55 protein-coding genes, 1 tRNA gene and 1 pseudogene (1 of these 57 cut by a window edge) are annotated in these 54,751 nt (G+C 72.1%); 26 read left to right on the forward strand and 31 right to left on the reverse strand.

Annotation, left to right across the window (positions count from 1 at the left end; genetic code table 11):
- Both FHS87_RS16690 and FHS87_RS16695 read left to right on the forward strand, forming a co-directional pair.
- A partial coding sequence (locus FHS87_RS16690; protein ID WP_184520530.1) for an SMP-30/gluconolactonase/LRE family protein occupies nucleotides 1-351 on the forward strand: 351 nt, incomplete at its 5' end.
- Between the two features lie 55 nt (nucleotides 352-406).
- The gene (locus tag FHS87_RS16695) at nucleotides 407-1,138 is read left to right on the forward strand and encodes an IclR family transcriptional regulator (RefSeq protein WP_184520607.1); all 732 of its coding nucleotides are present in this window, start codon (nucleotides 407-409) and stop codon (nucleotides 1,136-1,138) included.
- A 194-nt stretch (nucleotides 1,139-1,332) separates the two neighbouring features.
- On the opposite strand, the gene FHS87_RS16700 is transcribed toward FHS87_RS16695, so the two are convergent.
- The gene (locus tag FHS87_RS16700) at nucleotides 1,333-1,527 is read right to left on the reverse strand and encodes a hypothetical protein (protein ID WP_184520531.1); all 195 of its coding nucleotides are present in this window, start codon (nucleotides 1,525-1,527) and stop codon (nucleotides 1,333-1,335) included.
- 384 nt (nucleotides 1,528-1,911) lie between these two features.
- Here FHS87_RS16700 and FHS87_RS16705 point away from each other — a divergent pair, with 384 nt between their 5' ends.
- Complete coding sequence (locus tag FHS87_RS16705) at nucleotides 1,912-2,865, forward strand: coiled-coil domain-containing protein (RefSeq protein ID WP_184520532.1); 954 nt, start codon at nucleotides 1,912-1,914, stop codon at nucleotides 2,863-2,865.
- Nucleotides 2,866-2,930: 65 nt separating this feature from the next.
- Here the strand turns inward: FHS87_RS16705 and FHS87_RS23855 are convergent.
- Nucleotides 2,931-3,105: pseudogene (locus FHS87_RS23855) on the reverse strand (IS3 family transposase); the annotation flags it as partial.
- A gap of 344 nt (nucleotides 3,106-3,449) precedes the next feature.
- Entirely contained in the window at nucleotides 3,450-4,403 is a 954-nt protein-coding gene (locus tag FHS87_RS16710; RefSeq protein WP_312862030.1) for a radical SAM protein, read from the reverse strand.
- Between the two features lie 29 nt (nucleotides 4,404-4,432).
- Between FHS87_RS16710 and FHS87_RS16715 the strand changes: the two genes are divergently transcribed.
- Nucleotides 4,433-5,908, forward strand: coding sequence for a dihydrolipoyl dehydrogenase family protein (locus tag FHS87_RS16715; RefSeq protein WP_221300019.1), 1,476 nt, complete (start codon nucleotides 4,433-4,435; stop codon nucleotides 5,906-5,908).
- Here the strand turns inward: FHS87_RS16715 and FHS87_RS16720 are convergent.
- Genes FHS87_RS16720 through FHS87_RS16730 form a run of 3 tightly spaced genes read right to left on the reverse strand, consistent with a single transcriptional unit; the run spans nucleotide 5,905 to nucleotide 7,826 of the window.
- Complete coding sequence (locus FHS87_RS16720; protein ID WP_184520534.1) at nucleotides 5,905-6,378, reverse strand: rhodanese-like domain-containing protein; 474 nt, start codon at nucleotides 6,376-6,378, stop codon at nucleotides 5,905-5,907. The two genes, FHS87_RS16715 and FHS87_RS16720, sit on opposite strands and share 4 nt — an antisense overlap.
- Entirely contained in the window at nucleotides 6,375-6,878 is a 504-nt protein-coding gene (locus tag FHS87_RS16725; protein WP_184520535.1) for a vitamin K epoxide reductase family protein, read from the reverse strand. Before FHS87_RS16725 ends, FHS87_RS16720 begins: the two co-directional genes overlap by 4 nt.
- Before the next feature lie 51 nt (nucleotides 6,879-6,929).
- Entirely contained in the window at nucleotides 6,930-7,826 is an 897-nt protein-coding gene (locus FHS87_RS16730) for a sterol desaturase family protein (RefSeq protein WP_184520536.1), read from the reverse strand.
- Between the two features lie 10 nt (nucleotides 7,827-7,836).
- Here FHS87_RS16730 and FHS87_RS16735 point away from each other — a divergent pair, with 10 nt between their 5' ends.
- Nucleotides 7,837-8,442 (forward strand): TIGR04282 family arsenosugar biosynthesis glycosyltransferase, encoded by a 606-nt coding sequence (locus FHS87_RS16735; protein ID WP_184520537.1) that lies wholly within the window; start codon nucleotides 7,837-7,839, stop codon nucleotides 8,440-8,442.
- Nucleotides 8,439-9,167 (forward strand): glycosyltransferase, encoded by a 729-nt coding sequence (locus tag FHS87_RS16740; protein WP_184520538.1) that lies wholly within the window; start codon nucleotides 8,439-8,441, stop codon nucleotides 9,165-9,167. Before FHS87_RS16735 ends, FHS87_RS16740 begins: the two co-directional genes overlap by 4 nt.
- On the opposite strand, the gene FHS87_RS16745 is transcribed toward FHS87_RS16740, so the two are convergent.
- From FHS87_RS16745 to FHS87_RS16760, 4 genes are all read right to left on the reverse strand, one after another.
- Nucleotides 9,149-10,240, reverse strand: a complete 1,092-nt coding sequence (locus FHS87_RS16745) for an SDR family oxidoreductase (RefSeq protein WP_184520609.1) — start codon at nucleotides 10,238-10,240, stop codon at nucleotides 9,149-9,151. The two genes, FHS87_RS16740 and FHS87_RS16745, sit on opposite strands and share 19 nt — an antisense overlap.
- Nucleotides 10,241-10,548: 308 nt before the next feature.
- Nucleotides 10,549-10,968: an FAD-binding protein gene (locus FHS87_RS24290; protein WP_312862031.1), complete on the reverse strand. Its 420-nt coding sequence runs from the start codon at nucleotides 10,966-10,968 to the stop codon at nucleotides 10,549-10,551.
- Between the two features lie 598 nt (nucleotides 10,969-11,566).
- Nucleotides 11,567-12,304, reverse strand: coding sequence for a FadR/GntR family transcriptional regulator (locus tag FHS87_RS16755; protein WP_184520539.1), 738 nt, complete (start codon nucleotides 12,302-12,304; stop codon nucleotides 11,567-11,569).
- Nucleotides 12,305-12,310: 6 nt separating this feature from the next.
- Nucleotides 12,311-13,078: an SDR family oxidoreductase gene (locus FHS87_RS16760; RefSeq protein ID WP_184520540.1), complete on the reverse strand. Its 768-nt coding sequence runs from the start codon at nucleotides 13,076-13,078 to the stop codon at nucleotides 12,311-12,313.
- A 172-nt stretch (nucleotides 13,079-13,250) separates the two neighbouring features.
- On the opposite strand from FHS87_RS16760, the gene FHS87_RS16765 reads away from it, so the two are divergent.
- From FHS87_RS16765 to FHS87_RS16825, 13 genes are all read left to right on the forward strand, one after another.
- Nucleotides 13,251-14,486 (forward strand): ABC transporter substrate-binding protein, encoded by a 1,236-nt coding sequence (locus FHS87_RS16765; RefSeq protein ID WP_184520541.1) that lies wholly within the window; start codon nucleotides 13,251-13,253, stop codon nucleotides 14,484-14,486.
- Between the two features lie 72 nt (nucleotides 14,487-14,558).
- Nucleotides 14,559-15,431 carry a branched-chain amino acid ABC transporter permease gene (locus FHS87_RS16770; protein WP_184520542.1) on the forward strand — a complete coding sequence of 291 codons (873 nt, stop codon included), beginning with the start codon at nucleotides 14,559-14,561 and terminating at the stop codon, nucleotides 15,429-15,431.
- 4 nt (nucleotides 15,432-15,435) lie between these two features.
- Nucleotides 15,436-17,271 carry a branched-chain amino acid ABC transporter ATP-binding protein/permease gene (locus FHS87_RS16775; protein WP_184520543.1) on the forward strand — a complete coding sequence of 612 codons (1,836 nt, stop codon included), beginning with the start codon at nucleotides 15,436-15,438 and terminating at the stop codon, nucleotides 17,269-17,271.
- Nucleotides 17,255-17,959, forward strand: coding sequence for an ABC transporter ATP-binding protein (locus FHS87_RS16780; RefSeq protein WP_184520544.1), 705 nt, complete (start codon nucleotides 17,255-17,257; stop codon nucleotides 17,957-17,959). Before FHS87_RS16775 ends, FHS87_RS16780 begins: the two co-directional genes overlap by 17 nt.
- A 10-nt stretch (nucleotides 17,960-17,969) precedes the next feature.
- Complete coding sequence (locus FHS87_RS16785) at nucleotides 17,970-18,767, forward strand: shikimate dehydrogenase family protein (protein WP_184520545.1); 798 nt, start codon at nucleotides 17,970-17,972, stop codon at nucleotides 18,765-18,767.
- Nucleotides 18,764-20,365, forward strand: coding sequence for a GMC family oxidoreductase (locus FHS87_RS16790; RefSeq protein WP_184520546.1), 1,602 nt, complete (start codon nucleotides 18,764-18,766; stop codon nucleotides 20,363-20,365). The genes FHS87_RS16785 and FHS87_RS16790 overlap by 4 nt, the downstream gene beginning before the upstream one ends.
- A 279-nt stretch (nucleotides 20,366-20,644) precedes the next feature.
- A complete protein-coding gene (locus FHS87_RS16795) occupies nucleotides 20,645-21,970 on the forward strand; it encodes an ABC transporter substrate-binding protein (RefSeq protein WP_184520547.1) in 1,326 nt (441 codons plus the stop codon).
- A 13-nt stretch (nucleotides 21,971-21,983) separates the two neighbouring features.
- A complete protein-coding gene (locus tag FHS87_RS16800; protein ID WP_184520548.1) occupies nucleotides 21,984-22,919 on the forward strand; it encodes a branched-chain amino acid ABC transporter permease in 936 nt (311 codons plus the stop codon).
- A complete protein-coding gene (locus tag FHS87_RS16805) occupies nucleotides 22,916-23,860 on the forward strand; it encodes a branched-chain amino acid ABC transporter permease (protein ID WP_184520549.1) in 945 nt (314 codons plus the stop codon). The genes FHS87_RS16800 and FHS87_RS16805 overlap by 4 nt, the downstream gene beginning before the upstream one ends.
- Nucleotides 23,857-24,639 carry an ABC transporter ATP-binding protein gene (locus FHS87_RS16810; protein WP_184520550.1) on the forward strand — a complete coding sequence of 261 codons (783 nt, stop codon included), beginning with the start codon at nucleotides 23,857-23,859 and terminating at the stop codon, nucleotides 24,637-24,639. The genes FHS87_RS16805 and FHS87_RS16810 overlap by 4 nt, the downstream gene beginning before the upstream one ends.
- Complete coding sequence (locus FHS87_RS16815) at nucleotides 24,632-25,327, forward strand: ABC transporter ATP-binding protein (RefSeq protein WP_184520551.1); 696 nt, start codon at nucleotides 24,632-24,634, stop codon at nucleotides 25,325-25,327. Before FHS87_RS16810 ends, FHS87_RS16815 begins: the two co-directional genes overlap by 8 nt.
- Before the next feature lie 75 nt (nucleotides 25,328-25,402).
- Nucleotides 25,403-26,530, forward strand: a complete 1,128-nt coding sequence (locus FHS87_RS16820; RefSeq protein ID WP_184520552.1) for a zinc-dependent alcohol dehydrogenase family protein — start codon at nucleotides 25,403-25,405, stop codon at nucleotides 26,528-26,530.
- An 88-nt stretch (nucleotides 26,531-26,618) separates the two neighbouring features.
- Nucleotides 26,619-27,614 carry an MBL fold metallo-hydrolase gene (locus FHS87_RS16825; protein WP_184520553.1) on the forward strand — a complete coding sequence of 332 codons (996 nt, stop codon included), beginning with the start codon at nucleotides 26,619-26,621 and terminating at the stop codon, nucleotides 27,612-27,614.
- A gap of 67 nt (nucleotides 27,615-27,681) precedes the next feature.
- Here FHS87_RS16825 and FHS87_RS16830 read toward each other — a convergent pair whose 3' ends face one another.
- From FHS87_RS16830 to FHS87_RS16885, 12 genes are all read right to left on the reverse strand, one after another.
- Nucleotides 27,682-28,659 (reverse strand): Bug family tripartite tricarboxylate transporter substrate binding protein, encoded by a 978-nt coding sequence (locus FHS87_RS16830; protein ID WP_184520554.1) that lies wholly within the window; start codon nucleotides 28,657-28,659, stop codon nucleotides 27,682-27,684.
- 67 nt (nucleotides 28,660-28,726) lie between these two features.
- Nucleotides 28,727-29,515: an enoyl-CoA hydratase/isomerase family protein gene (locus tag FHS87_RS16835; protein WP_184520555.1), complete on the reverse strand. Its 789-nt coding sequence runs from the start codon at nucleotides 29,513-29,515 to the stop codon at nucleotides 28,727-28,729.
- A gap of 12 nt (nucleotides 29,516-29,527) precedes the next feature.
- Nucleotides 29,528-30,136, reverse strand: a complete 609-nt coding sequence (locus tag FHS87_RS16840; protein ID WP_184520556.1) for a carboxymuconolactone decarboxylase family protein — start codon at nucleotides 30,134-30,136, stop codon at nucleotides 29,528-29,530.
- 11 nt (nucleotides 30,137-30,147) lie between these two features.
- Nucleotides 30,148-31,380 carry a CaiB/BaiF CoA transferase family protein gene (locus FHS87_RS16845; protein WP_184520557.1) on the reverse strand — a complete coding sequence of 411 codons (1,233 nt, stop codon included), beginning with the start codon at nucleotides 31,378-31,380 and terminating at the stop codon, nucleotides 30,148-30,150.
- On the reverse strand, nucleotides 31,373-31,981 hold the full coding sequence (locus FHS87_RS16850; protein WP_184520558.1) for a glutathione S-transferase family protein: 609 nt from the start codon (nucleotides 31,979-31,981) through the stop codon (nucleotides 31,373-31,375). Before FHS87_RS16850 ends, FHS87_RS16845 begins: the two co-directional genes overlap by 8 nt.
- Nucleotides 31,982-32,092: 111 nt before the next feature.
- A complete protein-coding gene (locus FHS87_RS16855; protein ID WP_184520559.1) occupies nucleotides 32,093-32,833 on the reverse strand; it encodes a GntR family transcriptional regulator in 741 nt (246 codons plus the stop codon).
- 48 nt (nucleotides 32,834-32,881) lie between these two features.
- Nucleotides 32,882-33,796 carry a 2-hydroxyacid dehydrogenase gene (locus FHS87_RS16860; protein WP_184520560.1) on the reverse strand — a complete coding sequence of 305 codons (915 nt, stop codon included), beginning with the start codon at nucleotides 33,794-33,796 and terminating at the stop codon, nucleotides 32,882-32,884.
- Entirely contained in the window at nucleotides 33,793-34,443 is a 651-nt protein-coding gene (locus FHS87_RS16865) for a fumarate hydratase C-terminal domain-containing protein (RefSeq protein WP_184520561.1), read from the reverse strand. Before FHS87_RS16865 ends, FHS87_RS16860 begins: the two co-directional genes overlap by 4 nt.
- Before the next feature lie 9 nt (nucleotides 34,444-34,452).
- Complete coding sequence (locus FHS87_RS16870) at nucleotides 34,453-35,322, reverse strand: fumarate hydratase (RefSeq protein ID WP_184520562.1); 870 nt, start codon at nucleotides 35,320-35,322, stop codon at nucleotides 34,453-34,455.
- A 23-nt stretch (nucleotides 35,323-35,345) separates the two neighbouring features.
- The gene (gene pcaG, locus FHS87_RS16875; protein WP_184520563.1) at nucleotides 35,346-35,948 is read right to left on the reverse strand and encodes a protocatechuate 3,4-dioxygenase subunit alpha; all 603 of its coding nucleotides are present in this window, start codon (nucleotides 35,946-35,948) and stop codon (nucleotides 35,346-35,348) included.
- 4 nt (nucleotides 35,949-35,952) lie between these two features.
- Nucleotides 35,953-36,678: a dioxygenase family protein gene (locus FHS87_RS16880; protein ID WP_184520564.1), complete on the reverse strand. Its 726-nt coding sequence runs from the start codon at nucleotides 36,676-36,678 to the stop codon at nucleotides 35,953-35,955.
- A 46-nt stretch (nucleotides 36,679-36,724) separates the two neighbouring features.
- Nucleotides 36,725-37,708, reverse strand: a complete 984-nt coding sequence (locus tag FHS87_RS16885; RefSeq protein ID WP_184520565.1) for a tripartite tricarboxylate transporter substrate-binding protein — start codon at nucleotides 37,706-37,708, stop codon at nucleotides 36,725-36,727.
- A 166-nt stretch (nucleotides 37,709-37,874) separates the two neighbouring features.
- On the opposite strand from FHS87_RS16885, the gene FHS87_RS16890 reads away from it, so the two are divergent.
- From FHS87_RS16890 to FHS87_RS16905, 4 genes are all read left to right on the forward strand, one after another.
- Nucleotides 37,875-38,717: an alpha/beta fold hydrolase gene (locus FHS87_RS16890; RefSeq protein ID WP_312862032.1), complete on the forward strand. Its 843-nt coding sequence runs from the start codon at nucleotides 37,875-37,877 to the stop codon at nucleotides 38,715-38,717.
- Nucleotides 38,714-39,676, forward strand: a complete 963-nt coding sequence (locus tag FHS87_RS16895) for a Bug family tripartite tricarboxylate transporter substrate binding protein (protein WP_184520566.1) — start codon at nucleotides 38,714-38,716, stop codon at nucleotides 39,674-39,676. The genes FHS87_RS16890 and FHS87_RS16895 overlap by 4 nt, the downstream gene beginning before the upstream one ends.
- A 14-nt stretch (nucleotides 39,677-39,690) precedes the next feature.
- Entirely contained in the window at nucleotides 39,691-40,512 is an 822-nt protein-coding gene (locus tag FHS87_RS16900) for an alpha/beta fold hydrolase (RefSeq protein ID WP_221300021.1), read from the forward strand.
- A gap of 132 nt (nucleotides 40,513-40,644) precedes the next feature.
- Nucleotides 40,645-41,475 carry a M48 family metalloprotease gene (locus tag FHS87_RS16905; RefSeq protein ID WP_184520568.1) on the forward strand — a complete coding sequence of 277 codons (831 nt, stop codon included), beginning with the start codon at nucleotides 40,645-40,647 and terminating at the stop codon, nucleotides 41,473-41,475.
- 69 nt (nucleotides 41,476-41,544) lie between these two features.
- Here FHS87_RS16905 and FHS87_RS16910 read toward each other — a convergent pair whose 3' ends face one another.
- From FHS87_RS16910 to FHS87_RS16925, 4 genes are all read right to left on the reverse strand, one after another.
- On the reverse strand, nucleotides 41,545-43,851 hold the full coding sequence (locus FHS87_RS16910; protein ID WP_184520569.1) for a putative bifunctional diguanylate cyclase/phosphodiesterase: 2,307 nt from the start codon (nucleotides 43,849-43,851) through the stop codon (nucleotides 41,545-41,547).
- Nucleotides 43,852-44,236: 385 nt separating this feature from the next.
- Nucleotides 44,237-44,452, reverse strand: a complete 216-nt coding sequence (locus FHS87_RS16915; RefSeq protein WP_184520570.1) for a hypothetical protein — start codon at nucleotides 44,450-44,452, stop codon at nucleotides 44,237-44,239.
- Between the two features lie 144 nt (nucleotides 44,453-44,596).
- A complete protein-coding gene (gene glnA, locus FHS87_RS16920; protein WP_184520571.1) occupies nucleotides 44,597-46,018 on the reverse strand; it encodes a type I glutamate--ammonia ligase in 1,422 nt (473 codons plus the stop codon).
- Between the two features lie 116 nt (nucleotides 46,019-46,134).
- Complete coding sequence (locus FHS87_RS16925) at nucleotides 46,135-46,473, reverse strand: P-II family nitrogen regulator (protein ID WP_184520572.1); 339 nt, start codon at nucleotides 46,471-46,473, stop codon at nucleotides 46,135-46,137.
- A gap of 300 nt (nucleotides 46,474-46,773) precedes the next feature.
- On the opposite strand from FHS87_RS16925, the gene FHS87_RS16930 reads away from it, so the two are divergent.
- Together FHS87_RS16930 and FHS87_RS16935 are read left to right on the forward strand one after the other, a co-directional pair.
- Complete coding sequence (locus FHS87_RS16930) at nucleotides 46,774-47,976, forward strand: aminotransferase (RefSeq protein ID WP_184520573.1); 1,203 nt, start codon at nucleotides 46,774-46,776, stop codon at nucleotides 47,974-47,976.
- 163 nt (nucleotides 47,977-48,139) lie between these two features.
- Nucleotides 48,140-48,212, forward strand: a tRNA-His gene (locus tag FHS87_RS16935).
- 39 nt (nucleotides 48,213-48,251) lie between these two features.
- Here the strand turns inward: FHS87_RS16935 and FHS87_RS16940 are convergent.
- From FHS87_RS16940 to FHS87_RS16955, 4 genes are all read right to left on the reverse strand, one after another.
- Nucleotides 48,252-48,887 (reverse strand): hypothetical protein, encoded by a 636-nt coding sequence (locus FHS87_RS16940; protein ID WP_184520574.1) that lies wholly within the window; start codon nucleotides 48,885-48,887, stop codon nucleotides 48,252-48,254.
- Between the two features lie 321 nt (nucleotides 48,888-49,208).
- Nucleotides 49,209-50,519, reverse strand: a complete 1,311-nt coding sequence (gene gltA, locus FHS87_RS16945) for a citrate synthase (RefSeq protein WP_184520575.1) — start codon at nucleotides 50,517-50,519, stop codon at nucleotides 49,209-49,211.
- A gap of 175 nt (nucleotides 50,520-50,694) precedes the next feature.
- Nucleotides 50,695-51,270, reverse strand: a complete 576-nt coding sequence (locus FHS87_RS16950) for a thermonuclease family protein (protein ID WP_184520576.1) — start codon at nucleotides 51,268-51,270, stop codon at nucleotides 50,695-50,697.
- Nucleotides 51,271-51,334: 64 nt separating this feature from the next.
- The gene (locus FHS87_RS16955; RefSeq protein WP_184520577.1) at nucleotides 51,335-51,856 is read right to left on the reverse strand and encodes a SixA phosphatase family protein; all 522 of its coding nucleotides are present in this window, start codon (nucleotides 51,854-51,856) and stop codon (nucleotides 51,335-51,337) included.
- 356 nt (nucleotides 51,857-52,212) lie between these two features.
- Here FHS87_RS16955 and FHS87_RS16960 point away from each other — a divergent pair, with 356 nt between their 5' ends.
- Nucleotides 52,213-53,700 carry a cation:proton antiporter domain-containing protein gene (locus FHS87_RS16960; protein WP_184520578.1) on the forward strand — a complete coding sequence of 496 codons (1,488 nt, stop codon included), beginning with the start codon at nucleotides 52,213-52,215 and terminating at the stop codon, nucleotides 53,698-53,700.
- A gap of 3 nt (nucleotides 53,701-53,703) precedes the next feature.
- On the opposite strand, the gene FHS87_RS16965 is transcribed toward FHS87_RS16960, so the two are convergent.
- A protein-coding gene (locus FHS87_RS16965) for a M20 family metallopeptidase (protein ID WP_184520579.1) crosses the window boundary here: on the reverse strand, nucleotides 53,704-54,751 show its 3' portion. Its footprint extends 392 nt past the window's final position; 1,048 of the gene's 1,440 nt are visible here — the last part of the coding sequence; its start codon lies beyond the right edge, outside the window; it ends in the stop codon at nucleotides 53,704-53,706.

Genomic DNA, 54,751 nt, shown 5'->3' on the forward strand with positions numbered 1-54,751 from the left:
GTCACGCGCGCCAACCAGATCTGGCGCCTGCCGCTGCACGCCGATGGCAGCGTCACGAAGGCGAGCATCTTCTGCCACCTCCACGGTGGGCCGAGCGGGCCGGACGGGCTGGCGCTGGATGCGGAGGGCTGCCTCCTTGTGGCCCATGCCGGCTTCGGCACGGCATGGCGCCTCTCGCCCAGGGCCGAGCCCCTGGCGCGCATCGCCTCCTGCGCGGGCTGGTCCACCACCAACCTCGCCTTCGGCGGGCCGGAGGGGCGTGACCTGTTCATCACGGAATCGGAGACGGGGAGCATTCTGAGGGCCACCCTGGAGACACCCGGCCAGCCGCTCTTCTCCCACGCCGGCTGAGCGCCGTGGACAGCCGGGTTGCTCTGCGCACGACCGGGTCCTAACCGTGCGCGCGATGACCACGCAGATCCGTTCGAAAGCCTCGCTGGAGGGTGTCGCCTCGGCCGGCCGGGCGCTGACCCTGCTCTCGGCCTTCCGCCGGGGCGACGACGCCGTGACCCTGGCCGAGCTGACCGCCCGGACGGGCCTGGTGAAGACCACGATCATGCGGCTGGCCATCTCCCTGGAGGAGCACGGCTACCTGATCCGCCTCCCGGACGGCTCCTACCGGCTGGGGGCCGAGCTGTTCCGCCTCGGCTCGGTCTATCAGCAGTCCTTCCGGGTCGAGGCGCATGTCATGCCCGCGCTCGAGAGGCTGGTGGCGGAGACGAGCGAGAGCGCCTCCTTCTACGTCCGCAGCGGGGAGCACCGGCTCTGCCTGTACCGCGTCGATTCACCTCACCGGTTGAGACTCCATGTCCGGCAGGGCGACATGCTGCCGATGGACAATTCAGCGATCGCCCAGGTGCTGCGGATCTTCGGGGCCGTGCCCCTGCTGCCGGAAGCCTCGACGACCAGGGTTCCGCTTTACACCGGGGGCGAGCGGGACCCCCATGTCGCGGGCATGGCCACCCCGGTCTTCGGTCCGGGCGAGACCTTCGCGGGCGCGCTCTGCCTCACCGGACCGGTGACGCGGCTCACGCGGGACGCGGCGGACAAGGCCAGCCCGAGCCTTCTCAGCGTCGCGGCTGACCTCACACGCTCGCTCGGTGGCACGTTCCCGGGCCCGGGTGGTGGCGCTGCCTGACGGGGCAGGGGGTCACTCCTCCGATTGTGTGGGGCCCGGTCGGCGTGGCGGTGGCGCTGTCGGCGGCGCCAGTGGTGGTCGCGGGGCGTCTGGGCTGCTGAATCCGGTAGTCGCCATGAGCGGCAGGCCGGCGGCCGCCGGGTAAGAGGGGCAGGGCAGGGGGCTACCTGCGTTCGGGCGCGCAGTGCCGCGCGTCAGCGGTTCAGGACGCGGCGGCCGTCCTCATACGCTGCCTCGGCACCCGAGAAGCCCTGGGCGGCGCGGGAGACGAGGGTCGTGCCGCGCCAGATCGACCAGCGCCAGCTGTTCCGGCCGGGTCCCTCCTTGCTGACCCGGATCTCGATGGGCTCGGGGAGGTCCTGCATGGGGCGGAGCTGTTTCACAAGCATGGAGGCCCTCTAAGGACCTCGGCGAGACATGCCAAGTCAGGAGAGCGAGACCATCGCTGCCGCCCCACCAGGGGAACGAGGCGGACCAAGGGGCCCAGACGCGTGCATTTCTACGGAAGCGGGCGGGTCAGAAGCGCGCGGGGATGGCTGAGCCCCCGGTCGGCGCGGAGGGGTTCGAGGGCCCGCTCGACCCCCAGCTAGGGATGGGCCGGCGCCAGCGGGTTGCCCTCGGTCGGCTCTCGATTCCTGGCGGTATTTGGTATCGTAAGAGCCCGAGTCCCACGTCCTGCTCGCAGTCCCCTCGGCTTCCCGGAGCGACGCCGCCGAAGTAGACGCGGCAGCTTCTGTTCGCTAGCTGCTCAGCAGACGACTAAGCGGACCTCCATGGACAACGAAGCGAAGCCGTATCCCCTGGCCGAGGCCGCCGAGTTGATCGGCGTTTCCGTGAGTGCGCTGCGGAAGCGTATCGTCCTCCGGAAGGTGCGGGCAAACCGGAGCAACGAGGACGGCCGGTGGCGGGTCTGGCTAACCTCCTCCGAGATCCAGGAGGCCAGGACCGAACGGCTGAACAGGCAAATGGACGAAAGCCAGGCATTCAAAGTCCTGAAAAGCGAGACCGCGACACTTCGTGGTGCGCTGAACCGCGAGCAGATCCGGGCGGATAGGGCCGAGGCTGAGCTTGCTGCAGCACGGACACTCGCGGATCAGAAAGCGACTGAGCTGGCGGAAGCACAGGCGCGCGCGGCGCGGGCTGAAGGAGAAGCTACGGCGCTACGCCTTCAAAGTCAGACAGACCGCGAACGAGCGACACAGCTGGAGCGGGAGCGGGATACCGCACAGGACGACCTGACGGAGGTGCGGCATCTGATGGCGCAGGCCGCGCGTGCCGCAGCCAGCCTTCAAGGGGTGGTCAAGAGCGCCGAAGCGGCACAGCACGAAGCGGAAGGCAGAGCCGCAGCCCTTGAGGGTGAGCGGGATGCCGCGTTCCGACGGGCAGAGGAAGCTGAGCTGCGGGCGATGAAGGTCCAGACGAGCTTGGCTCGGATCGAGGCAGAAGTGGAGGCTGCTCGTAGTCAGGCCATAGCTCCGGCCGAACTGGAGGCCGCTCAGGCCCGCGCCCACGAGGCGGAGCAGCAGGCCGAGGATGCAAGGCGGCGGGCCGATGAGGCGGAGCGACGTGCAACGGTCGCGACCAGCCGCCTCGACCGCATTCAGTTGGCGCGAATGGACGAGGCGCAAGCTGCTGCGTTGGCCTCTCGTAATGCCCAGGAAGCAACGCCCCCATCGATATGGCATCGCCTCTTTCGGCGAAAGAGACAGTTCAACTCCCCTCCGTGATGGTGGGCACCTTGGATAAGCTCACGAAAGAGCGTGATCTTTCCCCTTAGAAGCGGCCTGCTGGGGTCGCGAGTCCAGATGTAGGAGGTATCACTAACCCCATTCCTGGTCGGGGCCGTGCGCCGCGAAATCCTGGTCCAGCAGGTCGGGCGCAATCGGCGAGGCATGGTGGCTATCGGTTGTCCGCCCGAACCGCCGCCTCTGTTGGGCACGGAGGTCATCCTCGCGCATCAGCCAGGCAGTATCGATGAGCGTGAACCCGACCGTTCGGCCCTTCGCTCGAACCAATGGCGCTCAAGGGCCTCACCCCGTCCCTGGCGAAAAGAGCCGTGGCCCGCTTGCGGTCCCCCGCTCATGACGAAGGATCTCGTTCTCCCGCCGCAGGCGCTTCAGCTCGGCCGCGGCGTCTTCCTGTCCAGAGCCGTCCGGGCTCATCGACCTGCGGGTTCCGGCTCCGGGTGATCTACCGAACCGCCTCTTCCTCGGATCCTTTCGTGAACCGTCTCTGCTGCGCCACGGAGCTCCTCTGGCCTCGGCCGGAACCCTCCATTCTTCCGACGCAAGTCCATTCGGGGCCTGTCCCTCTACCGACTGCACGCCGCGCCGCCGAGGACGCAGAAGCGCGCGCAGTGCGGGTGGTTCAGGGGCACGGGGCGGCTCGCTTCGGCCAGGGTCGCGCCCAGCTCGAACTGCGGGTCGTAGGCCAGCAGGGTGCAGGCGAGAACGGCGGGTGCCGCCGCGTTCCTCCGCTTCACCACCATGCGGGAGGACGCGCACATGACGCTCTCCGGCGACTTGCCCAGGATGCCCCAGCAGGCCTCGGTGATCTCCGGCACCTCGGCGGCGGCGTCCATCTCCGGGAAGAGCGTGAGGTCCACGGGATCCTCCGCGTTCACCGGGATGCCGTGCTCCGCGAAGAGGCGCGCATAGCCCTCGCGCAGCTCCGCCTCCGGCTCCCCCCCGAAAGCGGCGCGGCCGGCGATGTTGATCCGGAAGCCGTTCTCGGCCAGCCATTCCAGCCCCAGCATCGTCTTCGCGAAGGTGCCCGCACCGCGCTCAAGATCGTGCAGGGCGGGAGAGTGGTGGTCCAGGCTGACGCGAATGGTCAGCAGCGCGGGATGGACGGCGTTCAACGCGGCCAGCTCCCCCGCGTGGCGCATCATCGGCCGCATGGCGTTGGTGAGGACGAGGGTTCGGAAGCCACGGCCCAGGGCCTCCGCCAGCATCGGCAGGAAGTCGGGGTTCATGAAGGGCTCGCCGCCGGTGAAGCCGATCTCCCCCACGGGCCATGCGTCGCGCCGGATCTCGTTGAGGAAAGCGGCGCCCTCCGCCGCGGTGAGATAGGCGAGGGCATCGTTGCGCGGGGAGCTCTCGATGTAGCAGTTCGCGCAGGTCAGGTTGCAGAGCGTCCCGGTGTTGAACCAGAGCGTCCGCAGGGAGGACAGGCCGACAGCGGCGCGCCGCTCCCCCTTCGCGGTGATCCGGGGATCGCGGAACTTGGCCGGCGGCAGGGGGGCGAGGGAGGTCTCGGCTGTCACGGGGGCGCTCCGCGGCTCTGGCGCACAGGATGTGGGCAGGCCGGCGCATTCGGCCATACTGTTTCCCTCAACATCGCGCAGGGAGGGCCGCTCTGGCGCGCACGCACGACCTGATCGTCATCGGCGCCGGCGCGGCCGGGCTGACCGCGGCCGGGGGCTGCGCGCGGCTCGGCCTGCGCGTCGCGCTGGTGGAGCGGGACCGGATGGGGGGCGAGTGCCTCAACACGGGCTGCGTGCCCTCCAAGGCGCTGCTCGCCGCGGCCCACCGCGCGCAGGCCGTGCGGGAGGGAGGGCGCCTGGGCATCCTGGCCGGGGAACCCACCGTGGATTTCGGCCGCGTGCGCGCGCATGTCCGGGCCGCGATCGACGCCATCGCGCCGCATGACTCCGAGGAGCGCTTCCGCGCCTGGGGCGTGGAGGTGATCCGCGGCGAGGCCCGCCTTCTGGACGCGCGCGGCCGCGTGGAGGTCGGTGGCCGGGTGCTGGAGGCGCCGCGCATCGTGCTCGCGACCGGCTCCCGCCCCGCCATCCCGGCAGTGGAGGGGCTGGCGGGGGTCCCCTTCCTGACCAACGAGACCCTGTGGGATCTCGACCGCCTGCCGGAGCACCTCGTCGTGCTCGGCGGCGGGCCGGCCGGGATGGAGATGGCGCAGGCCTTCCGCCGGCTCGGCGCCGCCGTGACGGTGATCGCGTCCGGCCGTCCCTTCCCGCGCGACGATCCGGAGGCGGCGGCCCTGGTCCTGGACCGGCTGGGGGCCGAGGGCGTGACGATCCGGCCCGAAACCCGCGCGACGCGCGTCACCCGGACCGGGGCTGGCCTGCGCGTCGAGACCGATGGCGGCTGGGCAGTGGAGGGCAGCCACCTGCTCGTCGCCGCGGGCCGCCGCGCCGCGGTGGAGGGGCTGGGGCTGGAGGCGGCGGGCGTTACCGTGGACCCTGGCGGCATCCGCGTGGACGCGCGGCGCCGCACCACCAATCCCCGCATCCTCGCCATCGGCGACTGCCGCGACGGCCCGCGCTTCACCCATGCGGCGGGCCATGAGGGCACGGTGGCAGTGATGAACATCGGCCTCGGCATCCCCGCCGGGGTGAAGGATGCCGCGCTGCCCTGGGTGACCTTCACCGACCCCGAACTGGCGCAGCTCGGGCTGACGGAGGCGGCCGCGCGGGAGCGGCACGGGCACGTCGAGGTGCATCGGGAGGACTTCGCGGAGAACGACCGGGCGGTGGCCGAGGGCGACACGGCCGGCTTCGTGAAGGTCATCAAGGCCCGCGGCCGGGTGGTGGGCGCCACCATCGTCGGCGCGGGGGCGGGGGAGATGGTGCTGCCCTGGAGCTTGGCCATCGCGGGCAAGGCCTCGCCCTGGGCCATCTCCGGCGCCGTGGTGCCCTATCCCACGCACTCCGAGCTCTCCAAGGCGGTTGCCTTCGCGGGCTGCGAGCCCCGGATCTTCGGCCCCTGGGCGCGGCGCTGGGCGGGGGTGGTGGCGCGGCTGCGGCGCTAGCGGTCCAGCAGCCGCCCCCAGCGCGCGTCGAAGGGGTGGACGGTGCGGGTGGGGCCGTGGTCGTCCACCATGGGCAGGCCGAGCCGCGCCCAGCGGAAGATCCCGCCGCGCAGGTTGAGCAGGCGCGCGGGCGGCAGGCCGTGCGCCAGCAGCGCTTTCGCCATGCGGCCGGAGCGAAGACCGACAGAGCAGGCGAGGACGATCGTGCCGGCGCCCGCCACCCCGGGCTCGGCCAGGATCTCCGGAAGCGGCGTCCCGGGCGGAACGAGGCGCGCGCCGGGAATGCGGCCCACCGCGTGCTCCTCCGGCGCGCGGATATCGAGGATGAGCGGCGGGTCGCTCCCCAGCCGCGCGGCTAGGGAATCGGCCGTGATCTCCGGCACCCCCGGCAGGAAGGCGGCGATGGCCGCCTCGCAGAGGGAGAGCGCCGCGCCGCGGGCGGCAGGGTCGAACCGGAACGGGCCGCTCAACGGCCCAGCAGGTTCCGCAAGGCCCGCGCCGCCTCGGGTAGGGCGAGCGCCAGGGAGGCGATGGAGACGAGGCTCGCCGTCTGGCAGTAGGCACAGAGGGCCTTGTTGTCCGCCCATTCCTCCTGCGCCAGCTTGAGGTTGGTGCCGACATCGAACAGCGTCTTGGCGGCGAGCGCCACCGGCAGGACGGGCTGCTCCTCCGCCCGGTTCCGCCCGCCGGCGGCGGCCAGGGCGGCGGTGGCGGCATAGGTGGCGATCATCAGCACGGCGTCCGGCACCTGCAGCCGCTTGTAGGCGTAGTCCGAGGCGTTCACCCGCTCGGAATCGAAAGGGCCGAGGGGCGGGTCGGGCAGGCGGCGGATGATGCCGGTCTGGTACAGCGTCACGACCTGCCCGATGGCCACGCCGAGGAGCGAGAGGCCCACCAGCCAGCGCCGGCGGCGGAGATCGGGGTCTGTGCGACGCCGCAGGTCGCGGCTCAGCTCTGATGGCGTGGGCATGGCGGGCTTCCCTGGTGGCGGCGGGGGAACGCCGGGCGCGGCACCGCTGTTTCAGCGGCCCCGCACGGGCCCCCCGCCCGGGCGGGGCCCCTCGCGAGGGAGCCAGGCGTCGCGCTGGGGCCGGAAGGGCATCCTCAGCGAGGGACGCAGCCGCAGTTCGGCCGGGTCGCGGTAGCCCGGCACGCCGATCCGCAGGTCGCGCTGCGCGACGTCCCACCGGAAGGTGCGGTGCAGCCGGTCCCAGAAGCTCAGCCCGCTCGTCCAGTTGGAGTCCGTCTCCTCCCTCACGGCGGAGTGGTGGATGCCGTGCATCCGGGGGGTGGTGAGCACCAGGGCCAGCGCGCGCTCCAGCCGCTCCGGCAGGCGCAGGTTGGAGTGATGGAAGAGAACGGAGAGGAAGAAGAACCCCTGCCAGGCACCGAAGGCGCGGGGCGAGACGCCGAGGAGGGCGACCTGGGCCGCGCGCCAGGGGACGGAAACGAGCATGTCCAGGGCGTGGAAGCGCAGCGCGGTGGAGGCGTCGAGGTCGAGGTCGACGTGGTGCACGAGGTGCAGGCGCCAGAGGGCGGGCACCTTGTGGGTCAGCACGTGCCAGACATAGATCGTGTAGTCCATCAGGAGGAAGGCCACGGCATCCCGCGCCGGGGCCGGGAGCGGCAGGCGCTGCGCCAGCCCGAGCCGCCGCCCCTCCGCCCGCCGCGCGAGGCGCCGCGCCACCGGCCCCTCCACCGCGGCCACCACCGCCATGCTGAGGGCGCCCATGGCGAGGTTGCGGATCGTGCGGGAGGGCTCGGCCTGGGAGCGGCGGCGAAGGGGTGCGCGGCGCTCGGCGAGGAAGATCGCCCCGGCCGCGAGCGCGAGGCCGGCAGCCAGCAGGGCCGGGCCGGCCTTCCCGCCGGGGGCCGGCGAGGCGAGACTGCGGTCGGAGCGGGACGGGGCAGCGGGCATGGCGGGGGAGATGAGGGGAGCCCCTCGGGGCGGCAAGGCGCCGCGCATCGCACTTTTCAGCCGCTTCCCCGAAGCGGGCCGGGCCAAGACTCGCCTGATCCCGGCCCTTGGGCCGGAAGGGGCGGCGGCCCTGCACCGGCGGCTGACGGAGCGGGCGCTCGAGGTGCTGCGGGCCAGCGGCCTGCCCTTCGAGCTGCGCCACACCGGCGCGGCGCCGGAGGCTTTCCATGAGTGGCTGGGAGCGGATGTCCCGCTGGCGGAGCAGGGCGAGGGCGATCTCGGCGAGCGCATGGCGCGCGCGGCGGCGGAGCCGCCCGTCATCCTGGTGGGTTCGGACCTGCCCGACCTCTCGCCCGGCCACCTGCACGCCGCCGCGGCGGCGTTGCAGAGCCACCGCGCCGTGATCGGCCCGGCCGAGGATGGCGGCTACTGGCTGCTCGGCCTCCGTGAGCCCATGCCGTTCCTGTTCGAGCCGATGGAGTGGGGCACGGAGGTTGTGTTCGCCGAGACCATGGCCCGCTTCGCCTCGAAGGGCGTGAGGCCCTCCCTGCTCGGGAGGCTGGCCGATCTCGACAGGCCGGAGGACCTGGCCCGCTGGCCGGAGCTGGCGGGGTGAGCGGCGTCGCCATCGTCATCCCTGTGCTGGATGAGGCGGCATCCCTGCCGCGGTTGCTGCGGAGCATCGCGGCGCTGCACCCCGCGCCCGACGAAGTGGTGGCGGTGGATGGCGGGAGCCGCGACGCCTCCGTCGCCATCGCGCGCGCCGGGGGGATGCGCGTGGTGGAGCATCCCGTGCGCGGCCGGGCCGCGCAGATCAACCGCGGGGTGGAGGAGGTCTCGGCCCCGATCGTCCTCGTGCTGCACGCCGACACGATCCTGCCGGACGACGCAGTGGAGGTGATCCGGCGCGTCATGGCCGATCCTGCCACGGCGCTGGCCGGCTTCACGCCCTTGCTCAGCGGGCCTGGGACGGTGCGCTGGGGCACGAGCTTCCACAACTGGATCAAGACCTGGTACGCGCCGCTGCTCTTCCGCCCGCATCTCTTCCTGCGCGGCGCTCGGCTGCTCTTCGGCGACCACGCCATGTTCTTCCGGCGCGCGGACTTCCTCGCGGTCGGCGGTTGCGACACGACGCTGGCCGTGATGGAGGATGCCGACCTCTGCATCCGCTTCGCGCGGCTCGGCCGGACGCGGCTGGTGAACCGCGTGGTGCTCACCTCCGACCGGCGCGTCGCGGCCTGGGGTGGCCTGCGGGCGAACCTGATCTACCTGAAGGTCGGCATTCGCTGGGGGCTGGGCCTGCGCAAGAGGCTGGAACGGCACTACCCGGACGTGCGCTGAACATCCTCGCCGCGCAGGAAGCACCGGGCGATGCAGTGATCGATCATCCGGCGCAGGAATGCCCGGTCGACCGGCGGGCAGGCGCGGCCGCTGAGTGCGCGCAGGTTGCCGTCGGCGAAGCGGGGGTCGCGCAGGAAGTAGCCCGCATAGAGGCCTGTGACGCGCGCGTGCCACCAGGCCTCCGCCTCCCCGAGCGCGGCGGGGTCGAACCCTTCCGGCGGCACGAAACGTGGGGCGTGGAATTGCGGGTAGCTCAGCGCCAGGTCGCGCAGCTGCGCCACGGGCACGGGCGCGCCGGAGACGAGATGGAAGATCCGGCCGGCGGCGGCTTCCATCCGCTCGGCGATATCGGTGAGGCCGTGGACGACGTGGTCGATCGGCACCATGTCCAGAGTGGCGCCTGCTGCCGCCGGGATGGTGCGGACGCGGCCCTCCGTCACCAACCGGATCAGGCCGTAGAGATTGTCGAAGCGGGCGATCGCGCCGTCCGTCCAGGCCCCCACGACGATGGAGGGGCGCGCGACGGCGACGGGGAGGCCACGGCCGAGTGCGGCCGCGACGAGGGATTCCGCCTCGGCCTTGCTCGCTTCGTAGCCGTTGGCGAAGCGCGTGCCGGGGGCGGGAGGGCTCTCCGCCACCGCTCCGCTCCGGTCGCCGCAGACATAGGCCGTGCTGACATGCAGCAGCGGAACCGGCCGCGGGCCGGCCCTCTCGGCCAGCGACAGGATGCGGGCCGTGCCCTCCAGGTTCACGGCACGGTAGACGGCGGGTTCGAGGTCGAAGCCCGTGACGGCCGCGCAGTGGACGATCAGGTCGAGCCCCGCGGCCAGGGAGGCGAGACGCGCCGCATCGAGGCCGAGCGCCTCGCGCCGCAGGTCCGCCGGAAGGGAGAGGATCTCACCGCGGCAGGGAGCCGTGCCCCTCCAGGGCCGGGATGCTGCCCCTGCCGGAGCCTCGGGCAGCAGCGCCGGCCTGCGGCCTGTCATGGCGACCACGCCGTGCCCGCGCGCGGCGAGCTCGCCGGCCAGCGTCCCGCCCAGGAGCCCCGACGCGCCGGTGACCAGAATGCGCAGGGAGCTTCTCCTCGCCGAGGCTCGGTGGCGCCGTTAACCGAAACCCGGGGCGCCGTCCACCGCCGCGCCGGCCGGGAGACGCGCCGGACGTCCCGGCCGAGGAGCCGGTCCGCGCGGCAGCGCCGGCTTGCCGGAAGGACCCTTGATCACGGGATGCCCGAGGGCCACGAGCTGGAGCAGGGCCCCCCCCCGGCGTGCCGGCGACGAATGGCCCCTGGTTCCACCGGGCCATGCTACTCCCCCGACCTCTCCTTGCACGGAGGGCACCTGCCACCCGGACGCGAGGCAGCGGACGGCACTGGCGCGGCCTAGCGCCAGCGATGATGGAAGGCAGCGCCCTTCCCGAAAACGCGGTGCTCGCCATGCTCTATGTCGCGGTTCCACTCGGCGACCGTTGTTTCCAGCCCGGCCGGGTCGATGCCGGCGTTGCGCGCCAGCTCGGCGACGGTGTTCCCGTTCTCCAGATAGCCTGAGCGGATGTTCGGCCTGACCGGTACGGGAAAGGGCTTCACGAAGCCCAGGGCAACGCGGTGCAGGAAGGGCTGGTCCACCACCAGGAAGGCGCGCGCGGCCTGGCCGGGCTCAAGGCTCGCGAAGAGCGCCTGGATGACGTCGTGGTGGAGGTTCGGCTCGTTCACGAAGCGCCTGCCGTTCGGCAGCACGGCGATGCCACCACCCTGCGTGGCGCGAAGCGGCGACCAGAGAGCCTCGGCGGGTTGAAGGAACACGCCGGCACGAGCTTGCCCGTACCCTTGCCGGGTCTCCGCGGATGAGTTCCCCGGAGATCGATGCCCACCTCGGTGCCAGGCCGTAGCTGTTCGGCACTGGACGAGGATCTCGATGCGGGGGCCAACCGGGCAGCCTCCCCGGGACAGTCTCCGGCGTTACCCGCGTGGTTCACCGATGCAGGCCATGAACATGCTCAGAACGGCAATCACCCTCGCCAGGGGCTGCCTCTGGTGTTTCGCGGTGGCGGCCTGCACGGCGCCGCCAAGGGATCCCGGTTTGCAGAGGAGCAGCCATGAGCGCTTCGACCGGTATTACCTCCGCCGGGAGTCTCCCTTCGCGCTTCGCGGTGATCTGTTCGACCGACCTTAGGGCGCCGCTGCGATGCGCTGGGCCTGGACGGCGCTGCCGTCCCCGTCGTTTCGTTGAGAGGCCGCGCGCTCCAAGGCCGCAAGCGTCGGGCCTGATGCAGGGCACAACCGTTCCCCGCCACGGCGGGCCGCGACGGGTGCCGAGGTGGGGCGGTGGGTGGAGCACTTGGCGACGATGCGGCCACGCCCCCGAACAGACCGCTCCTCCGGAAAAACCGTAGGGTCCAGCTCAGGCCGAGCGCGCGGGAGCGTTGGACAGATAGACCTCAAGCCGCTTCGCGGCCTGCTGTAGGTGCGTCTCGGCCGTGCGCCGCGCGGCCTGTCCGTCGCCGGCCCTGACGGCTTCGAAGATCGCCTCGTGCTCGCGCTGCACCACCTGGGTCAGGCCGTGTTGGCGCGCGGTGTTGGCGCGGGCGGCGCGGATGAAGTTGCGCACGCGCCGGTCCAGGAACTCCGAGAGATCGTAGAAGAAGGGATTGCCGCTCGCCGCCAGGATGGAACGGTGGAAGGCCATGTCCTCCTCGACCCCCGGCTCGCCGCGGTCGATCGCGGCCTGCATGGCGCGGAGCTGCGCCTCGATCCCCGCCAGCTCCTCCGAGGTGCGGCGCAGGGCGGCGTGCTCGGTCGCGGCCGATTCCACGGCCATCAGCAGCTCGATCACATGGCGGATCTCGGCCTTGTTCCCGAAGTCGAGGACATCCAGCCGGAAGCTCGCCAGGGCACGGCTCTCGGCCACGAAGGCGCCGGCGCCCTGTCGCGTCGTGACCAGCCCGTCATGCTTCAGCAGGCCGATGGCCTCGCGCACGGTGGGGCGGCTGACGCCGAAGCGGGCCGCGATGGCCTGCTCGGTGGGAAGGCGGTCCCCCACGGCAAGCTGGCCGGACAGGATCTCATCCCGAAGGCGCTGGGCCAGCCGGGCGGCGAGGGAAGGGGTGCGGTCGATCTGGTCGGCGGTTCCGTCGGTCATCAGGGGTTAACTCATCAGCCAGCCGCCCGACACGTCGCAGACCTGCCCGGTCACGAAGGCGCCCGCCGCGGAGGTGAGGAACAGGCAGGCGGCCGCCACGTCCTCCGGCTGGCCCAGGCGCCGCAACGGTGTGGCCAGCCGCGCCGCCTCGTTGGCCGCGGAGGCGGTGCCGCGCATCAGCGGCGTGTCGATCCGGCCGGGGGCCACGGCATTGACGGAGATGCCGTAGGGGCCCTGCTCGCCGGCCAGGTGCTTGGTCATGCCGATCAGGGCCGCCTTGGTGGCGGCGTAGTGCACGGCGACGATGTCGCAATAGGTGCGGCCGGCAACGGAGGCCATGTTGACGATCTGCCCCCGCCCCAGCGCCCGCATGCCCGGCAGGGCGGCGCGGGTGCAGAGGAAGGCGCCGGTCAGGTTCACGTCCAGCACCCGGCGCCACTCGTCCAGGCCGATGTCCTGCGCCTCGCCGCGCCGGCCGTCCGGCCCGCTCTTGGGCGAGATGCCGGCATTGTTCACCAGCACGTCCACGGGGCCGAGCGCCGCCACCACGGCCGCGAAAGCGGCGGAGACTCCCGCCTCCTCCGCCACGTCCACCTGCCGCGCCATCGCGGCCGCGCCCCGCCCGCGCGCCGCCGCCGCCGCCTCCGCCAGGGCCGGGTCGGCATCCAGATAGGCCACGGAGGCGCCGGCGGACGCCAGCGCGTCGGCCACGGCGCGGCCGATCCCCCGTCCGGCCCCGGTGACGACCGCGACCCGCCCGGCATGGGTGCTCATGAGCGAAACCTCGCAGCCATGGAAATCTCCCTTCCAGGGCGAGCGTAAGGGATCTGCCACTTGTCAGGCAACTTGGTTGCCTGCATCCTCATGCCAATGGCCGGCCATCATGGGACCGGCCCTCGTCCAGGAACGAAACGGCCCGGATCAACGCGGGCGAGAGGAGGACAGCATGGAATCCCTGACCCGACGCGGCGCGCTCGCCGGCGGTGTGGCGCTGGCGGCGGCCCCGCTTCTCGGCTCCGCGGCCCTGGCGCAATCCGGTCCCATCAAGGTGGGCGCGCTGTTCCCCTTCTCCGGCGGCCTCGCGCTGCTGGGCGACGAGAGCTACCGCGGCGTGGAGATCGCGATCGAGGAGCGCAACGCGGCCGGCGGCGTGAAGGGGCGCCCGATCCAGGTGGTGCGCGGCGACGCGGTGGATCCCAACCAGGCGGTCGGCGAGGCGCGGCGCCTCACCTCCGTCGAGCGCGTCACCTGCATCTTCGGCACCTTCTCCTCCTCCCTCTGCCTCGCCGCGACGCAGGTGACGGAGCTGGCGCAGATCCCCTATTTCGAGCTGGGCGCGATCTCCGACCCGATCACGGAGCGGGGCTTCCGCTACATCTTCCGCACTAACGCCACCGCCTCGGGCTTCGCCAACATGATGGTGGATTCCATCCGGGACGCGGTGGCGCCCGCCTATAAGGTCGACCCGAAGTCGCTGAAGGTCGGGATCATCCACGAGGACTCCCTCTACGGTCAGACGGTCGCGGGCTACCAGAAGAAGCGGGTGCAGGAACTCGGCCTCAACCTCGTGGAGACGCTGCCCTATTCCGCGCGCTCGGTGGACCTGACGCCCGTGGTGCTGCGGTTGAAGTCGGCCGGCGTGGACGTGGTGCTGCAGACCTCCTACCAGAACGACACGGTGCTGTTCTTCCGCCAGATGCGGGAACAGGGCTACCGGCCCAGGGCGGCGATTGGCGCGGGCGGCGGCTACTCCCTACGCGACACGATGGAGGCCGTGGGCGCGCAGCACATGGAGGGCGCGCTGAACGTGGACTTCACCCAGTTCCGCACCAATCCCGCGGGCGCGCCGGGGATCGAGGAGTTCGTGCGCAAGTACCAGGCGAAGTACAACATGGCGCCGCGCTCGGGTCACAGCCTCTGCAACTACATGGGCGCCGTGGTCTTCCTCGACGCCATGCAGGCCGCCTCCGACCTCCGGGCGGCCGCGATCCGGGAGGCCGTGCTGGCCGTGGACAAGCCGGTCGGCAGCACCGCCACGGGCTGGGGCGCGAAGTTCAATCAGGCCGGGCAGAACGAGCGGGCCGACCCCTTCCTCATGCAGTGGCAGGGCGGGGAGCTGGTGACGGTCTTCCCGGCCAGCGCGGCCATGGCCCCGGTCAAGCCGGTTCTCGGCACGGCCTGAGTCGCGGCCGGCGCCCGCTTGCAGGCGGGCGCCGCCGCTGCGCGCATCCGGCCGCTGAGGGAGAACGCGGAGATGGACATCCTCGTCCAGCTGATCGTCAACGGCATCATGCTGGGCAGCATGTATGCCATCATCAGCGTCGGGCTGACGCTGATCTTCGGCATCGTGCGTGTCGTGAACTTCGCCCATGGGGAGCTGCTGATGGTCGGCATGTACGCCACCTATCTCCTGGGTGCGAAGCTTGGGCTGCATCCCTATCTCGCGGCCTTCCCGGTGGTCGTGTTGCTCTTTGTCGTCGGCGCCCTGATCCAGCGCTTCATGATCCAGCCGCTCCTCAAAGCGGAAGAGCACATCCAGATCTTCGCCACGGTGGGCCTGTCCACCGCGCTGGTGAACCTCGCCCTGCTCCTCTTCGGGGCCGATCTCTACTCGCTCCAGGTCCCCTCGGTGCGGGAGAGCCTGCGGCTGGGCGGCAGCACGCTGCTTGTCGGGCAGGCGGCGATGCTCCTCTGCGCGGTGGCGCTGATCGGCGGGCTCCACGTCTTCATGCACACCACGCCGCTCGGCCGCGCGGTGCGGGCCACGGCGCAGAACCGCAACGCCGCCCTGCTGATGGGCGTGCCGGTGGAGCGGATCTACATCTTCGCCTTCGGACTGGGCTCGGCCTGCGTCGGGCTCGCCAGCGCGCTCATCATGCCGCTGATCCCGGTCACGCCGACCATCGGCAGCTACTTCGTGCTCACCGCCTTCGTGGTGGTGGTGCTGGGCGGGATGCGCAGCCTCACCGGCGCTTTCGTCGGCGCCATGATCATCGGAATCGTGGACAGCCTCTCCGGCTACTACATCGCGCCGGACCTGAAGGAGGTCGTCTACTTCGCCATTTTCATCGCCATCCTGGTCTTCAAGCCGACCGGCCTGTTCGGCCTCGGCCGTGGCACGGAGTGAGAGCATGGACGCCCCCGCCACGGCACGCACCGCCCCGGCCACCCGCAGTGCGGAGGGGCTGGGCGGCCTGACCAACCCGCGCGTCTACCTCTCGCTGATCGCGCTGTCCCTGCTGCTGATCCTGCCGCTGGTCTCCGGCTCGTCATTCCTGATCCATGTGGCCGTGACGATCTGCGTCTTCGCCGCCCTCGCTTCGGCCTGGAACATCATGGGCGGCTTCGCGGGGCAGCTCTCGCTCGGGCATGCCGTGTTCTATGGCATCGGGGGCTACGGCACGGCGCTGCTCATTAAGCATTTCGGCCTCTCGCCCTGGATCGGCATGTGGCCGGCGGCGCTGCTGGCCGCGCTCGTCGGCGCCGCCATCGGCTATCCCTGCTTCCGGCTGCGCGGGCCCTTCTTCACCCTGGCCACCATCGCCTTCCTCCAGGTCACGCGTCTGCTGGCCATCCATTTCGGCGACGTGACAGGAGGCGCGGCGGGGCTGATCGTGCCGCTCAACCCCGGCTGGGCCTGGATGATCTTCTACGAGAAGGTCAACTACCTCTACATCGCCTTCGGGCTGCTGCTGCTCGCGCTCGGCGCCTCCTGGTGGATCCGCAACTCGCGCCTCGGCTACGCGCTGATCGCGGTGCGGGAGCGGGAGGAGGCGGCGCTCGCCGCCGGCATCAACAACAGCGGCGTGAAGCTGCGCGCCGTGATGGCCTCGGCCGGGCTGACGGCGCTGGTGGGCGCCTTCCACGCGATGTACCTCACCTTTCTCGAGCCCGAGACGATGTTCTCGCTCACCCTCTCGATCGAGGTGGCGATGTACGCGCTGATCGGCGGCATCGGCACCGTCTCCGGCCCGCTGCTGGGCGCGCTGCTGGTGGTCCCGCTGGCCGAGGCGGCGCGCGGCTGGCTCGGCGGCCAGGCGAGCGGGCTGCACGGCTTCGTCTATGGCGCAGCGCTGGTGATCATCACCCTCACCATGCCGGCGGGGCTGGTGGGCACCTTCGGCCGCCGCATCGGCGGATGGATCGACCGCCTGCCCGGCGGCGGCGCGGCGCCGGCCGTCGCGCCTCTCCTACCGCCGCGGCCGGTGGAGGGGCGTGCCGGCGAGACGGTGCTGGAGGGCCGGAACCTCGTCCGCCGCTTCGGCGGGCTGGTCGCCACGAACGACGTTTCCGTCACGCTGCGCCGCGGCGAGATCCTGGGCATTATCGGGCCCAACGGCGCGGGCAAGACGACGCTGTTCAACCAGCTCTCGGGCTTCCTCGCGCCCAGCTCGGGCACGGTCGCGGTGCGCGGGCCGGACGGCGAGATGGCGGCGCCGCGCAACCCGGACGAGTTCGCGCGGCTCGGCGTCGGCCGCACCTTCCAGATCGTTCAGCCCTTCGGCAAGCTGACGGTGCTGGAGAACATCATGATCGGCGCTTTCCTGCGCCACTCCGGCGTGGCCGAGGCCCGCGCCGCGGCGCTGCGCGTCGCGCGGCAGGTGGGGTTAGAGGAGCTGGCCGAGGTGGAGGCGCGCAACCTGCCCATCGGCGGGCTGAAGCGGCTGGAGGTGGCGCGCACCCTGGCGACCGAGCCCTCGATCCTGCTGCTCGACGAGGTCATGGCCGGGCAGAGCCAGGCCGACACCCAGCGCATGGTCGCGCTGATCCGCGCCGTGCGCGACAGCGGCGTCAGCGTCATCGCCATCGAGCACAACATGCACGCCATCATGAGCATCTCGGACCGGATCGTCGTGATCGATTCCGGCCGCGTCATCGCGGAGGGCGAGCCGCGCGCCGTGGTGAGGGACCGCGCGGTGATCGAGGCCTATCTCGGGGAGGACTACGTCGATGCTCAGGGTCTCTGACCTCTCCGCCGGATACGGCCGCACCACCATCCTCCAGGGCCTGTCCCTGCGCGTGGAGGCGGGCGAGATCGTGACGCTGATCGGCGCCAACGGCGCGGGCAAGACGACGCTGCTGCGCGCCATCTCCGGCCTGATCCGCCCCAGCGCCGGGCGGATCGAGCTGGAGGGCCAGCGCATCGACGTGCTGAGCCCGGCCGAGATCGTCGGCCGCGGACTGGTCATGGTGCCGGAGGCGCGCCAGCTCTTTCCCGTCATGACCGTGCGGGACAACGTGCTGATGGGCTGCTACCACCCCGCGGCACGCGCGGGCGCCGCGCGGCGACTGGAGGAGGTGCTGGAGCTCTTCCCCCGCGTGCGGGAGCGCCTCTCGCAGATGGCCGGCTCCCTCTCGGGCGGGGAGCAGCAGATGGTGGCCATCGCGCGCGGGCTGATGGCCAATCCCCGGCTGCTGATGCTGGACGAGCCCTCCCTCGGCCTCGCGCCCATCATCGTGCAACAGATGTTCGGCATTGTGGAGCGGATCGCCGCGATGGGCACCACCGTGCTGCTGGTGGAGCAGAAGGCCTTCCACGCGCTGAAGATCGCGGCCCGTGCCTATGTGATCGAGAACGGGCAGATCTCCGCGGAGAACACCGGCCCGGCCCTTCTGGCCGACCCGCATGTGAAGACCGCCTATCTTGGCCTGTGAGGGCGCGGCGATGACGGAGATCACCGGCCACACGCGCATCTGGGGAATCCTGGCGGACCCCATCCGCCAGGTGAAGACGCCGCAGGGGCTGAACGCGATCATGCGCGAGCGCGGCGTGGACGGGGTGATGGTGCCCGTGCACGTGGCCGCCGCCGACCTGCGGGCGGTGGTGGACGGGCTGCGCCGCCAGCGGAACTTCCATGGCTTCATCGCCACCGTGCCGCACAAGACCGCCATGCTGGACCTCTGCGACGAGGTGGGCGAGGCCGCGCGCCGGATCGGCGCCGTCAACGCCGTGCGGCAGGAAGGGGGGCGGCTGATCGGCGCGATGCTGGACGGGGAGGGGTTCTTGGCCGGGCTGCGCCAGGCCGGGATCGAGCCGGCGGGGATGCGCGCCTATCTGGCAGGGGCCGGCGGCGCGGCGAACGCGATCGCCTTCGCCCTGGCGGAGGCGGGCGTCGCGCAGCTCACCATCGCCAACCGCACGCGGGCACGCGCGGAGGCACTGCACGATCGCCTGGCGGCGGGGTATCCGGGCCTGCCCGTCGCCCTGGGCGATGCGGAGCCCGCCGGGCACGATCTCCTGGTGAACGCCACCTCGCTCGGCCTCGCCGAGGGCGATCCGCTTCCCTTCTCCGTGGCCCGGCTGGGGGGAGGGGAGATCGTCGCTGAGATCATCATGCAGCCCGAGGTGACGCCGGTCCTGGCCGCCGCCGCCGCGCGCGGCTGCCGCATCCATCCCGGCCGCCCCATGCTGGAGGGGCAACTGCGGCTGATGGCCGATTTCCTCGGCATGACCCCCGCATGACGAACCCCGCGGAGAGCTTCGACTACGTGATCGTCGGCGGCGGCACAGCGGGCTGCGTGCTGGCGAACCGGCTGAGCGAGGACCCCCGCCGCACCGTGCTGCTGCTCGAGGCGGGCGGCCGCGACAACGGATTCTGGGTGCCGATCCCCGCCGGCTTCAGCAAGCTGCTGGTGGGCGGCCGCTACAACTGGCGCTTCGAGACGGAGCCGGAGCCGAACACGCATGGCCGCCGCATTGTGGTGCCGCGCGGCAAGGGCCTCGGCGGCTCCACGCTGATCAACGGCATGATCTTCGTGCGCGGCCAGGCGCTGGACTTCGACGGCTGGGCGCAGATGGGCAACCGCGGCTGGAGCTTCGCCGACGTGCTGCCCTATTTCCGCAAGCTGGAGCGCTTCGAGGACGGCGCGAGCGAGTGGCGCGGCGGCGACGGCCCGATGAACGTCATTCGCGTAAGCGAGCGCAATCCCCTAGCCGACGCCTTCATCGAGGCGGGCGTGCAGTCCGGCTTCCCGCGCAACCCCGACTACAACGGCGGGGATCAGGAAGGCTTCGGCTACTACCAGGTGAACCAGAGGAACGGCCGGCGCTGGAGCGCGGCGGAGGCCTATCTGCGCCCCGTGCTGTCCCGCCCCAACCTCGCGGTCCGGACGGATGCCCATGCGCTGGGCCTCCTGCTGGAGGAAGGGCGCGTCACCGGCCTGCGCTACCGCCAGGGGGGTGACGAGAAAAAGGTTACAGCCCGCGCCGAGGTGGTGCTGGCGGCGGGGGCTGTGCAGTCGCCGCACCTGCTGGAGCTCTCGGGCATCGGCAATCCGGAGGTGCTGGCGGGTGCCGGCGTGCCGGTGCGGCACGCGCTGCCCGGCGTCGGCCGCAACTACCGGGATCACTACGCCACGCGCATGAACTGGCGCGTGACGATGCCGATCACGCTCAACGAGATGACCCGCGGCTGGGGGCTGGTGAAGGGCGTGGCGCAGTACTTCCTGTCGCGCAAGGGCATCCTCACCCTCGGCACCGGCATGGCCCACGGCTTCGTCCGCACGCGGCCGGAACTCGCCACACCCGATGTGCAGTACTTCTTCATGCACGCCAGCTACGCCAACGCCGCGGACCGCCGGCTGGACAAGGAGCCGGGCATGACGATCGGCGTGACCCAGCTCCGCCCGGAATCGCGCGGCACCATCCATCTCCGCTCGCCCGATCCGCGCCAGCCGCCCGCCATCCGCCCCAACTTCCTCGCCACGGCCATGGACCAGGAGACGATGGTGCGCGGCATGCAGCTCGCCCGGCGGATCATGGGGCAGGCGGCCATGGCGCCCTATGTGGCGCGCGAGTTGAATCCGGGGCCGGATGTGCGGGAGGACGCGGACTGGCTCGACTTCGCCCGCCGCAACGGCCAGACCATCTACCACCCCGTCGGGACCTGCAGCATGGGCCACGGGCCGGAGGCGGTGGTGGACGACAGGCTGCGCCTGCACGGGCTGCGAGGCCTGCGCGTGGTGGACGCATCGGTGATGCCGACGGAGGTGTCCGGGAACACGCAGGCGGCGGTGCTGATGATCGCCGAGAAGGGCGCGGACCTGATCCGCGGCGGATGAGGGAAACGGAGGATATCGTGCCAGCGATGAGCCCACCCGGCCTCAACGAACTTGACCCCGAGGGCCTTCGCCAACCAAGCTCAACCAATCCGAGAGATTGCGTAGGCTGCAGGCCGAGGCAGGGGAGCGGAGAGGTGCGCGACAGCGAGATGCGGCCCCCTTCCGTTCCATCCACATTCCCGAAGAGGAATGGGAGCCAGTCGGCCATGATCCACTGACACGGACGAATTGATAGATCCAAGCCGGAACCAACCGGCAGGACTCCTTGGAGGAAGCGCCATGCACGAATCATCCCCGCTCACCCGCCGCGGCATGCTCGCCGCCGGCTTCGGATCGGTCCTGCTGCCCGGCAGCCTGTCGGCGCAAGCGCCTGCGCAGAAGCCGTCCGAGTTGAAGATCGGCATCACGACATTCCTCTCCGGACCCGCCTCCGTCTTCGGCGTGCCCGGCCGCAACGCGGCGGAGATGCTGGCCGAGGAGGTCAACCGCGAGGGCGGCATCGGCGGCGTGCCCGTCCGGCTGTTCTTCGTGGACGAGGGGCCGGGGATCGACCACCTCGTGGGCGAGTTCCGCCGCCTCGTGCAGAACGAGCGGGTGGACGTGATGTTCGCTTCCATCTCCTCCGGCTCCTGCCTCGCCTGCACGCCGCTGGCCGAGGAGCTGCGGAAGGTGACGGTGCTGTGGGATTGCGGCAGCCAACGCATCTTCGAGGAGAACTCCTACAAGTACGCCTTCCGCAGCCAGGCGAACTCGACCGGCGAGGTCATGGCCGCGCTGCTCTATCTCCTGAAGCACAAGCCCGACTTCCGCTCGATCGCCGTGGTGAACCAGGACTACGCCTGGGGCCGGGACTCCTGGGAGATCTGGAAGACGGGGATGGATGTGCTCAAGCCCGGCGTGCGCGTCGCGGCGGAGCTCTTCCCCCGCTTCGGCGCCACGGACTTCTCCGCCGAGGTGACGCGGCTGCTGGCGCTGCGCCCGGACATCATCCTCAACACGAGCTGGGGCGGCGACCTCGACACCTTCATCCGCCAGGCGGCGGAGCGGCGGCTGTTCGAGCGCTCGACCTTCGTCATGCCGCTCGCCGAGTCATCGCTGGAGCGCGTCGGCCGGCTGCTCCCGCCGGGGCACATTGTCGGCAGCCGCGGGGACCACTGGCACCAGCACCCCAGGCCCGCGAACCCGCAGGCGCTGCAGCGCTTCGTGGAGAACTACCGCAGCCGCTTCAACGCCTATCCGATCTACCCGACCTACCACATGGCGCAGGCCTTCAGCGCGCTGCGCGCCGCCTATGCCAAGGCGATCGCCGGGAACGGCGGCAACTGGCCGTCCGACCTCCAGCTCGCCGGCGCCTTCCCCGGGCTTGAGTTCGACAGCCCCACGGCCCGGCTCCGCATCCGCGAGGACGGGCAGGGGATGGAGCCCCAGCTCATCGGCACGACGGTGCAGGACGACCGCTTCCCCTTCCCAGTGATGGACCGGATGGTGATCTTCCCGCCCGAGATGGTCATGCCGCCGGTGGGGCAGAAGAGCCTGGCCTGGATCCGCACCCTGAATGCCGATGTGGTGTCGCGCGTGCCGGACCCCGTCCGCCCGGCCGGCTGACGGGGACCGACACATGGGTGAATGGTTCGAACAGAACGGCGCGCTCCTCGGCCTCGCGCTGCTGGACGGCATCGCGAGCGCCGCGCTGATCTTCATGGTGGCCGTCGGGCTCAACCTCGTCTTCGGCGTGCTGCGCGTGCTCAACGTCGCGCATGGCAGCTTCTTCGCCATCGGCGCCTATGCGGCGGCCTCGCTGGGCCTCTTCCTGGCCTCGGCGGGCCTGCCCGCCTGGGCCTCGCTCCTGGCCATCCTCCTGGCCGCCGTGCTGACGGGGCTGACCCTGGGCCCGCTGATCGAGCGCTTCCTCCTCCGCCGCATCTACGCGGAGGAGTCGGTGCTGCAGCTCCTCGTCACCTTCGCGCTGTTCATGATCCTGGAGGATGCGCAGAAGCTCCTCTGGGGCGTGCAGCCCGTCTCCTTCAGCGGGCCCGTGTCCATGATGGGCACGGTGGACGTGCCCTTCGCGGGCGACGTGATCCCCTACAACACCTACCAGGTGATTCTGCTGCCCGCGATCGCGCTGCTCACCCTTGTCGGCCTCGCGCTGTTCCTGCGACGCACGCTCACGGGGAGGGTCATCGTCGCCGTCACCCTCGACCGCGAGGCGGCGACGGCGATGGGGATCGATGCCGGCCGCATCTATCTCCTCACCTTCGCCTTCGGGGCCGTGCTGGCCGCGCTCGGCGGGGCGCTCTCGGCACCCACCGCCTCCCTCGTGCCGGGCGTCGGCGCCTCCACCATCGTGCTCTCCTTCGCCGTGGTGGCGACGGCGGGGCTGGGGCAGATCGAGGGCGCGGCGCTCACCGCGTTGATGATCGGCATCGGCCGCTCCGTCGCCGTGACCTTCGAGCCGGAGCTGGAGGTGGTGGTCCCCTACCTCATCATGGTCGCCGTGCTGCTCGTGCGGCCGCAGGGTCTGTTCGGGGTGCCGGAGACGCGACGGATATGACCCTTCGCCGCACCGAGATCCTGCTCGCCCTTCTCCTCGCCGCCGCCCTCATCCTCGCCGCCCTCTCGACGCCCTGGCTGCGCTTCGTCCTGACCATCGCGCTGGCCAAGGGCGTCGCGGTGCTGGGCATTCTCCTGCTGCTGCGCGCCGGGCAGGTGAGCTTCGGCCATGCGCTCTACGTCGCGCTCGGCGCCTATGCGGTGGCCTTCCTCGCGCCATCCATGCCCGAGGCGTCGCTGCTGCTCCCGGCCGCGGCCGCCCTGGCCGGTGCCGTCGGCCTGCTGGTCGGGCTCTTCGTCTCGCGCTACCGCGAGATCTTCTTCGGCATGCTGAACCTCGCGCTCAGCATGGTCTTCTACTCCGTGCTGGAGAAGCTCTACCACATCACCAAGGGCACGGACGGCATCCGCGTGCCGGCGATCACCGTGCTCGGCCAGCCGCTGGAGGGCGCGACCTATGGCTGGGCGGTGTTCGGCATCGCGCTCGCGCTCGCCTTCCTCTTTGGCCTCTTCGTCCGCGCCTATCTCGCCTCGCCGATGGGCCAGGCCCTCGCGGCGATCAAGACGCGCGAGACCCGGCTGGACTTCATGGGCGTCTCGCCGCGCCAGATCCTCCTCTCCGCCTATGTGCTCTCGGCGGTCATGGCCGGCTGCGCGGGAGCGCTGATCGCGATGGCGACGCGCCACGTCACGCCGCTGCTCGCCTACTGGACAGCGTCCGGCGAGCTCGTCTTCATCGCCGTGCTCGGCGGCGCGGGAGGCGTGCTCGGCCCCTTCCTCGGCGCCATCACCTTCGAGCTGGTGCGCGTCTACGCCGCGGCCACGGTGGCGGATGCGTGGCAGATGATCCTCGGCACGGTGCTGCTGCTGGTCATCCTCTTCGCCCGCGGCGGCATCTGGGGCCTCGTCGCCTCGTGGCTGGGCCGGAGGCGCGCAGCATGAGCACCCTCCTGGAGGCCCGGGGCCTGCGGCTGGCCTTCGGCGGCGTGAAAGCCGCTGACGGCATCGACCTCTCGGTGGCGAAGGGGGAGTTCCTGGCCATCATCGGCCCGAACGGCGCGGGCAAGACCACCTTCATCAACATGACCACCGGCTACCTGCGCCCTCAGGGCGGCCAGATCCTCTACGACGGCGCCGACATCACCGGCCGCCGGCCGCGGGAGATCGTGCGGCGGGGCATCGCCCGCTCCTTCCAGCTGCCGCAGCTCTTCTCCGAGCACACGGTGGAGGAGAACGCGGCGCTCGCCATCGCCGCCCGGGACGGCATCTGGTCCCCCCTCCGGCCCCTGCTCCGCCCGGCCTGGCGGGAGGAGGCGAGGGAGCTGCTGGACCGCTTCGGCCTCCTTCCCATCGCGGACCGCCGCGCCGACGCGCTGAACGAGGGGACGCGCAAGCTGGCCGACATCGCCATGGCCGTGGCGCTCCGCCCCCGCGTGCTGCTGATGGACGAGCCGACCAGCGGCGTCGCCGCCTCCGAGAAGATGGCGGTGGTGGAGACGCTGGCGCGCGTGCTGCGGGGCGCGGGCGTCACCGCCGTCTTCGTGGAGCACGACATGGACGTGGTGGAGCGCTTCGCCGACCGCGTGGCCGTCTGGGCGCAGGGGCGGATCGCCGCGCTGGGCTCGCCCGCGCAGGTTCTGGCCGACCCGGAGGTGCAGCGCAACGTCATCGGCATCGGGCGGCCGGGCCGCGCCGGGGTGGAGGGGCCTGCCCATGCTTGAGCTCCGCTCCGTCGCCGCCGACATCGCCGGCGCGCCGGTGCTGCGCGGCGTCTCGATGCACCTGCCGCCGGGCGGCCTCGTCGCCCTCATCGGCCGCAACGGCGCGGGGAAGACGACCACGCTGCGCGCCATCATGGGCCTGCTGCCGCTGCGCGGCGGCGCGGTGCTGGTCGGCGGGGAGGAGGTGACCTCCGCCCCTGCCCATCACCGCACCCGCCTCGGGATCGGCTACGCGCCGGAGGAGCGGCGGCTGTTCGGGCCCTTCACCGTGCAGCAGAACCTTCTGCTGCCGGCGGAGGTGCTGCGCCTGCCCCCGGCGGAGACCGCGCGCCGCCTCGACGCCGTCCTCACCTTCCTGCCGGAACTGGCGGCGCTGGCCTCGCGCCGCGCGGCCGGGCTCTCGGGCGGGCAGGGCAAGATGGTGGCGCTCGGGCGCGCGCTCATGGTCGGCACGCGCGCAGTGCTGCTGGACGAGCCTTTCCAGGGCCTCGCCCCGGCCCTCGCCCACCGCTACGCGGACGCGCTGCGCGGACTGCACGCGGCCTTCCCCGGCGTGGCCCTGCTGGTGACGGAGAGCAATCCGCAGCTGCTCGAGCCGCTGGTGGACACGACCTATGTGATCGAGCGCGGCGAGATCGTGCCCGACGAGATCGCCACGCTCAAGACCACCATCACCAAGCACGGCTGAGGCCGGGGGGAAGAGCATCATGCGTCACGTGGAAGGTGCCCATCGCAGCGAGGCCGGGCGGCGCGGGAGGGGCGCGTGAGGCGCGTCCGCTCGGCGATCCTCCGCCAGTCCGGCCTGCCGCGCCCCTATGCCGAGAGCCGCCCGCTCGCGATCGAGGAGGTGGAGCTGCGCCCGCCCGGGCGGGACGAGGTTCTCGTCCGCATCGCGGCGGCCGGGCTCTGCCACTCCGACCTCTCCGGCATCAACGGCGACCGACCGCGCCCGCTGCCGCTGGCGCTCGGCCACGAGGCGGCGGGCGTCGTGGAGGAGCTGGGGCCGGGGGTGACGGACCTCTCGCCCGGCGACCACGTGGTGATGTCCTTCGTGCCCGTCTGCGGCCACTGCCCGGAATGCGCCGACGGCCGCGCCCAGCTCTGCGAGCCGGGCAACGCGGCCAATGTCGCGGGCACGCTGATGGGCGGCGGACGGCGGATCCTCTGCGAGGGTGTCGAGATCAACCATCACAGCGGCGTCTCCGCCTTTTCCGAATACGCCGTCATCCACCGCCGCTCCATCGTCCGGATCGACCGCGAGCTGCCGCTCCCGATCGCGGCGCTGTTCGGCTGCGGCGTGATGACCGGGGTGGGCGCGGTGATGAACACCTGCCGCGTCAGGCCGGGGCAGAGCGTGGCGGTGGTCGGCCTCGGCGGCGTCGGCCTCTCCGCGCTGCTCGGCGCGGTGGCCAGCGGGGCGGGGCGCGTGATCGGGATCGACCTGTCGCCCGCCAAGCTCGAGCTGGCGCGGACGCTCGGCGCCACCGACACCTTCCTCGCGGGCGACGGGGATGTCGCGGACGCCGTGCGCGCGGCGACGGGCGGCGGGGTGGACCACGCGCTGGAGATGGCGGGCGCCGTCCCCGCTTTCGACCTCGCCTTCCGCATCACCCGCCGCGGCGGCACCACGGCCACCGCCGGGCTCTCGCGCCCGGGCAGCGAGTTCCGCCTGCCCGCCGTCCCCGTCGTGGCGGATGAGCGGGTGGTTCGCGGCAGCTACATGGGAAGCTGCGTGCCGAGCCGGGACATCCCGCGCTTCATCGCCCTCTACCGGGCGGGGCACCTGCCCGTGGATAAGCTGCTGTCCTCCACCGGGCCGCTGGAAGGGATCAACGAAGCCTTCGACCGGCTCGACCGGGGCGAGGTCGTCCGCCACGTCATCACGATGTAGCGGCGGTACGGGGCCCGGGCCGGCTACCCCCGGGATCGAATGGGCCAATCAACTGGGGCCAAGAGAACAACCGATGGAGGGAACAGGCATGAACGGGCTTTCGAGGCGCGCGCTCCTGGGCGCCACTGCAGGATCGGCCATGGCCGGGCTGGCGATTCCCGCGGCAAGGGCGGCCGCACCCTTCCGCAACGACCTGCCGCCGGCCTGGCACCGCTTCCGGATCGGCGAGTTCGAGGCGACGGTGATCTCCGACGGCGCGCTGCCGCTCGGCGACCCGACCCAGGCCTTCCTCGGCGTGGAGGCCGGGGAGGTCCGGAGGATGCTCACCGGCGCCTTCCTGCCGCCGGGGGCGGCGACGCTGGCGCAGAACGCGCTCGTGCTGAACACCGGCCGCCAGCTCGTGCTGTTCGACACGGGGATGGGCGACAGCATGGGCGAGGCGAGCCGCATGTTCGGCCCGACCACGGGTCAACTTCTGAAGAACATGCGCGCCGCCGGCATCGACCCCGCGCAGATCGACATGGTGATCGCGACCCACGCCCATTGCGACCACATCTGGGCGCTGGTTGACGCGAACGGCAACCGCAACTTCCCCAACGCCCAGGTCGCGATCTCGGAGGCCGACCTGCGCTATTGGACGGATGATGCGAACAAGCGCGGCCCGGAGTTCATGACGGCCTTCATCGACGGCGCGCGGAAGAACCTGGCGGCTTATCGCGACCGGATGGTGATGGTGCGGGACGGGCAGGAGGTCATCCCCGGCGTGACGGCGGTCGCGAGCCCCGGCCACACGGTCGGCCACCACTGCTACATCATCGCCTCCGGCGACAAGGTCGTGATGAACACCGGCGACCTCGCGCATCACCAGGTGCTGCTGCTGCGCCGGCCCGGACTGGAATTCTCCTTCGACACGGACCCGAAGCTCTCGGCCGCGACGCGGACCCGCCTGCTCGACCGCATCGCGACGGATCGCTACGGGGTTCTCTCCTACCACTTCTCCTGGCCGGGTCTGGGCCATGTCGTGCGGGAGGGGGAGGGGTATGGCTGGCTGCCGAGCCCGATGAACACGACGCTGGTGGAGTAGCGCGGCGGCGCGAGGGGGAGGGGCGCGGCGAAGGGCACGCCGTGCCCTCCCTAGGCGGCGCGGGGCCCTACTCGATCCGGATGTTCGCGACGCGGATGACCTCGCCCCATTTCGCGGTCTCCGCCCGCAGCAGGGCGGCCAGCTCCCCGGGCGTGCCGCCGTGCACCGTCCCGCCCCCCTCCGCGAGGCTGCGGCGCAGCTCCTGGTCCGCCAGCGAGGCCGCGGCGGCCTCGTGCAGGGCCGCGATCCGGTCGGCCGGCGTGCCGGCGGGAACGAAGAGCGCGTACCAGGTGTCCGAGATCACGCCCCTCGCGCCGGCCTGCTCCATGGTGGGCAGGTCGGGCAGGGCGGCGAGCCGCTCATCCGCCGTGACGGCCAGCGCGGGCAGGGAGCCGCTCCGGATATGCGGGATCACCACGGGAACATCCGCCAGCAGCATGTCGATCGTACCCCCCAGGAGGTCGGTCACGGCCGGGGCCGCGCCGCGATAGGGGACATGGACGATGTCGATGCCCGTGCGGAGCCGGAACAGCTCCCCGGCCAGGTGGAGGGAGCTGCCATTGCCGGCCGAGCCGTAGCTGAGGCCTCCCGGCCGCCGCCGGGCCAGCGCGACCAGCTCGGCGACCGACCTCACCCCGAGCCTCGGGCTGACGACGAGGACCTGCGGGACGGAGATCACGTGGATGACCGGCTCCAGGTCCTTCGCGGGGTCATAGGCCATGCGCGGCATGAGCTGCGGCAGCACCACCATCGCGCCGGTGGAGGCGAGGACGGTGGTGAGGCCGTCCGGGCGGCTCCTGGCGGCCGCCTCCACGCCCACCATGCCGCCCGCGCCCGAGCGGCTCTCCACCACCACCGGCTGGCGCAGCCTCGTGCCCATCGCCGCGCCGAGGAGCCGCGCGACGAGATCGGCCGGCCCGCCCGCGGCGAAGGGGACGATCATCCGCACGGGCTGGTCGGGGAAGCGCGGCTGCGCGGGGGCGGGGAAAGGGGACAGGAGGCCCGCCGCGGCGAGCAGGGACAGGTTCCGGCGTGTCGTGCGCACCGCGATCTCCTCTCCGGCCCATAGGGGGCCGCTTGGCGGGCAAATATTGGAAACGGGCTTGCCGGGCTCAGCGCCCCTGGAATACGGGCCTGCGCTTCTCGGCGAAGGCGCGCTGCGCCTCGCGCGTGTCCTCGGTGCGGGCGAGCGCGACGGTCTGGCTCTGCTCGTAGCGGTAGCCGTCGCGCAGCGGCATCTCCTCCGTCAGATTGAAGGAGCGCTTCGCGGCCTGCACCGCGAGCGGCGCCTTGGCGGCGATCTCGCGGGCGATCGCCGTCGCCTCCTCGACCAGCCGCTCGCGCGGCACGCAGAGGGAGGCGGCGTTCATCCGCAGCAGCTCCGGGCCGGTGATGCGCCTGGCGGTGAGGATCATCAGCCGCGCGTCGGACTGGCCGAAGTGGCGCATCACATGCCGCACGCCGCCGGCGAGGCCGACATCCACCTCGGTCATGGAGAGGAAGGCCTCCTCCGCCACCACCAGGATGTCGCAGCAGAGCGCGAGCACGCAGCCCGCGCCGATGGCCGCGCCGTTCACGGCGGCGACGACCGGCTTGCCGCACTCCATCACCGCGTCGAAGGAGGCGCGGACGAGGCGGTTGTGGCGGGGATAGCCGCCCGGTTCCCCGGCGAGGTTCGGGCGCTCGCGCAGGTCGGCGCCGGCGGAGAAGGCGCGGCCCTCGCCGGTCAGCACCACGGCGCGCACCTCCTCCGTGTCGTGGATCACGTCGAAGACGCGGACGATCTCCTCGCGGAAGCGGCGGTCCTGCGCGTTCACGGGCGGCGCGGTGATGGTGACGGTGGCGACGTGCTCCGCGAGTTCCACGCGGAAGCGTTCGATGCCTTCGAGACCGGGGATCATGGCGGGCCCTCCCTATTCCGCGGCGCGGGCGGTGGTGCGGGCGGGCGCGAGCGGCGCCAGGCCGGATTCCGGCGCGGCGAGCACGGGAGCGACGCCGTCGGGCAGCGGGATCTCGTGCGCGTTCAGCGTCATGGAAACCATGGTGTAGTAGCCGATCACCGCGGTCAGCTCGACCACGCCGCGCTCGCCCCAGCGCTCCCGCACGGCGTCGTAGACGGGGCGCGGCACCCCGCCGGAGAGCTGCAGCTCGCGCGCGAACTCGTAGACCAGCGCGTCCTCCGCCTCGTCGAAGGCCGGGGCCGCGCCGCGGTGGATGGCATCGATCGCGGCCTGGGGAATGCCGGCCTCGGCGGCCGCGCGGGCATGGACCCACCACTCCACCTGGCTGGACCAGCGGCGGCCGGTGACGACGATGGCCAGCTCGTTCAGCCGCCTGGGCAGGCAGGTGCCGTAGCGCAGGAACTCGCCCAGGGCGGACCAGCGCGCGGCGAGGTCGGGGCTGTGGATCACCGCGCGCAGCGGGCCGATCATCTGCCCGCGCGGGCCGGAGACCACGGCGTCGTGCACGCGGCGCTGCTCGGGCGACATCTCCGCGGGGGAGGGGAGGGGGATGCGGGCCATGCGGCGCCTCCTCAGACCACGCCGCGCGCGGAAAGGCCCGCGACGGCTCTCTCATCCAGTCCCAGCTCCGCCAGCACCTCCGCCGTGTGCTGCCCGAGGGTGGGCGGCGCACGGTCGAAGCGCAGCGGGTTCTCCGCGAAGCGCAGCGGGCTCACCACCTGCGGCACCGTGCCCGCGACGGGGTGGGGCAGGTCGCGCAGCATCTGCCGGTGGCGGATCTGCGGGTCCTCGAAGACCTGGGGGACCGTGTTGATCGGCGCGCAGGGCACCCCGGCCTCGTCCAGCGCGCGCATCAGCGCGGCGCGCTCGAAGGTCTTGAACCGCCCTGCCAGCAGCGGCGTCAGCTCGGCGTTGTTGCGCACGCGGGCGGCGTTGGTGGCGAAGCGCTCGTCATCCGCCCAGGCCGCGCAGCCGATCGCCGCGCAGAGCTTGCGGAACTGGCCGTCATTGCCGACCGCGAGAACGAAGTCGCCATCCGCGCAGGGGAAGACGTCCTGCGGCTGGATGTTCGGGTGGCGGTTGCCGCCGCGCTTCGGCGGGCGGCCGGAGAGCAGCCAGTTCGTCGCCTGGTTCGCCAGGAAGGCCGCCTGCACGTCCAGCATGGCGAGGTCGATCGTCTCGCCCACACCGGTCTCGCCCCGGCGCGCGAGGGCGGCGAGGACCGCCACGGCCGCGTACATGCCCGTCATGAGATCGACGATCGGCACGCCCACCTTCTGCGGGCCACCGCCCGGCGCGTCGTCCCGCTCGCCGGTGACGGACATGAGGCCGCCCATCGCCTGGATGGCGAAGTCATAGGCCGCCTGGTCCGCGCGCGGCCCGTCCTGCCCGAAGCCGGTGACGGAGCAGTAGATCAGGCGCGGGTTCGCGGCGCGCAGCGAGGCGGCGTCCAGCCCGTAGCGCGCCAGCGCGCCGGCCTTGAAGTTCTCCAGCACGATGTCCGCGCCCCCGGCGAGGCGGCGGATGATCTCCTGGCCCTCGGGGCTGGCCATGTCCACGGTCACGCTGCGCTTGCCGCGGTTCACGGCGAGGAAGTAGCCGGCATCCTTCGTCGGGTTGCCGTCACGGTCCTTCAGGAAGGGCGGGCCCCAGCCGCGCGTGTCGTCGCCGGCGCCGGGGCGCTCCACCTTGATCACGTCCGCGCCGAGATCCGCCAGGATCTGCGTGGCCCAGGGCGCGGCCATGATGCGGCTGAGATCGAGCACGCGGATGTGGGAGAGCGGGCCCTGGCGCGCTTCAGTCATCCACCGCCTCCGTCGCGCGGGTGGAGGGACGCGCGGAGAACTCCGCGTGCCAGGCCGCCAGCGCCGGCCGCCCCTCGCGCCAGGGCAGGTCGGCGAAGCGGAAGTCGAGATAGGAGAGGGCGCAGCCGATCGCGATGTGGCCGATATCGAAAGGCAGGGCGGCCATGGCGGGCGCCTCCCTCTCCAGCCGATCCAGCGTCGCGCGCGTCTTCGCGGCGAAGCTGTCCAGCCATTCCGCCGTCCTCCGCTCCGCCGGCTTGTCGCGCTCGTTGCGGAAGAGGATGAGCAGGTCGAGGAAGCCGTTGCCGAGGGCGTGGCGCGTCAGGGCCTCGAAGCGCGCGGGCGCCGCGGGGAAGAGGCGGCCGCCGGCGATGTGGTCCAGGTACTCGATGATGGTGAGGCTGTCGAACAGCGCGCGGCCGTCATCCAGCACCAGCGTCGGGATCTTGCTCAGCGGGTTGTCGGGCAGCAGCGCCTCGTTCGGCCTGCCCATGCGGACCACGGTGCGCACGGTGTCGATGCGGTCCGCGAGGCCCAGCTCATGGGCGGCGATCATCACCTTGCGCACGAAGGGCGAGCGCGGGGACCAGTGCAGCTTCATGCGGCGGGCCGCCCGGGGGCCGGGATGAGCATGGCGTCTCCCCTAACATTCTTTGAACCAGCTATATGACCTTTATGGGCCGCGCGGCGCTCCGCGTCCAGCCCCGCCCGGCTATTTCAGCTTGATGTCGATCCGCACGACATCGCCGCGATAGATGCCGTCGGCCACGAGGACCAGTGTGCCACCGGCATCCACGGCCGCGCGGTGCACGAAGGCCACGGGCGCGTTCAGCGGCAGCTGCAGCGCGTCGGCCGTCTCCACATCCGCGACGCCGATCGTGAGCGTCTGCCGTGCATCCACCACCTGCACGCCCTTCAGCCCGGAGACGAGGCGTAGCGCGGTCTTGCTGGACAGGTCCTCGGCGCTGATGAGCGGCGAGAGGCGCGCATCGAGATACAGGTCGGCGAGCAGGAAGGGCTGCCCGTCGCGCCAGTGGCGGCGGCGGACATGGCGGTAGAAGGGCGCAGGCGTCCCGATGCTGTCGGGGATGGCGCTGCCGGGCATCCCGTCGGCATCGCCCAGGATCTCGATCTCCGCACCCTCGCGGGAGCGCAGCAGCCCGTTCCAGTCGGCCTCCACGTCGCACCACAGCCGGTTGGCGGGGGTCTTGCGGACGAAGGTGCCCTTGGCGCGGAAGCGCTCGATCAGCCCTTCCGCCTCCAGGTCGTCCAGCGCCTGGCGGATGGTGGCGCGCGCGACGCTGCACTCCGCCGCCAGCTCGTCCACCGTCGGGATCCTCTGGCCCAGCTTCCACGCGCCCTGCTCGATCCGGCGCCGAAAGAGCGTGGCGAGCTGGATGTAGCGCGGCACGGCGCTGCGGCTGAGGTCGAGCTTGCCGGGAGGGGCGTTCATGGCGCCTTCTCGCACGCGCCGGGGCGGGCGGGCGAGCCCCGCCGGGGGTCAGGCCGCCGCATCGAAGAAGGGCTCCCCGGCCCGGAAGGCGGCGATGTCGCGCAGCATGCGCCCGATGATCGCGGCGCGCGTCTCATGCGTCAGGGAGGCGTAGTGAGGCGCCAGCGCGACGTTCTCCAGGGCGAGGAAGCGCGGGTCCAGCCCGGGCTCGCTGGCGAAGACATCCAGCCCCGCGCCGGCGATCCGGCCCCCCTCGAGCGCCGCCAGCAGCGCCCCCTCCTCCACCACGGAGCCGCGGGCGATGTTGACCAGGAAGCCGCGGGGGCCGAGCGCCTCCAGCACCGCCGCGTCCACGAGGTGTTGCGTCCCCGGCCCCCCGGGGGTGGCGAGGATCAGCGCGTCCGCCCATCCCGCGAGGGCGGGGATGTCGGGCAGGAAGGGCCAGGGCGCCTCCGGCTTCGGGCGCGGGCCGGTCCAGGCCACCTCCATGCCGATGCCCTCGGCGCGGCGGGCGATGGCGGCGCCGATGCGGCCGAGGCCGACGATGCCCGCCCGCTTGCGGTGCAGGCTGGTGCCCGGGCTCATCCGCCCCTGCGACCAGCGGCCGGCGCGGACGAAGCGGTCCGCCTCCGCGACGCGGCGCGCGCAAGCGTAGAGCAGGCCGATGGCGAAGTCCGCCACGTCCTCGGTCAGCTCGTCCGGCGTGTGGCTCACGGCGATGCCGCGGGCCCTGGCCGCCGCGAGGTCGATGCGGTCGAGCCCCACCCCCATGGAGGTGATCAGCCGCAGCCCCGGCAGCGCCGCCATGGTGGCCGCGTCCGCCCCGGCCATGCCCGAGGTGACAGCAATCCGTGCGCCCGCCGCGCCGGGATCGTCGCGCCCGACGAGGGTGTAGTCCGCCGCCAGCGCCTCGCGCAGGTCCTGGGGGAGGGTGGCGAGGGCGATGATGGTCTCGGGGTTCATGCGCTTCCCTCGGCCTCGGCCTCGGCCTCGGCGCGCGCGCGGGCGAGCCCGGCCATGATCTCCGGCATCCGCGCCGCGGCGGTCTCGCTCAGGCTGCCGTAGAGGCTGTTGCCATGCGCGTCGATGCCGACGGTGAGCGGGCCGAGCTCCTCCACCCGCAGCGTCACGAGGCGGTAGTGCGAGACGAGGTCGTTCCAGTCCACCGAGACAACGGCGCGGATCGCGTCCGAGAGCAGCGGCGCGCCGCCGCCGACGAAGGAGAGATAGACCCCGCCCACCTCGCGAAGCGCCGCCACGCAGGCCGCGTCCAGCCCGCCCTTGCCGCCCACGGCGCGCAGGCCGAAATGGCGGATCAGCCCGGGCATCAGCGGGTTGAAGCGCGTGCTGGTGGTCGGGTTCATGTAGAGAACCTCGAAGCCGCCCCCCTCCGTCTCGCGCGAGTAGGAGCCGAGGTGGAAGAGGCTGCCGCCATGCAGATCCCGCGGCGCCTCCCGCCTGCCCTCCGCCACCTCCACGATGCGGTGATGCGTGGGCAGGCCGGCGGTGATGGTGATCTCGCCGTCCAGCAGCACCATGTCGCCGGCGCGGAGCGACAGCGCGTCCCCTTCCGAGAGCGGCATCCGCAGACGCCGGATTTCTTCCTCCATCGCCGCCTCCTACTCGATCCGCTCCAGCCGCCCGTCGCCGTAGAGGCGCGCGCGGGTGCGGCGGTTGATCCAGCAGTTGAAGGCGACCGCCACGGGGGTGAAGCCGTGCCCGGCCGCGTATTCGACATGCACACCTAGCGCTGTGGTGTCGCCCCCCGTTCCCATCGGGCCGAAGCCGGTGGCGTTGACGGCCGCGAGCAGCCGCTCCTCCATCGCGGCCAGGATCGGCTCGGGGTTCCTCGTGCCGTACTGGCGCAGCGTCGCGCGGGCCGCGAGCTTGGCGCAGTAGTCGAAGGTGCCGCCGATGCCGACGCCGATATTGACGGGCGGGCAGTGCTGCGACCCCGCCTTCAGCACGCACTCCATCACGTAGCGCTCGATCATCTCCAGCGTGGGGAAGGTGAAGATCTCCATCGCCGCCCAGCGGCCGGAGCCGAGCGCCTTGGGCTGGCAGGTGATGTCGGCGTAATCAACGCCGTCGATCAGGTCCCAGGTGACGAGCGGCATCTCCTTGCCGCGGTAGCTCCGCTCGTTCGTCAGGGGGTTGGTGACGTGCTTCAGGAGGGGCGGGTTCGTCGTGGCCACCAGCTCGTCGAAGCCGTCGGAGACGGCGCGCTTGATGTCGCCCTCCAGCGGCACGCCCGTGCCGATGCCGATGACGTAGTTCGGCACGCCGGAATCGGAGCAGACGAGGCGGTCCTGCGTCTCCGCCATCTCCGCGCTGCGAAGCAGGATGCCGAGCGTCCGCCGCGCGACCTCGTTCGTCTCCACCTCCCGCGCGCGGCGCAGGGCATCGAGCGTGTCGTCCGGCACCTTGCGGAGGGACCACTCGTAGAGCTGCGCCGTGGCGCGCTTCATCATGTCGTAGGTGATCGGCACCGCGTTCCTTTCCTGCCCCCTCCTTAGTCCTCGAAGAAGGGCGTCTCCTCCTCCGCATTGCCGCGGAGATGGATGTCGAAGCGGAAGACGCGCAGCCCCTCCGCCTCGCCTTCCGGCACGGCGACGATCTTCCCGCGGCGCGGCTCCGGCACGAGGTTGAGCACTGGATCGGCCGCGTTCTCCCCGGCGAAGTCGGGGAAGAACACCGTGGTCAGCGCGCGCCGCATCAGCCCCGCGCCCATGACGGTGAGGTTGATGTGTGGCGCGCGGCGGCCGGCGGGGTCGTCGTAGCCGCCGGGGAGAAGGGTGCGGAACTCGTAGCCCCCCTCCGCATCCGTCCAGGCGCGCCCCCAGCCGAGGAAGGCGGGATCGGCAAGGGGCTGCGCGGGGTCGGCGGGGTGGTTGAAGCGGCCCGAAGCATCGGCCTGCCAGGCTTCGAGGATCATGTTGAGGCAGGGGAACCCGCCCTCCTTCGTCACGCGGCCGCGGAGGAGGACCGTCTCGCCGCGCGCCGTCGGCTGCGCCCCGGCATGGAGGCGCGTGAGGTCGTTGTCGCCCTCGGTGAAGAAGGTGCGGGGGAAGAAGGGGCCGATCGTGTGCTGGGAGGTCGGCGCGAGATGGCTCATCGGCTCAGGCCTCCGGCGTGGCGCGGCGGCCGCGCAGCACGATGTCATGGGTGAAGCCGAGCCAGCCGTCGCCCACCTCCGCCGGGTGGGTCTGGCGCGCGATCAGGCGCCTGCGCGCGGCGGGATCGGGGATGGAGTTCAGGATGCGGTCCCACTCGTTCATCGGGTCGCCCGGGAAGTACATCTGCGTCACGAGCCGCGAGAGGGAGGAGGGGCCGAGGATGGAGAAGTGCACGTGGGGCGGCCGCCACCACGTGTCCTTCACCGGCACGGGATAGGCGCCGGGCTTGATGGTGAAGAAGGCGTAGCGGCCCTCCTCGTCCGTGCGCACGCGCCCGTTGCCGACGAAGTCCGGGTCCAGCGGCGCATCGCGCTGGTCGATCGGGTGGTAGTAGCGGCCGGCCGCGTTCGCCTGCCACAGCTCCACCACCGCCCCGCGTACCGGCCGCCCGTCCTCGTCGAGGATGCGGCCGGACATGTGCATGAGCTGGCCTTGCGCGATGCGGCCGGGGCCGAGCACGGCCAGGTTGCTCTCGTCGCAGGGCAGCTTGCGCCAGAGCTCCAGCGGGCCTGTCGCCTCGGTGCGCGTGACCGGGCGGCGGATCAGAGGCTGGGCCGGAGTGTGCGTCCAGGTGTTGGGATAGCCCTCGATCGGCACCGCCGGCTCGATCCCCGGGGGGAAGGGCTCGAAGCGGTCGGGGAGGGGCGGCGGGGGGAAGTTGGTGTCCACGGGCGGCCTCGATGGGATCCTGGTGGCTTGGCGGCCGTCTCCGGCCTCACTCGTCCGGCCTGAAGCCGGAGGCGGCGACGATCGGGCCCCAGCTCGCGGTCTCGCGCGCGATGCGCTGGGCGAAGGCGGCGGGGTCCATCACATGCGGCGCGATGTCGATCCGCGTCAGCGCCTCGCGGATCTCGGGGGTGGCCGCCGCGGCGACGATCGCCTCGTGCAGGGCCGAGACCGTGGCCGGGGACGCCCCGGCGGGCAGGACGGCGCCGTACCACTCCTCGTGGACGAGGTCGGGGAAGCCGGCTTCCGCGAAGCTCGGCACCTCATCCAGCCGCGGCAGGCGCCGGGGGGAGGAGATGGCGAGGAGGCGCATCTCGCCCGCGCGGTGGAAGGCGGTCATCTCGCCGAGCGGCAGGATCACCGCCTGCACGGTGCCCGCCAGCAGGTCGGCCGCCGCGGGGGCCGAGCCGCGATAGGGGATGTGGTTCATCGTGAGCCCGGCCATGCGCGCCAGCTCCGTGCCGATGAAGTGCGGCATGGATCCCGGCACGGGCGAGGCCCAGTCCACGGAGGGGCGCGCCTTGCCCCAGGCGATGAACTCCTGAAGCGTCCTCGCCGGATGCTTCGAGGAGACGGCGAGGCCGAAGGGGAAGACGCAGACGGGCGAGACGGGCGTGAAGTCCTTCAGCGGGTCGTAGCGCAGCGTCCGCGCGTAGAGATGCGGGTAGATCGTCAGCATCGAGGCCGGGGTGATGACGAAGGCGGAGCCGTCCGGCGCGAGCGGCTTGAGGGTTTCGAGCGCGAGGCGCCCGCCGGCCCCGGGGCGGTTGTCGACCACCATCTGCGCCGCGCCTCCCGCGCGCAGGCGCTCGACATAGAGGCGCGTCACGCTGTCCGCCGTGCCGCCGGGCGGGAAGCCGACGATGGCGCGGCCGGTGCGGGCGGTCTGCGCGGCGAGCGGGCGCGCGGCGAGGCCCGTGGCGGCCCCTGCCAGCAGGGACAGCGCCGCGCGGCGCGCGAGGGGGATCGACATGGGGCGGCACTCCTCCGACGTTCCTCGATGATGATCGGCCCTGTGCATGCCGGGCCGTTTCCACGGAGGTTGTCCGCCCCGATCCATTAAGTCAATAGGCTGACCTTTTGACAGCGACGCTGCCCGCTGGCATCGTCGGGGGAGAAGGAAGAGGCGAGGGAATGTCGTGAGGCGGCGAATGGCGCTGATGGTGCCGGCGATCCTCGCCTCCCTCCCGAGGGAGGCGGCGGCGGTGGAACGGAAGCGTCTGGAACGGGGAAGCGGCGTCATCGAGGTGCTGGCCGAAGGGCGCGGGCCGCTGCTCGTGCTGCTGCCCTCCCTCGGGCGTGGACAGGAGGATTTCGACGACCTCGCGCCCCGCCTGTCCGGTGCGGGCCTGCGCGTGCTGCGCCCGGAGCCGCGCGGCATCGGCGGGTCCAGCCCGCTGCCGGCCGGCGCCACGCTGCACGACATGGCGGCCGACGTGGCGGCGGCGATCGAGGCGGAGGGCGGCGGGCCCGCGATCGTCGCGGGCCATGCGGCGGGAAACTGGGTGGCGCGCGTCCTGGCGCATGACCGGCCGGAACTGGTGCGCGCCGTGGCGCTCCTCGCGGCCGTGACGGGTACCGATATTGACCCCGAGATCCGCCGCTCCATCACCGCGAGCTTCACCCTCACCCTCTCCGACGAGGAGCGCCTGTCGCATCTGCGCCGCGCCTATTTCGCGCCCGGCAACGATGCGAGCGTCTGGCTGCCGGGCTGGCACCCGGAGGTCTCGATGGCCCAGCGCGCCGCGGCGGCGGCCACCACGGACAAGGCCTGGCTGCGGGCGGCCGAGCGGCACCCGCTGCTCTATGTCGCGGCCGCGGAGGACGCGATCGCGGCGCCGCCCTCGCTGGAGGAACTGCGGGCGAGCCTCGGCCCGCGCGTGACGCGGGTGGTGGTGGAACGCGCCGGGCACGCGCTGGTGCCGGAGAGGCCGGCCGCGGTGGCGGAGGCGCTGGTCGCCTTCGCGCGGGGGCTGGCATGACCCGCCGCCGGGCCCTGCTGGGCACGGGGCTGGCGCTGCCCGCCCTTCCGGCCCGCGCCGAGTTCCCGGGCCGCAGCATCCGCCTGATCGTCCCCTATCCGCCCGGCGGCATCACCGACCTCGTGGCGCGCCGGGTGGCCGAGGGGCTGGGCGCGCTGTGGGAGCGGCCGGTGGTGGCGGACAACCGTCCCGGCGCGAGCGGGAACATCGCGGCCACGCTCGCCGCGCGCGCGGCGCCGGACGGCAACACCCTCTACATCGGCTTCGCCGGCACCCATGCGATGAATGTTAGCCTCTACAGGAAGCTCGACTACGATCCCGTGGCGGATTTCACCCCCGTCTCGCTGCTGATCGAATCGCCGCTCGCCCTCACCGTCCATCCCTCGGTCCCGGCCCGGAACCTTGCGGAGCTGACGGCCTATGCGAGGGCGAATCCCGGTAGGCTCGCCTTCGGCTCGTCCGGCAATGGCGGCGCCTCCCACCGCGCGCTCGAGATGTACAAGGCGATGGCGGGGGTGGACATCCTGCACGTGCCCTATCGCGGCGCGGCGCAGTCCAACACCGACCTGCTCGGCGGGAAGATCCAGGGCATGTTCGACACGCTGATCACGGCGGCGCCGAACATCCGCGCCAATGCCGTGCGCGCCCTGGCCGTGACGGGGCGCGGCCGCGCGGCGCTGCTGCCCGACCTGCCCACCCTCGCCGAGGCCGGGCTGCCCGGCTACGCCTTCCTCACCTGGCTCGGCCTGCTGGCGCCGGCCGGGCTCCCCCTGGAGATCCGCGACCGCATGAACCGGGACGTGCGGAGGGTGCTGGCCGACGAGGCCATGCGGCGCTGGTGCGAGGGGAACGGGCTGGAGCCCGCGCCCTCCTCGCCGGAGGGTTTCGCCCGCTACATGGCCGATGAGACGACCCGCTTCGCCGCCTTCGTGCGCGAGACGGGGATGACGCTGGAATGAGCGGGAGGGGCGGGTTGACCAACGGGACGCAGGCCGTGCGCGTGAACGGTCTTCTCTTCAACCTCCGCCTGGACGGGCCCGAGGGCGCGCCCTGGATGGTGTTCAGCAATTCGCTGGTCACGAACCTCTCCGTCTGGGACGAGCAGGTGGCGTGTTTCGCCGACCGCTACCGCATCCTGCGCTACGACCAGCGCGGCCATGGCGGGACGGAGGTGCCGCCTGGGCCGGCGACGCTCGACGGGCTGGCCGAGGACGCGGCCGCGCTGATGGCGCATCTCGGCATTCGCGGCGCCGTTTTCGCCGGCGTCTCGATGGGCGCCGCCACCGCGCTCCTCCTGGCCGCGCGCCGCCCCGATCTGGTCTCGGCCGTCATCGCCTCGGACGGGCAGGCAGGAACCGCCCCGGGCGGCGCCGAGGCCTGGCAGGAGCGGATCGACCTCGCCCGGGCGAGGGGCATGGCGGCCTTCGCCGACGCCACGGTGAAGCGCTGGTTCTCCCCCGCGGCGGCCGAGGCGGGGAATCCGGCCATCCCGCGCGTGCGGGAGATGATCGCGACGACGCCCGAGGCCGGCTTCGTCGCCTGCGCCCGCGCCCTGCAATCATACGACTTCCGCGCCGAGCTTCCGGGCCTGCGCCAGCCCGTGCTGCTGGTTGCCGGGGAGATGGACGGCGCCATGCCGGGGACGATGCGCGGCATGGCCGGGGCGATCCCGGAGGCGCGCTTCGCCGAGATCCCCGGCGCCGGCCACATTCCCTGCCTGGAAGCGCCCGGCGCCTTCAACGCGGCGGTGGAGGGTTTCCTCGCGGAGGTGCGAGACGAGGGAGGCCGGGGATGAGCGGCGCGGCGTGATCTCGCACAGGGCGGCGTTCCCAGGAAAAGGGAGGGCAGGGTGGCCGGTATCGTCATCGACCCCGTCGGGGCAGCTGCCTCCGCGCCGGGCGGAAGGCGGCGAGGAGGGGGGCTGTCCGTGCCCACCTTGGCGGGGAGCCGGCCCTTCTCCTCCCGTGCCGTCGTACTAGCGCTTCTCCTGCTCGCCCTCGCCGGTTGCGGCGCCCGCCACGCCCTTCCCGCCCCCTCTGCGGAGGAGGTGGGGGCCGCCGCCGCGCTGATCGCGCAGGCGCCGCCCCTGGCCCCAAGTACCCGCCCGGCCAGCGAGGACGCGGCGCTGCTGTCCCGGGCCACCGCGCGCGTCACCTCCGCCGCCGAGCCCCTCTGCGACGCTTATCTCGGCGGGGCCTGCGGCTTCGAGGTCGTGCTGGACGGGAGCGCCGCCGGCACCGGGCGGCTGAGCGCCGAGGCCTCCGGCCGCGGGCGGGTGACGATCAGCGCCGGCATGCTCCGCGTGCTGGACACGGAGGAGGAGGTCGCGGCCGTCATCGCCCACGAGTTCGGCCACCACCTCGCCGGCCATCTCGGCCGCGGCCTCGCCCGTGGCTCCGTCGCGGGCACGGCGGCCGGGGCCGTGATCGGGGCGATCGTCCCCTTCGGCGGGCTGGCGGGCTGGGCCATCGGGCAAGGGGCGGCCGAGCTGGGCGCCGGCGCCGCGAGGCTGGCCTATTCGAAGGAGGAGGAGAGGGAGGCCGACTACCTCGCGGTCTACCTCATCGCCCGGGCGGGATACGACCCCGACCGCGCCGCCCGCATCTGGGTGAGGCTGGCGCCCCCCGGCGCCGGGGCCACGGCCGGGTTCCTCGACGCCCATCCGAGCGACGCGGAACGGCTGGCGGCCTGGTGGCGCAGCACGGGCGAGGCCCGCAGCTCCGCCGGCCTCGTGCCCCGCCTGGCCTCCGGCCCGTGATCCTCCCGGCCCCGGCGCCACGCGGCCCGCGCGCCGTGCCGGATCGGGCGCGGTACGGGCGACGCGGGGTCAGGCGGCCGCCGCGCCGGACAGCTCCCGCAGCATCGCCGGGACCTCGCCGCGCGGGCGGGGCGGGCTGAACAGGACCCCCTGGACCTCCGTGCAGCCGAGGCCGCGCAATCGTTCCAGCTGGGCCGCGCTCTCCACCCCCTCGGCATTCATCGTCAGGCCGAGCGTCGTGCCGAGGGTGCTGATCGCCCGCACGATCGCCGCCGCGCTCTCGGATTCGGCGAGGTCCCGCACGAAGGAGCGGTCGATCTTGATCTTGTCGAGCGGGAGCTTGCGCAGATAGGCGATGGAGGAATAGCCCGTGCCGAAGTCGTCGAGCGCGATCCGCACGCCCAGGGCCCGGAAACGCTGCAGGGTGGAGACGACCTGATCGCTCGCCTCCAGCGCCACGGCCTCCGTGATCTCCAGCTGCAGCCTCCCCGCGGGCAGGCCGGAGAGGCGCAGCGCCTCCGTGACCACGGCGTGCAGGTCGCCCCCCCTGAACTGGACGGCTGACAGGTTCACCGCCACGTGCAGCCCGCCCGGCCAGGACGCCGCCTCGGCGCAGGCGGTGCGGAGCACCCATTCCCCCAGGGGCAGGATGAGGCCGGACTCCTCGGCCACGGCGATGAACTCGCCGGGCGCGACGAGGCCCCGGCGCGGATCCCGCCAGCGCAGGAGCGCCTCGAAGCCGGTGACCTGCCCGGCCATCGAGAGCTGCGGCTGGTAGAACAGCTCCATCTCTCCTCCGGCCAGCGCCCTGCGCAGCTCCGCCTCCATGTCCCGCCGGGCCTGGAGGCGGCTGGACATGTCCCAGTCGAAGAAGCGGTGCGTGCCGCGGCCCGCGCCCTTGGCCTCGTAGAGGGCCATGTCCGCGTGGCGGAGCAGCAGGTCCGCCGTCGTACCGTGCCCGGGCGCGAGGGCGATGCCCACGCTCACCCCGACCGAGACGGCCTGTCCCTCGATCGCGTAGTCGGCGCCGACATCGCGGACGAGCCGCCCGGCTAGGTCGGAGAGGGCCGCGGCGGTCGCGCCGCCATCGATCAGCACGGCGAACTCGTCCCCGCCCAGCCGGGCCACGATGTCCTGGGGGCGCAGACAGTTCCGGATGCGCCCGGCCACCGCGACCAGCAGCTTGTCCCCCATGGCGTGGCCGAGGCTGTCATTCACCTCCTTGAAGCGGTCGAGATCGAGGTAGAGGACGGCGAAGGAGGCGCCGGCGGGGAGCCGGACCACCGCGCCCTCCAGCCGCTCCTGGAACAGGCTCCGGTTCGGCAGCCCCGTCAGCGCGTCGTGCCAGGCCATGTGGCGGACGCGGGTTTCGGCCCGGCGCCGCTCCGTCACGTCCTCATAGGTCGTCACCCAGCCGCCATCCGGCATCGCCTCCTGGCAGAGGGCGACGCAGCGGCCGTCCGGCAGGTCGAGCACGGCCCGGCCATGCGGGTGCCCGGTCGGCAAGGCCCATGCCTCGGCATCGGGAAGGCCCCTGGCGGCGAGCTCGCGGGCGAGCAGGGGGGCGCTGATCCCGATTGGGGCCTCGTCCCGCGAGAGGCCGAACATCTCGCGGAAGCGCGCATTGGCCACGCGGAGCCTCCCCTCCGGGTCGAAGAGGGTGAGGCCCTGGCTCATATTCGTCAGCGCCGCGTCGAAGCGGGCGGCCAGCGCCGCCATCTCGCGCCGCGCATCCATCATGCGCCGGACGTCGCGGTGGTGGCGCCGCACGATCGAGCAGAGCGCGATGAAGTAGACCAGCACCTGCGCCGCCTGGGCCAGGTGCCAGGAGCCGTTGTACAGCCCGCCCGCGACCTGGGGCAGCAGCAGCACCGAGATCTGCGCCAGGGCGAAGCGGGGCGTGGCGGCGTTGCGGGAGGCGATGCCGCCCACCGTGCCCATGGCGAGCGTAGCGGCGAGGAGCCGGCTCGCCTCGTCGTCCAGGGCGACGTAGCACATGAGGCAGAACAGGCCGGTGAGAAGCGCCCAGGCGACGCCGATCGCGAAATAGGGCCGGGACGCGCGCAGCAGCGCCGCGGGCGAGGGATCCCGCCGGCGCCGCACCGCCAGGACCACCAGCCCCCGCGCGAGGAGCAGCGCGAGGTCCGCCACGAGGAAGAAGAGGGGCCAGCCGGCATCCGTCCGGGTCGCGATGAAGGCGCAGAGGGCGAGCGGCGCCGCATGGGCCACGAGGAGCGAGGAGAGCCGGTCGAAGAGCGGGGCGATGAGATGGGCCGCGTCGTCCTCGTGCAGCCGCTCCCGCCGGGCGGGCGCGTCCCGCCGCCCCGTCACCGCGCCGAGGAGCCGCGCGACGAGATCGAGTGATCGGCCGCGCATCAAGGCCCTGTTCCTCCTTCGCTTCCGGCGGGCCGGCGCGCCTGTGCGCGCGGCACCGCCGCCCGGCGCTTCCGTGGGAAGCCCCCTCGGCCCCGCTGTTGCCAGGGGGACAGCCAGGGAAGGCTAGGGGTGTGATGTGAAGGAAGTCTGAACCGCGCCGGGATGCCGGGATCGGCTCCAGCCTTCGGCATCACGCGGCGGGGCGCGATCCGGTCTTGCGCACCGGTCCTTGATGCACGTCAACGCTATCTTAACGTTTTAACCCCAATAGGCTCGCGACCCGGCCCAATAGGGCCGGATAAAGCCGCCAGCGCCCTGGGAAAATGCCCGAGGGCCTGGCGGCTTTCGTATTTCCGGCGCCCGCTCGCGGGGCAGGCCGCGTGGGTCACTCCCCCGCCGCGTCGCGTGCCGAGTTGCTGGCCAGCGCCATGGTCAGCTCCATCCGCTCGACGCCCCAGGTGGCCGCGACGGCGTGGATGATCTGCCGCATCCGCTCCCGCCGCTCGGGCCGCCCCGGGGGAAGGTCCCGGACCAGCTCGTCCGCCTCGAAGGCCGCGCGCGCCTCCGCCAGCGCGCCCGCCATCGCCACATCCTCGCTCATGCGCGTCCTCCTCGCCCGGAGGGAAGGGGCATAGCCCGCCGGGGCGCGCCCATAAAGAAACCGGGCCGCGTCGGTCTGACGGCGGCCCGGTCCGGAAAGCCTGTCGGGGAGGCCGGCACCCGTGGGGGGCGCCGGCCGTTCCGGTCAAACGGAGTAGTACATCTCGAACTCGACGGGGTGCGGCGTGTGCTCGAACTTGTACACGTCGTGCCACTTCAGCTCGATGTAGCTCTCGATCTGGTCCTTCGAGAAGACGTCGCCGGCCAGCAGGTAGTCGTTGTCGGCCTCGAGGGACTGCAGCGCCTCGCGGAGCGAGCCGCAGACCGTCGGGATGCCCTTCAGCTCCTCCGGCGGCAGGTCGTAGAGGTCCTTGTCCATCGCCTCGCCCGGATGGATCTTGTTCTTGATGCCATCAAGGCCCGCCATGAGCATCGCCGCGAAAGCCAGGTAGGGGTTCGCGCCGGGATCGGGGAAGCGCACCTCGACGCGCTTGGCCTTCGGGCTCGTCGCGTAGGGGATGCGGCAAGAGGCGGAGCGGTTGCGGGCCGAGTAGGCCAGCAGCACGGGGGCCTCGAAGCCCGGGATCAGCCGCTTGTAGGAGTTGGTCAGCGGGTTGGTGAAGGCGTTGAGGGACTTGGCGTGCTTGATGATGCCGCCGATGTACCACAGCGCGTAGTCGGACAGGTCCGCATAGCCGTTGCCGGCGAAGAGCGGCTTGCCGTCCTTCCAGATGGACTGGTGCACGTGCATGCCCGAGCCGTTGTCGCCGTAGATCGGCTTCGGCATGAACGTCGCGGTCTTCCCGTAGGAATGCGCCACGTTGTGGATGACGTACTTGTAGATCTGCATGTGGTCGGCCTGCGTGATCAGCGGGCCGAACTTCGTGCCGAGCTCGTGCTGGCTCTGCGCCACCTCATGGTGGTGCTTCTCGCCGAGGACGCCCATCTCCATCATCGTCGACAGCATCTCGGCGCGCAGGTCGACCTCGCTGTCGACCGGGTTCACCGGGAAATAGCCGCCCTTCACGCCGGGGCGGTGGCCCATGTTCCCCTCGGGGAAGTCCTTCATGGACGCGCCCGGGCCCTCGCCGCTCTCGAGCTTGTAGTGGCCGTAGTTGCCGCCCGTGCCGAACTTCACGTCGTCGAACACGAAGAACTCGGCCTCGGGGCCGAAGAAGGCCGTGTCACCGATGCCGGAGGCGCGCAGGTACTCCTCGGCCTTCTTCGCCGTGCCGCGGGGGTCGCGGTTGTAGCGCTGGCCGGTGGAGGGGTCGTAGATGTCGCAGAAGACGATGAGCTGCGGCTTGGCGCTGAACGGGTCCATGCAGGCGTTCAGCGTGTCCGGCATCAGGATCATGTCGGACTCGTTGATCGCCTTCCAGCCGGCGATGGACGAGCCGTCGAACATGATGCCCTCGGCGAAGGTGTCCTCCTCGATCGTGGAGACGTGCTGGGCGGTGTGCTGCCACTTGCCCTTCGGGTCCGTGAACCGGAAGTCCACGTACTCGACGCTGTTCTCCTTGATCATCTCCATCACGCGGGAGACGCTTTCCTTATCGTTCGCCATTCGCTGGGTCCTGTTCCCCTGGGTACGCGTTGATGTCGCGGGGCCCCTCGCCGCGCAAGGGGGAGCCCCGTCATGGCCCGCCGCGCGCCTCTACGGGGCGCTGCGGCGGGAAACCCTCACACGGCCTCTTCGCCGCGCTCGCCGGTGCGGATGCGGATCACGTCCTGCACGTCGGTGATGAAGATCTTGCCGTCGCCGATGCGGCCCGTGCGCGCGGCGGCGGTGATCGCCTCCACGGCGCGCTCGCAGAGGTCGTCGGAGCAGATCACCTCGATCTTCACCTTCGGCAGGAAGTCCACGACGTACTCCGCGCCGCGGTAAAGCTCGGTATGGCCCTTCTGGCGCCCGAAGCCCTTGGCCTCGACCACGGTCAGCCCCTGGAGGCCGATCTCGTGAAGGGCGTCCTTCACTTCGTCCAGCTTGAAGGGCTTGATGATGGCTTCGATCTTCTTCATCGGCTCCGTATCCCACGGGGTGCGGGCACCCCGCTCCTCCCGCGTCTTGGCCGCGCCCCGGAAACGCGGGACGCTGGCGGGCGGACGTTGCACGGCCCGTGCCGGGCGGGCAAGGATGGCGCGGGAGGAATTTCGGGGTCCGGACGAAACCGGCGCTCCCGGCGGGGGCATTTGCCCAAACTGCAGGCAGAGAGACGACCCGTGATTGCGCCGGGGGGCCTGCGACCCCATCATGGGCGGGCCCGGGCGGGGCCGCCGCCGCCGCGGTGCCACCCCATCCGGAACGTCCTGCGCCCGATCATGACCGCCCCGCTCAAGCCCCAGAACGACCTTCTCTCCGCCACCGGCACGACGGTCTTCACCGTCATGTCGGCGCTCGCCGTGCAGCACGGGGCGATCAACCTCGGCCAGGGCTTTCCCGACCAAGAGGGGCCGGAGGTCGTGGTCCGGGCCGCGGCCGAGGCGCTGCTCGACAACCGCAATCAGTACCCGCCCCTGACCGGGGTGCCGGAACTGCGCAACGCGGTCGCCGGGGCGAATCGGCGCTTCTACGGGCTGGAGATCGACCCGCTTTCCGAGGTCGTCGTCACCTCCGGCGCCACCGAGGCCATCACCGCCTGCCTCATGGCCGTGCTGAACCCCGGCGACGAGTGCGTGCTGATCGAGCCGCTCTATGACACCTACCTGCCGGTGGTGCGGATGCTCGGCGCCGTGCCCCGGCTCGTCCGCCTAGCGCCGCCGCGCTGGGAGCTGCCGCGGGCCGAGCTGGCCGCCGCCTTCGGGCCGCGCACCAAGGCGATCCTGCTGAACTCCCCCATGAACCCCGCCGGCAAAGTCTTCACCGCCGCCGAGTTGGCCTTCGTGGCCGATCTCGTCCAGCGCCACGGCGCCTATGCCGTCTGCGACGAGGTCTATGAGCACCTCACCTTCGACGGCTGGTCCCACATCCCGTTGATGACGCTGCCGGGCATGCGGGAGCGCTGCATGCGGATCGGCAGCGCGGGCAAGACCTTCAGCCTCACGGGCTGGAAGGTGGGCTACATCACCGCCGACCGCTCGCTCGCGCCCAACATCGCCAAGGCGCACCAGCTCCTCACCTTCACCACCCCGCCCAACCTCCAGCGGGCGGTCGCGGTCGGGCTCGGGCTGGACGACGCCTATTTCAGCGGCCTCTCCGCCGACCTCCAGGCGAAGCGGGACCGGTTGGCGGCGGGGCTGTCCGCCCTCGGATTCGGGGTGCTGCCCACCCAGGGCTCCTACTTCATCACGGCCGACTTCCGGCCGCTGGGCTTCACCGGGGACGACGTGGCCTTCTGCCGGCACATCACCGAGGCCGCGAAGGTCACCGCCATCCCCGTCTCGGCCTTCTATGCCGGGGAGGGAGCCCCGAACCACTACGCCCGCTTCGCCTTCTGCAAGGCGGATGCGGTGCTGGACGAGGCGCTGGCGCGGCTCGGCGCCTGGAAGGCCGCGCGGGCGGACGGGGTCCGCGCCGCGGGATAGCGCCTCCGCGCGGGGTCCTTCGCGGGGACGGTTGACGGAAGGGCCCGGCTCACCCTAAACCGCGCCGCCGGCCGGGCTCTCCCGGACCCGGCGGCCGGAACCCCGGTTCCAGCGGCCGGAACCTTCGGTTCCAGCGGCCGGAGCCTTCGGTTCCAGCGATATGGCGGCCTTAGCTCAGTCGGTAGAGCGCCAGGTTGTGGTCTTGGATGTCACGGGTTCGAATCCCGTAGGTCGCCCATCCTTCCCCCGAATGCCCCAGCAGCACCCCGGCGCCTTCACCCCGGCAGGTTCATGAAGTTGGCCGCCGCGCTCGCCCGGGCGAGCAGGGCGCGCATCGCCGGGTTCTCGTCCCCGCGCTCGGCCGTCAGCGCCTCCATCGGGCAGAAATACTCGTGCGCCTGGGGCATCTGCGTGCGCGCGAAACCCTCGTACTGCCGCGACTTCAGCCCGTAGAGCACCCGCACGTCCCGCACCGGCAGCACGAGCGGGTCCACCGGCTCGGACCGGAGCACCCGGATGAGCTTCCACCGCGGCGTGGGGTCGTGCGGCTGGCAGGGGGCGAGCAGCCAGGGCACGGGGCAGACCGCCAGCAGCGAGGTAGTGGAGGGCGCGAAGCGGGAGCGCTTGTCCAACAGGTTCTGCAAGCTCGAACACGCCTCGATGCAGAGGATGTCCGCATAGGGGTCCGCCGGGTCCGGCGAGAAATGCAGCCACAACCCGTCCGGCAGCGTGCGCAGGCGATTGGTGCCGGGCAGCTTCAGGAAGGGCTGGTTCGGCGCCTGCGCCTCCCCTGGCCGGGCACGGAGCCAGGTGCCCGGCTGCTTGGGCGTGACCGGTGCGCCGGGCGGGTGCTGGGGCCAGTGGCGCAGACGGCGACGGACCTGCTCATCGAGCGAGGGGGGCGGGGCCATCCGCGAAGACAATGCAAGGTTCACGGGAAGAACACCTTCGGTCCACAACTAAGTATAGAGGAACGCAATCACATGAATTTTATCAAGAGAACGCACCGTGAACTGTGTGTAGATTGTAATTAAAGGGACTGTTGGTAATAATCTTTCGCAGCGTCCCAGCTTTTAGAAGGTAATTACTTCACGTCATTAGAAGATGTTTTTCAATTACTATGAGAAGATAATCTCCTAAACACAAAAAAGCCCGCCTCTCCCGAAGCGGGCATTTCAGGGCACGGAAAGCCGAAAAGGGGCCCCGGACGGCTGCCCGGGGCCCCTTCCGGGTCAGCCGCGGCCGGAGAGCGGCACGTAGTCCCGGTTCGTCGCGCCGGTATAAACCTGCCGCGGACGGCCGATGCGCTGGCCCGGCTCCTCGATCATTTCCTTCCACTGGCTCACCCAGCCCACCGTGCGCGCCACGGCGAAGAGCACCGTGAACATGTAGGTGGGGATGCCCATCGCCTTCAGGATGATGCCGGAATAGAAGTCGACGTTGGGATAAAGCTTGCGGGAGACGAAGTACTCGTCCTCCAGCGCGATCCGCTCCATCTCCATCGCCATGTCGAGCAGCGGCTCGTCCTTGATGCCGAGCTCGGCCAGCACCTCGTGGCAGGTCTCCTTCATGATCTTCGCGCGAGGGTCGAAGTTCTTGTAGACCCGGTGCCCGAAGCCCATGAGCTTCACGCTGCTGTTCTTGTCCTTCACCCGCTCGATGAAGTCCGGGATGTTCTCGGGCGTCTTGATCTCGCCCAGCATCTTCAGCACCGCCTCGTTCGCGCCGCCATGGGCGGGGCCCCAGAGCGCCGCGATGCCGGCCGCGATGCAGGCATAGGGGTTGGCGCCGGTGGAGCCGGCGAGGCGGACGGTGGAGGTGGAGGCGTTCTGCTCGTGGTCCGCGTGCAGCACGAGGATCCGGTCCATGGCGCGCGCCAGGATCGGGTTCACCTTGTACTCCTCCGCCGGCACGGCATTGAGCATGTAGAGGAAGTTCTCGGCATAGCCGAGGTCGTTGCGCGGGTACACGAAGGGCTGGCCGATCGAGTACTTGTAGGCCATCGCCGCGATCGTCGGCACCTTGGCGATCAGGCGGAAGGCCGCGATCTCGCGCTGGCGCGGGTCGGAGATGTCGAGGCTGTCGTGGTAGAAGGCCGAGAGCGCGCCGACCACGCCGCAGAGGATCGCCATCGGATGGGCGTCGCGGCGGAAGCCGCTGAAGAACTGGCGGATCTGCTCGTGCACCATGGTGTGCATCGTCACGTCATGCGTGAACTGCTTCAGCTGCCCCTCGTTCGGCAGCTCGCCGTTCAGCAGGAGGTAGCAGACCTCCGTGAAGTCCGAATTCTCGGCCAGCTGCTCGATCGGGTAGCCGCGATAGAGCAGGACGCCCTTGTCGCCGTCGATATAGGTGATCTTGCTCTCGCAGGCCGCGGTCATGCCGAAGCCGGGATCGAAGGTGAAGACGCCGAGATCCGCGTAGAGCTTGCGGATGTCCGCGACCGCCGGGCCAACGCTTGCCTGCACGAGGGGAGCGCGGGTGGACTTGTTGGTGCCGTCGAGCGTGATCGTGACGGAACCCGGGTTGGACGCGTCGCTCATGCGTTGATCCTTGGGCGGGCCGGCTCTCGCCGGCCGTGGGTGAAATTCCGGTCCGGGGGGGCGGCCGAGCGCCGGTCCCTGCCGATCCCTCGGGCCGATCCCCTCGGGACGCTGCGGCGCAAGATAGGCCCCCCGGCGGCCTTGTCCATCCGGGGAGGGCGGGACCCCGGTCCCCCTAGCGGCGGGCCTGCCATGCCGCGGGAGGCCGCGCGCCGCGGGCCCAGAGGCCGCGTCCCTCCCTCCGCGCCGCTCTCTCCTGCGGCGTGAAATCATCGTCATCGGCCAGCGCCCAGCCGGCGGAGACGAGGGCACCGTTCAGCTCCACCCCCTCCGCCTCGCGCCCGGCCGTGCTGCACTGGCCGAGGCCGCGGCCGAAGCGGTCCCGCCCTCGGATGCGGCAGAGGACGCCCTGTCCGGCGACCAGCCGGGCCAGGGCCTCGGCCGATCCGGCGCCGCAGTCGAACTCGCGCCCGCCTGCCTCCTGGCAGGTCTCGCCGCGCGCGGGGGCGGCCAGGCCGCGCAGCCGCACGATGCGGTCGGAGAGGCGGAGCGTGTCGCCGTCCACCACGCGCAGCTCGGCGGGGCCGGCGGCCCAGTCCTGCTCGCGCGGGGAATCGCCGAGAGGCTGCGCGGGCCCGCCGAGCCCGATCAGCCCGGCTGCCACGCCGGCGAGGCCGAGCGCGACGAGCGGCCCGCGCCAGGCGCGCGGGGCATTGTGGGCGGGACGGAAGATGCGCCGGCGGGGAAGCACCCCCTGGTGCCTAGCAAGCCGCGACGAGCCGGCACAAGCGGGGCGAGGGGCGGGAGCCGCCGCCTCAGCGCGCCATCTCGGGCAGGTCGCTCGGCTGGACGAAACGCACCAGCCGCGCCCGCTCTGCCGAGAGGGAAGCCCAGGGCCCGTCCAGCTCGAACTCCGCCAGGGCGGCGGTGGGATAGGCCTCGGCCAGCGCCTGCCCGGCGGTTCCGGCATCCGGGCCAGCGAGGTTCAGCGCCAGCTCGTGCAGGCCGGGGTTGTGGGCGATGAGCAGCACGCTCCGCGCGGAGTCCGGGGCCTCGCGCAGGGCGTCCAGCAGGCGCGTCCAGGGGGCGAGGTAGAGGTCGTCCATCGGCTCCACCCGCGCCTCGCCGCCGAGCGGGCCGAGTCCCTCCAGCGTCTGCAGCGTGCGGCGGGAGGAGGAGACGAGGATCAGCTCCGGGCTCAGCCCGAGGCCGCGCATCGCGCCGGCCATGGCGGCGGCGGCGCGGCGCCCGCGGGCATTCAGCGGCCGGGCATGGTCCGACAGGGCGGGATCGTCCCAGGCCGATTTGGCGTGACGCAGCAGAAGCAACTGACGCATGGACGCAGCCTGCCACAGCCCGCGCCGCCTGTCTCCCGTGCCCCCGGCGGGAGTGCCCTGCGCCCGGCTGCCTGCTCCCGGGGCCGCCCCGTGGCACCGCTCCCTGGGACCGCTGCCTGGCACCGCTCCCTGGCACCGCTCCTTGGCACCGCTCCCCGGGGCCGCCGCCAGGGGCCGCGCCCGGAGCCGGTTCCCGTGGCAGCATCCGGGGCCGTCCCTCGCGCCCACCCCCGGCACGCCGGGAGCATCCCGCCCCCGCCCGCGCGTTACAGCGTCTCACGGCCTCCGCCGGGGATTGGAGCGCAGGGAATGACACAGGGATCGGGCGCGGCGCGGCGCCCCGGGCTGGCGGGGCGATGACCGCGGCGGCCTTCATGGGCATGGTGCTGGCGCTGACCGGGCCGCTGCTCGCCGTCTCGCGGCTGGTGGGGCTGCCCACGCCGCTGCTCTTGGTGGGGGCGGGGCTGGCCGTCTCCGCGCTCCCGGGGCTGCCCCCGGGGCCGGTCGAGCCGCAGCTCCTCATCTCGCTCTTCCTGCCGCCGATCATTTACGCCTCGGCGATCCGGGTCTCGGTCCATCTCTTCCGCTTCACCCTCGGCACGGGGGTGGCGGTCGGGATCGGGCTGGCGGCCGTGACGATCCCGGCGGTGGCCCTCGTCGCGCGGCTCATGCTGCCGGGGCTGGACTGGGCGCCGGCCCTGCTGCTCGGCATCGTCGGCACGCTCTTCGACACCCGCATCTTCCACGAGGCCGAGGGCCGCCCTCAGGTGCCGCGCGCCGTCTCGGACGCGCTGAAGGTGCGGGAGATCGTGGCGAGGATCGCGGCGCTCGGGGCGCTTGCGCTCGTCGTGGGAGCGGTGCGGGAGGGGGCGCCGAGCCCCCTCGGCGCGGCCGGCGCCTTCGCCTGGGCGCTGGCGGCGGGCGTCGCGGCCGGATGGGCGCTCGGCCGCGCGGCCCTCTGGCTGCGCAAGCGGGCGAAGCCGGCGCCGGTGGAGATCGCCGTCTCGGTCGCGCTGCCCTATCTCTGCGCGCTGGTGGCGAACGCGCTCGGCCTCTCCCTCTCGGCGACTATCATCGCGGCGGCGCTCACCGTCTCCACCGGCGAGGTGGACCGCGAGACCGGGGAGACGCGCAGCTCCTCCGAGGCGCGGATCTCGGCGACGGCCTTCTGGGAGGAGCTGAGTCTGCTCCTCTCCGCCATGCTCTTCCTCCTCGCCGGCCGGGCGCTGCCGCGGGCGCTGGAGGCGCTGGAGAGCTGGCCGCTCTGGCAGACGGCGGGCACGGCGGCGGCGCTGGCCGCGCTGATCCTCGCCCTGCAGTTCCTCTTCTCCCTCGTCGCCGCCTGCCTGCCGGCCCCGGCCGCCGCGCTGCGGAACCGGGAGAGGGAGGCGGGGAGGGAGGTGACGCGGCTGACGGCGGCGGGGGTGATGGCCTGGGCCTGCACGCCCTCGATCCTCGGCATCGTCGTCGCCCTCTCCGCCCCGCCGGAGATGGGGGACCGGGGCCTGACCCTCGTCGTCGCCGCCTTCCTCATCCTCGGCGGGGTGGTGGTGCAGGGGCTGACGCTCGGCGCCGCGGTGCGCGCCGCCTCCCTCGGCGACGAGGGGGAGGAGAAGCGGGAGGGCGAGCTGGCGAAGGGCGTCGCCGCAAAGGCCGCGGAGGGGGCCGCGGAAGGGGAGGAGGGAGGGCACGACGCCGTGCGCCGCGCCCTGCTCCGCCTGCGCGAGGACGACCATATCGGCGACGAGGTGCTGCAGAAGATGCTGCGCGAGACCGATCTCAGCGCCCGCGCCGCGGAGGGGCCGGCGGCCGCGCTCCCCGGCGCCGGGCCCCCGAATCCCTGAGCGTCAGCCCGCCTTCGCGCGCAGCGGCGGCGGCAGGACCTCCGCCGGGATCGGGCACTCGTAGGGGCGCCCGCCGCGGCGCTGGGCCAGCTCCGCCTTCGCGCGGGCGAGCAGCTCGGGGTCGCGGAAGCCGTCCAGCGCGGTGGCCGCCATCACCTTCGCCGCCTGGGCCATGCCCTTGTGCGCGTGGGCGGACCTGCCCTGGGCCACGGCCTGCCAGGTGTGGAAGGGCGTGCCCACCGCCCAGCACCCGCCCCAGGCCTGCACCGTCGGCACGATCTGGGACACGTCGCCCACATCGGTGGAGCCGGCCTGGGTGAGCGGCGTGCCGTCGAAGGGCAGCACGCCGTCATGCAGTGCCGATTCCGCCATGGCGGGGTCGGCGCCGAAGCTTGCCACCTCGGAGGCGATGTCGCCGGGGCTGAGGGAGCGGCGGATGCGGGCGGCGAGGTCGAGATCCGCCTCGTCATGCGCGGGGGCGCCGAGGCTCCCGAAGTTGCCGTGCAGCACCGTCTCCAGCGTGCGGTTTTGCAGCAGCTCCGAGCAGGCCTTGTCGATCTCGTACGACCAGCGCGTGCCGGTCATGATCGCGGCGCCCTCGGCGCAGGCGCGCACCCGCTCGAACAGGGCCTCCGCCTCGGCGACGCGGGGCGCGCGGATGAGGTAGAGCACCTCCGCCTCGGCCTGCACGACATTGGGGGACACGCCGCCCGAATTGGTGATGGCGTAGTGGACGCGGGCCTCCTGCGGCATGTGCTCGCGCAGGTAGTTCACGCCGACATTCATCAGCTCCACCGCGTCCAGCGCCGAGCGGCCGAGATGGGGCGAGCCCGCCGCATGCGCCGCCTTTCCCTGGAAGCGGAAATAGACTTGGTAGTTCGCGAGGTTGCGGACGGACATCACGCCGTTAAAGGCGCCGGGATGCCAGGTGATGGCGGCGTCCAGCTCGTCGAAGGCGCCGGCGCGGGCCATGAAGGTCTTGCCCGATCCGCCCTCCTCGCCGGGGCAGCCGTAGTAGCGCACGCGGCCGGGGATGCCCGCCTCGCGCAGC

It is taken from the genome of Muricoccus pecuniae (assembly GCF_014199205.1).
Taxonomy (GTDB): domain Bacteria; phylum Pseudomonadota; class Alphaproteobacteria; order Acetobacterales; family Acetobacteraceae; genus Roseomonas; species Roseomonas pecuniae.

Bases quoted from the DNA above. Each gene is read 5' to 3' on its own strand.
- FHS87_RS16695 (WP_184520607.1), top strand. From the start codon at position 407: ATGACCACGCAGATCCGTTCGAAAGCCTCGCTGGAGGGTGTCGCCTCG.
- FHS87_RS16700 (WP_184520531.1), bottom strand. From the start codon at position 1,527: ATGCTTGTGAAACAGCTCCGCCCCATGCAGGACCTCCCCGAGCCCATC.
- FHS87_RS16705 (WP_184520532.1), top strand. From the start codon at position 1,912: ATGGACAACGAAGCGAAGCCGTATCCCCTGGCCGAGGCCGCCGAGTTG.
- FHS87_RS16715 (WP_221300019.1), top strand. From the start codon at position 4,433: ATGTGGGCAGGCCGGCGCATTCGGCCATACTGTTTCCCTCAACATCGC.
- FHS87_RS16725 (WP_184520535.1), bottom strand. From the start codon at position 6,878: ATGCCCACGCCATCAGAGCTGAGCCGCGACCTGCGGCGTCGCACAGAC.
- FHS87_RS16730 (WP_184520536.1), bottom strand. From the start codon at position 7,826: ATGCCCGCTGCCCCGTCCCGCTCCGACCGCAGTCTCGCCTCGCCGGCC.
- FHS87_RS16735 (WP_184520537.1), top strand. From the start codon at position 7,837: ATGAGGGGAGCCCCTCGGGGCGGCAAGGCGCCGCGCATCGCACTTTTC.
- FHS87_RS16755 (WP_184520539.1), bottom strand. From the start codon at position 12,304: ATGACCGACGGAACCGCCGACCAGATCGACCGCACCCCTTCCCTCGCC.
- FHS87_RS16760 (WP_184520540.1), bottom strand. From the start codon at position 13,078: ATGAGCACCCATGCCGGGCGGGTCGCGGTCGTCACCGGGGCCGGACGG.
- FHS87_RS16765 (WP_184520541.1), top strand. From the start codon at position 13,251: ATGGAATCCCTGACCCGACGCGGCGCGCTCGCCGGCGGTGTGGCGCTG.
- FHS87_RS16770 (WP_184520542.1), top strand. From the start codon at position 14,559: ATGGACATCCTCGTCCAGCTGATCGTCAACGGCATCATGCTGGGCAGC.
- FHS87_RS16775 (WP_184520543.1), top strand. From the start codon at position 15,436: ATGGACGCCCCCGCCACGGCACGCACCGCCCCGGCCACCCGCAGTGCG.
- FHS87_RS16780 (WP_184520544.1), top strand. From the start codon at position 17,255: ATGCTCAGGGTCTCTGACCTCTCCGCCGGATACGGCCGCACCACCATC.
- FHS87_RS16785 (WP_184520545.1), top strand. From the start codon at position 17,970: ATGACGGAGATCACCGGCCACACGCGCATCTGGGGAATCCTGGCGGAC.
- FHS87_RS16790 (WP_184520546.1), top strand. From the start codon at position 18,764: ATGACGAACCCCGCGGAGAGCTTCGACTACGTGATCGTCGGCGGCGGC.
- FHS87_RS16795 (WP_184520547.1), top strand. From the start codon at position 20,645: ATGCACGAATCATCCCCGCTCACCCGCCGCGGCATGCTCGCCGCCGGC.
- FHS87_RS16800 (WP_184520548.1), top strand. From the start codon at position 21,984: ATGGGTGAATGGTTCGAACAGAACGGCGCGCTCCTCGGCCTCGCGCTG.
- FHS87_RS16805 (WP_184520549.1), top strand. From the start codon at position 22,916: ATGACCCTTCGCCGCACCGAGATCCTGCTCGCCCTTCTCCTCGCCGCC.
- FHS87_RS16810 (WP_184520550.1), top strand. From the start codon at position 23,857: ATGAGCACCCTCCTGGAGGCCCGGGGCCTGCGGCTGGCCTTCGGCGGC.
- FHS87_RS16815 (WP_184520551.1), top strand. From the start codon at position 24,632: ATGCTTGAGCTCCGCTCCGTCGCCGCCGACATCGCCGGCGCGCCGGTG.
- FHS87_RS16825 (WP_184520553.1), top strand. From the start codon at position 26,619: ATGAACGGGCTTTCGAGGCGCGCGCTCCTGGGCGCCACTGCAGGATCG.
- FHS87_RS16835 (WP_184520555.1), bottom strand. From the start codon at position 29,515: ATGATCCCCGGTCTCGAAGGCATCGAACGCTTCCGCGTGGAACTCGCG.
- FHS87_RS16840 (WP_184520556.1), bottom strand. From the start codon at position 30,136: ATGGCCCGCATCCCCCTCCCCTCCCCCGCGGAGATGTCGCCCGAGCAG.
- FHS87_RS16845 (WP_184520557.1), bottom strand. From the start codon at position 31,380: ATGACTGAAGCGCGCCAGGGCCCGCTCTCCCACATCCGCGTGCTCGAT.
- FHS87_RS16850 (WP_184520558.1), bottom strand. From the start codon at position 31,981: ATGAAGCTGCACTGGTCCCCGCGCTCGCCCTTCGTGCGCAAGGTGATG.
- FHS87_RS16855 (WP_184520559.1), bottom strand. From the start codon at position 32,833: ATGAACGCCCCTCCCGGCAAGCTCGACCTCAGCCGCAGCGCCGTGCCG.
- FHS87_RS16860 (WP_184520560.1), bottom strand. From the start codon at position 33,796: ATGAACCCCGAGACCATCATCGCCCTCGCCACCCTCCCCCAGGACCTG.
- FHS87_RS16865 (WP_184520561.1), bottom strand. From the start codon at position 34,443: ATGGAGGAAGAAATCCGGCGTCTGCGGATGCCGCTCTCGGAAGGGGAC.
- pcaG (WP_184520563.1), bottom strand. From the start codon at position 35,948: ATGAGCCATCTCGCGCCGACCTCCCAGCACACGATCGGCCCCTTCTTC.
- FHS87_RS16885 (WP_184520565.1), bottom strand. From the start codon at position 37,708: ATGTCGATCCCCCTCGCGCGCCGCGCGGCGCTGTCCCTGCTGGCAGGG.
- FHS87_RS16895 (WP_184520566.1), top strand. From the start codon at position 38,714: ATGACCCGCCGCCGGGCCCTGCTGGGCACGGGGCTGGCGCTGCCCGCC.
- FHS87_RS16910 (WP_184520569.1), bottom strand. From the start codon at position 43,851: ATGCGCGGCCGATCACTCGATCTCGTCGCGCGGCTCCTCGGCGCGGTG.
- FHS87_RS16915 (WP_184520570.1), bottom strand. From the start codon at position 44,452: ATGAGCGAGGATGTGGCGATGGCGGGCGCGCTGGCGGAGGCGCGCGCG.
- glnA (WP_184520571.1), bottom strand. From the start codon at position 46,018: ATGGCGAACGATAAGGAAAGCGTCTCCCGCGTGATGGAGATGATCAAG.
- FHS87_RS16925 (WP_184520572.1), bottom strand. From the start codon at position 46,473: ATGAAGAAGATCGAAGCCATCATCAAGCCCTTCAAGCTGGACGAAGTG.
- FHS87_RS16930 (WP_184520573.1), top strand. From the start codon at position 46,774: ATGACCGCCCCGCTCAAGCCCCAGAACGACCTTCTCTCCGCCACCGGC.
- FHS87_RS16940 (WP_184520574.1), bottom strand. From the start codon at position 48,887: ATGGCCCCGCCCCCCTCGCTCGATGAGCAGGTCCGTCGCCGTCTGCGC.
- gltA (WP_184520575.1), bottom strand. From the start codon at position 50,519: ATGAGCGACGCGTCCAACCCGGGTTCCGTCACGATCACGCTCGACGGC.
- FHS87_RS16955 (WP_184520577.1), bottom strand. From the start codon at position 51,856: ATGCGTCAGTTGCTTCTGCTGCGTCACGCCAAATCGGCCTGGGACGAT.
- FHS87_RS16960 (WP_184520578.1), top strand. From the start codon at position 52,213: ATGACCGCGGCGGCCTTCATGGGCATGGTGCTGGCGCTGACCGGGCCG.